Consider the following 56,828-nt stretch of genomic DNA (forward strand, 5'->3'; position numbering starts at 1 on the left):
TGGCGAGCGTCTGGAAGACGTCGACGATTCCGGGCGACAGCACCTTCATGTTCCGCATGCGATACGACGTCCGCGATTCGATGACCGTGGCGTTGCACACGATGATCCGCGGCGATTCAGTGCATGCCGAGCTGGTACGCGTCCCCCGGCATTTTCAGCTGGCGGAGCGGCAGTTCCATTGGATCTCCGAGTACAATCGGTAGACGACATCGCACGCACGGTCGACGGCCCTGGCCGATGCTGGGCGCCCGCGCGGCCGCCTTCACCCTGACCCTGGATTCCTGATGCGCGGACTTCGTGAGACGGTACGAGTGAGGCTCGCCGTGGTGTTGCTGTGCACGGCGGTGCCGGCGGCGCTGCAAGCGCAGGCACGGGGCGACTCGCTGGTCCCCGCCGACGCGCCCAACTGCCGAGTGTCTTCGCCGCCCGACGCGGCGGGGATATCGGCCACGCCGGGCGGCTTCGTGATCGTCTTTCCGCGCAACGATGCGCTCACCGATCGATACACCGGGTGCAAGCTGCTCTGGATCGCCGATACCGATCGCACGCCGCGCCTTGCAACGCTCTACTTCGAGCGGGGCCAGCTCGCGCGCGCTGTCGCGCACGACGTGCGCGATGCGGGCGGTGCCGTGGAGGGGGCGTGTGCGTTTCCCGAGGGACGATCGCTTCTCCCCAACGCGGGGCGTCGCCTGGGCGATGCCGCCTGTCGCGGGTTCAGCGGCGAGTCGCTGTACGCGTTGCGCGTCCCCACCTGGCCGCGCAGCTGCATGACCAAACCGGACGACGCGGTGTGCAGCGCTGATCCCCGGTAGCAGCACGCCAGCTGCACGCCAGTTCCTGGTCAGCCCTGACCTGCTCCGGGCGAACCCCCGTTCGCTCTCGGCCTGCCCCGCGCCCGCCGGCGGCGGCCGGTCCGCCTAACGGGCCGCAGCCCCCAGGCTGCCGCGTGCTTCCGGTCATGTCTCCGTTCTCCTCCGTCGCGTCGTCATGCGCTCCCCTGCGGCCCCCCTGATCCTTGGCACGTTACCGGCGATTGTGGCCGGGGCCTTCGTACGCTGGATCGCCGACGTGACGCGCACCGTCTGGATGGTGCAGGGGGTGTCGGTGATGCTCTCGGTCGCGATGGCGTGGGGACATTCGCTGCTCGCTGGCGTCGGCGTGCTGGGAGCGGCGCTTGCGTTCGGCGGCTTGACGGGCCGGCGGTTGATGGCGATTGACGCGGCGCTGGCCCCCTGCTCGGCTTCGGGTTGCTGGCCGGCGCCGACACGCTGATGGTGCGAGGGGAGCGCCCTTCGCTTACCGGCTAAGGCGTTTGTCACGCACCCTTCATCGTCACGCAATGTTGTCGTAAGGCTTCGCTCATCCGAGGGCGTCATGGTGACCTCACCCGACACCTGGAGGCCCCATGACCACCGCCCCGCTCCCTCGCCTCACGCGCGAACCGAACGTCGTCCCCATGATCGACGTCCTGCTCGTCCTCCTCATCATCTTCATGATCGCCTCCGCGTCACAGCGGCGCGCGCTCGACTTGCAGCTGCCGCAACAGTCGTCCGGGGGCGCATCCGGCCCGTCGATCGTGCTCACGGTCGACCCCGGTCCTCGTTATGCGCTCAACGGGACCGTCATCGACGCGTCGCGCCTCGGTGCGGAGCTGACGCGCGCCTTCCGCGACCGGCCCGAGAAGATCCTCTTCGTGAAGGGGGCGCCGAGGGTGCGCTATCAGGAGGTCGTGTACGCCTTCGATGTCGCGCGCGGCGCCGGCGTGCGCGTCACGGGGGTCGTTCCCGGGCGCCCCTGACAGCGCATCGCTATCGCCGGGGCGCGCGCGCAAACGTCCTTGTGCTTTGCGCTGTCAGAGGGTCTTGTAGGTCACGTGGCGCGGCACGAGTCGCCGCGACCACGTCCCTCCCGAGTCACCCCGTGTCACCCCACTCATGACGCTCCCTGCCATGCGCTCCGCGATCCTGGTACTCGCCCTCGCGTCCTCGGCGACACGTCCATCGTCACTGCAGGCGCAGGCGCCGGACCGCTGGCAGCCGATTCGCGATTCCATCCAGGCGCAACTCCTCCGGGTGGGAGGAGCGGGCATGTCGGTCGCCGTGGCCAGGGGCGGCAAGATCATCTGGGAGGAGGGATTCGGGTGGGCCAACCGAGAGAAGCGGATAAGGGCCGACGAGCACACGATGTTCTCGCTGGCGTCGATCTCGAAGCCGATCACGTCGACGGGGCTCATGGTGCTCGCGCAGCGCGGCGCCATCGCCCTCGATCGCCCCGCCAACGATTATCTGGGGGCCGGAAAGCTCACCGGGTTGGCCGGCGACGCGTCGGGGGCGACGGTGCGGCGCGTGCTGTCGCACACCGCGGGACTCCCGCTGCACTACCAGTTCTTCTACGCCAACGAGTCTCGACATCCGCCCACGATGGACGAGACGATCGCGCGCTACGGGATCCTGGTTTCGCCGCCGGGTGAGACGTTCCGGTACTCCAACCTGGGGTACGGGATCGTCGACTACCTCATCACACGCACCTCAGGGCAGTCGTATCGCGACTTCATGCGGCAGGAGGTCTTCCTCCCGTTAGGCATGACGCACACCTCGATCGACATCGGGCCGGGACTGGAACCGTATGCGGCCGAGCGCTATGCGTGGGGCGGGAAGGTGGTGCCCTTCTACACGTTCGACCATCCGGGGGGATCGGCGGTCTACTCGAGCGCGCACGACCTCGTGCGCTTCGGGATGTTCCACCTCAAGGCGCACCTTGCCGACCAACGGGCGATCCTGCCCGACTCGACGATCGACGCCATGCAGCGTCCGGCGTCGCCGGCCGTCTTCGGCGACTCGACGGTGTCGTACGGACTTGGGTGGTTCCGTCACACGAACGACCACGGGTTGCCGCTGGTCGAGCATTCCGGTGGCATGCCGGGGGTCGCGACCGTGCTGCATCTCTACCCGACCGAGCAGCTGGCGATCACCGTGCTGACCAACGGGGGCGGCAATCCGCGTACGGTGGCGCAACAGATCGCGGCCGCGCTCGTCCCTCGTTATGCAGCGGCGCTCACGGCCGAGCGGTCGGCCGCGCCGGCTCCCGCCCCCGACGCACCCGGCAAGTTCGCGCCGGGGCCTGAGCTGGTGGGGACGTGGGAGGGGACGCTGCGCACCTGGCAGAAGACGCTCCCGATGCGCCTGACGGTGGAACAGGACGGCGACGTCAAGGTGCGCATCGGCCCCGAGCCGATCCCGGGCGAGGAGCCGTCGCCCGACATGCAGCTCGAGACGCTGCTCAACTTCATCTCGTGGCGATCCCCCGTGCTCGAGGCGGTCTTCACGGGGACGATCCCCACGCCGGACGCGAACTGGACGCCGCACTACGTCCAGCTCGAGTTGCGGCTGGCGGATGGCACGCTGCGCGGCCAGGCCAGCGCGCAGACGCCGGACACCCCGGTCTACTACTCGATCGCTTCCTACGTGGAGTTGCGGCGGAAGCGGTGAGCGCGGGTGACGCCTGGCATGTCGTTCGCGGCCAGGGTCCCAGGGCCGTGCACCCTGACGTCGACTTACTGGCCGTCGGTGATCCCGGCGTCGCTCCCCGTTGGAGCGGCGTCGATCGATTCGCGCGACGCCGCCTTCCTGGCAAGCGCGAGCGAGCCGGCGGCCGAAACGGCGCTCAACACGGTGACGGGGCCAAGGATGACCGTGGCCCGCAGCCACAGCGGAAGGACGCCGCTCGCCGCTCCCAAACCGAGCGCGACCAGCCCGAGCAGGGCCCCGACCGCCGCCCCCCACAGACCAAAGCGCGGGAGCGACAGTTCGTCGAATCGGCGACGTCCTTCGGCGATCCAAAGAAGGAAGGCGAAGACCACGCCGCAAAGGAAGCCGGGGATCGCCAGCGTCTGCGGCCACATGTCGAGGATCCTGCCATCGGGGTCCACGATCCCCTCCATGACGGCGCCACCGACGATGGCCCAGCCGAGGGCCCAGGTGAGCCCCATGCCAAGGGCACCACGCAGGCGTCGGAGCAGCCTCTTCATGGTGTCCTCATCAGGCGGTGGTTGCGGCACCAGGTCATCACGTCACCTGCTCCTGTCGATGTGAGGAAGTGAGCGTGCGATCATCCGCGGGGCAATGCCACCACGGCTGGCGCGCGCCTGCCTTCGCCTGCAGACTGTTGGCGCCGCCCCAACGGACCCCTGAGCCACTCGCGCCCACTCCAGGAGAGAGACCGATGGAACGCAAGACCGCGCACGACTTCGACCAGGAGCTGCTCATCCTGTTCGATGCCTACGTTCACGGAGGGATCGATCGCCGCACCTTCCTCGATCGCGCCTCCAAGTTCGCGGTGGGCGGGGTGACCGCGGCGATGCTGCTGGACCAGCTGAGCCCCAAGTTCCTGCAGGCGCAGGTCGTGAAGCCCGAGGACGCGCGCATCGAGCAGGAGTACCTGGAGTATGCCTCGCCTAACGGGTACGGGACGATGCGCGGCTACATCGCGCGCCCCGCCGGCGCCACCGGAAAAGCCCCCGGGATCCTGGTGATCCACGAGAACCGCGGGCTCAATCCGCACATCGAGGACATCACGCGACGCCTCGCCCTGGACGGCTTCGTCGCGTTCGCCCCGGATGCCCTCTTCCCGCTGGGCGGCTATCCCGGCGATGAGGACAAGGCCCGCGAGCTGTTCCCGAAGCTCGAGCAGCCCAAGACGCGCGAGGATTTCGTCGCCGCGGCGGCCTTCCTCAAGGGACGGCCGGAGTGCACGGGGAAGATCGGCGCGGTCGGCTTCTGCTACGGCGGCGGCATGGTCAACTTCCTGGCGACCCGCCTGGGGACCGACCTGTCGGCCGGGGTTCCGTTCTACGGCTCCGCGCCCAACCTCGAGGACGTGGCGAAGATCCGCGCCCCGCTCATGGTGCAGTCAGCCGAGACCGATCCGCGCATCAACGCCAGCTGGCCGGACTTCGAGAAGGCGCTGCAGGCGGCCAACGTGAAGTACGAGCGGCACCTCTATCCGGGGACGCAGCACGGCTTTAACAACGACACCACGCCGCGCTACGACGCAGCGGCCGCCAAGCTGGCGTGGGGGCGTACGATCGCGTTCTTCCGGGAGCACGTGCGCTGAGCACCCGGCGCGCCGCAGGGCCCGGGCGCTGGGGTGCCCGGGTGCTGCGGTCCTGTGGCGCGGCCGTGACAGGTGCGTTCGTGGCGGGGCGCTCAGCCACCACCTCGCCTCGGTGACTCACCTGTCGGTGGCGGGCGACTCCTCCGCACGAGGGCGTGCCTCTTCCGCGCGAGGGGCTGCCCCTTCCACGCGAGAGCGACGGCCGCACTCGGCGGGCAAATGGCGCGACCAAGGCAACCGCTCGCAAGCCCGCGTGTGGTAGCTTCCTGCACCCCCTCCCCTTTCCAACGCCCGAACGAGGATACCCCCCTGCAGCGATCCAAGGCCGTCGCGCTTCAACAAGCGTGGGGCGACCGCCCCTGCGACCACCCGACGTTCTCGCGCGAGTACGACAACGGGGAGCGAACGGGGAACTACTGCTGCACGCAGTGCGGCGCCTCGATCTCGTTCCGCGAGAAGGCCGAGCTCATGGCGACGCGCAACGCCGCCCCCATGCGGCCGCGCCGCGGGTAGGCGGACGTTGCAGCTGACGCGGCAAGGCCGCCATCGTCGCGCCGTGACGATGGCAGGGGCGGGGGGGGCTGACGCGCCTGCTCGTGGCCGTTGGGCTGCTCGCGGCCGTGGCCTGTGCCCGCGCCCCCTCGCCACTGTTGGTCCCCCCACTCGACATTCGCGGCGATTCGCTCGCGGAGGCGCGGTGGATCGCACGCGCCGCGCAGGAGTGCCCCGGTCAGATCAAGGTCCTCTTCGACGAAGGGGCCAACGACCTCGTGCGCGACTCGCTCGCCCGCCCGGTCTTTCGCGCGCGCCGTCACCTCATCGGCGTGCAGTGCGGCCCGCGCTAGCACACGAGGCCCCACACGCTTGACGGGGCGCCTCGATCACCGAGACGCCCCGTCGTGCATTCCTGACGCCGCGCGCCCCGACTCAGGCCAGGTCGAAGCGATCGAGCTGCATCACCTTGTCCCACGCCGCCACGAAGTCGCGCACGAACCGCTCCTTCGCATCGTCCTGCGCATACACCTCGGCCAGCGCCCGCAGTTGCGAGTTGGAGCCGAAGACGAGGTCGACACGCGTGGCGGTCCACTTCACGTCGCCGGTCACGCGATCGCGCCCCTCGAAGACGTCCCCGGCATCGGAGGTCGCCTTCCACGCCGTCCCCATGTCGAGCAGGTGCCGGAAGAAGTCGTTGGTGAGCGTCTCCGGTCGGTCGGTGAAGACACCATGGCGCGACTGCCCGTGGTTGGCGTTCAGCACGCGCAGGCCGCCCACCAGGACCGTCATCTCCGGCGCCGTCAGCGTCAGGAGCTGCGCCTTGTCCACCAACAACTCCTCGGCAGACACGGTGTAGTTGGTCTTCAGGTAGTTGCGGAAGCCGTCGGCCGTGGGCTCGAGCACGGCGTACGACGCAACGTCCGTATGGTCCTGCGTGGCGTCCGTGCGTCCTGGCGTGAACGGCACCGTCACGTCGACGCCGGCCTTCCGCGCCGCTGCCTCGACGGCCGCGCACCCGCCCAGGACGATCAGGTCGGCGATCGACACCTGCTTCCCGTCAGTCCGCGAGCTGTTGAACTCCCGCTGGATCGTCTCGAGGATCTCGAGCGCGCGGGCGAGCTTGCCGGGCTGGTTGACCTCCCAGTTCTTGGCCGGCGCGAGGCGAAGGCGCCCCCCGTTGGCCCCACCGCGCTTGTCAGAGCCACGGAAGGTCGAAGCCGACGCCCACGCCGTGGAGACGAGCTGGGAGATGGAGAGCCCCGATGCGAGCAGCGTGGCCTTGAGCGCCGCGATGTCGTGCGCGTCGATCTGCGCATGGTGCGCGACCGGAATCGGATCCTGCCAGATCAGCTCTTCCGACGGGACGAGCGCGCCGAGGTAGCGCGAGCGCGGCCCCATGTCACGATGCGTGAGCTTGAACCACGCACGCGCGAAGGCGTCGGCCAACTGATCCGGATGCTCGTGGTAGCGGCGCGAGATCTTCTCGTAGATCGGGTCCATGCGCATCGCCATGTCGGCGGTGGACATCGCCGGGAGGACCTTGACCCCGGGACGGTGCGCATCGGGAACGACCCTCGCCTTCTCCTTGTCGGTCGGCTCCCAGATCCACGCGCCGGCCGGGCTCTTCACACACTCCCACTCCCAACCGAAAAGCGTGTCGAAGTAGCCATTGTCCCACGTGGTGGGAGTCGGGGTCCACGCCCCTTCGAGCCCCGAGGTCGTGGTGTGTTCGCCCTTGCCGGTACCGAGCTGGTTTCGCCAACCCAGTCCCTGCTCCTCGATCGGCGCCCCTTCGGGCTCGGGCCCAACGAGAGCCGGATCACCCGCGCCGTGCATCTTGCCGAAGGTGTGGCCACCGGCGGTGAGCGCGACCGTCTCTTCGTCGTTCATCGCCATGCGCGCAAACGTCTCGCGGATATCCTTGGCCGACGCGAGAGGGTCCGGCTTGCCGTTAGGCCCTTCGGGGTTCACGTAGATGAGCCCCATCTGCACGGCCGCCAGCGGATTCTCCAGTTCACGTTCGCCGGAGTACCGCTTGTCGCCGAGCCATTCCGCCTCGGCCCCCCAGTAGATGTCCTCCTCGGGCTCCCAGACGTCGGCGCGACCGCCGGCAAAGCCGAAGGGCGTGAGTCCCATCGATTCGATGGCGCAGTTGCCCGCGAAGACCATGAGGTCGGCCCACGACAGGCGGTTGCCGTACTTCTGCTTGATGGGCCAGAGCAGCCGGCGGGCCTTGTCGAGGTTGCCGTTGTCGGGCCAGCTGTTGAGCGGGGCGAAGCGCTGCGTCCCGGAGGAGGCGCCGCCACGGCCGTCAGCCGTGCGATAGGTGCCGGCGCTGTGCCAGGCCATGCGGATGAAGAGGGGGCCGTAGTGCCCGAAGTCGGCCGGCCACCAGTCCTGCGAGCGCGTCATCAGCTCGAACAGATCGCGCTTGAGCGCCTCGAGGTCGAGCTTCTTGAACTCCTCTGCGTAGTTGAACGTGGCGCCGAGGGGATTGGACTTGGCGGAGTGCTGATGGAGAATCGCCAGGTTGAGCTGATTGGGCCACCAGTCCCGGTTCGACCGTCCCCCTGCGGTGGCCGCCGTGGGTGCGTGGTGCATCACCGGGCACTTGCCGCCGTTCCCGCCGGATGTTCCGTCCATATATGGCCTCGTCGATCGTGGCTTGAGGATTGAGCGGTACTGTCGTGCTTCAATCTATCATGAAGCGGCTCGCCGGCCGTCCGGTTTCCGGCGCGCCGCACCCGGCCGCGTCGACGCGCGCACTGGTGGCCGCCCCCGCGCACGCGCTATTGTCGACCGCATGTCCAACCGAAACCGACTCGCCATCGCGCTGGCCGTGCTCTCGCTCGCGCTCCTCTGGCCGGGGCTGGTGCAGCCGGCGCTCACGATTCGCGCCACGATCGAACTGTTCGGCGTCTCGCGCGAGATCACCAATGAGACGCGCAGCGTGGTGGGCGCCGTCCGGTCGTTGCACGCGTCGGGGAACCTCTTCGTCGCCGGACTGATCGTCCTCTTCAGCATCGTGGTCCCGATCACCAAGGCCGCGCTGCTCCTCCCGATCTTCGCGCTGCGCGGCTCGGCGACGTCGTACCGGCTGTATGCGCTGGTCCAGAGCATCAGCAAGTGGTCGATGGCCGACGTCTTTGCGGTCGGCATGCTCATCGCCCTGCTCGTGGCGAAGGGGACGGCCAACCTGTCGGCCGTCGCGGGGCCGGGCTTCTACTACTTTGCCGCCTACTGCCTGGTCTCCAACGCCGCCTTCCAGGCGCTGCGGATCGAGCGCCCGGCATCGTCGATGTAGGGGGCGACCGCCGTCGTCACGAGCGGCCGTCGCGCGGAATCGCTATTTCGCCGCCGGGTCGCCGCGCTTGGCGGCGATGCGGAACTTGGCGACCGGCAGGCTGTCGAGCGTCACGATCCCTTCGATGGCGTCATCGCTCACGAAGGCCCCGTCGTGCTCCAGGCGCTTTCCCTCGGGGGCCGTGACACGGAAGCGGAGGCGCTTCCCTTCGCGCACGACATTCCCGATCGGCCCGGCCCCTTGCCCCGGGACCATCGCCGTCCCCGCCAGGTTCGCTCCGGCCTGCGTGAAGGTGTAGTTCACCGGCACGACGAGGGTGCTGTCGCCGAGCTGCACGGTCGCGGTCCCGCTCCACAACCCCACCAGGGTCGGCATCGACGCCGGTGCGGGGGCGCTCGCCCGGCGGGACTGTGCCCCCGCCGAGTCGGCGGCGACAAGGACGAGCGCGGTGGTAACGACGAGCGGCAGGACGCGACGCAGGAGCATGCTCCACTCCGAATAGGGGTCAACAGGTGCGGAGTGATACCGCGCCGGCGAGAGAAAGTACCATGTCGGGACGATCGGGGGAGCCGGCGACCGCCATCTCGCGCGCCACGTGCGCCCGCCCCGCGCATGTCAGAGCAGTGTCAGAAGTGTTCCACGACATCGCCCATACGAGCACTCGAGCGCACCTTCGTGCCGCCGCGCTCCCAACGCTGCACAGCGATGCCCCTCATCAGGACTCCCCTCTCCTTTGGTGCGTGACATGCCTGTTCGACGCGGAATGCTCGTGGCCATGCTGCTGCTTTTCGCTCGCCTCCTTCCGGCGCAGGTCCGGCACGTCGGCGACCTCAACACGCGGGAGCTCCGCGCGCTCGATCGCGCGCGCACGGTCGTCATTCTCCAGGGCGGCATGCTGGAGGAGCACGGCCCGTACTTGCCAGCGTTCACCGACGGCATCCTGAGCGCGCGCCTGACGAGCGAGCTCGCAGCCGGGATCGCGCGGCAGCGCCCCGGCTGGACGGCGCTGATCTTTCCGCCGGTCTCGGTTGGGGCGAGCGGCTCCAACGAGATCGGGCGCCAATACTCGTTTGCGGGGACGTACGCCGTGCGTCCGTCGACGCTTCGGGCGGCGTTCGTCGACCTCGCGAGTGAGCTGGGGGAGCAGGGCTTTCGCTGGGTGCTGGTGGTGCACGTCCACGGGTCGCCACTCCACATCGGGGCGCTCGACGATGCATCGGACTTCTTTCACGACACGTACGGCGGGACGATGGTGAACCTGTGGGGGCTCATCCCGGTGCTGGGCGGATGGGGGAGCGCCATGTCGATCATGACGCCGGACGAGAAGCGCGCTGATGGGCTCTCGCTCCACGCGGGGATGGACGAACACAGCCTGATGCTCTACCTGCGTCCGGAGCTCGTCGCCCGCGACTATCGTCAGGCACCCGTCGTCTCTGGCGCGAACTACGCCGAGGCCTTCGCGGTTGCCAGGCGGGAGGGATGGCCGGGCTACCTCGGCGCACCGCACCTGGCCACCGCCGAGTTCGGGGAGCGGATCTGGCGCTCCTTCTCGGCGGCGACGGAGAAGACGGCGCTGGAGATCCTCGACGGCCGGGACCCGGCGAGCTATCCGCGATACGTGACGTACCTCAAGTCGCAGGCGCCGTATCGCGAGTGGATCGACTCGTCGATGGTCCGCGATTCGCTCGCCGGCAGCCGCCTGTCCAGCTGGCTCGCGCGGCGTCCGCGCTGAGCGGCCGGCGCGCACGGTCACCTAACCAGTCCGTGCATTTCGGCGGTTCGTCCCGCAGCCGCCAGAACCGTCGCTGCGCCAGCCGCCCGGCGCTCGTGCGGGCGGCCGAGGCTGGCCTCGTTCCCCGAGGGCCGTATATTCGGGCATGACGACTCGTCGACGATTCCTCGGACAGACGGCCGGGCTGCTCGCTGCCGGCTACCTCGGTGCCCCGGAGCTGCGCCGCGTGGGCGCTCACGCTCCCCTGCGCATCCTCATCCTCGGTGGGACCGGATTCATCGGCCCGCACATGGTGCGACGCGCCATCGCCGGCGGACACAAGGTCACCCTGTTCAATCGCGGGCGCAGCAATGCCGACCTCTTTCCCGACGTCGAGACGCTGACGGGGGACCGGGACGGGCAGCTCGACGCCCTGCGCGGCCGCGCCTGGGACGTGGTGATCGACAACAGCGGCTACGTGCCGCGCCACGTGCGCGACTCGGTGCAGCTGCTGGCGCCTAACGTGGGGCGTTACATCTTCGTCTCTACGGGGTCGGTGTACGCGGCGGGCGAACCCCGGTACGACGAGGACTCGCCGCTGCTCAAGGCCCCCGATCCGGCGAGCGAGGAAGTCAACAAGTACTACGGCGAGCTCAAGGTGCTCTGCGAGCAGGCGGTGCGTGAGGCGTACGGCGACAAGGGGACGATCCTGCGGCTGCACATCGTGGCGGGACCGGGCGATCCGACGCACCGCTTCACCTACTGGCCGGTGCGCATCGCCGCCGGGGGCGAAGTGATTGCGCCCGGCGAGAAGGACGCGACCGTCCAGCACATCGACGTGCGCGACCTGGCCGACTTCGCGCTGCGCTGCGCGGAGCAGGGACATGGCGGCATCTACAACGTGGCCGGTCCCGCCGCCTCGCCGATGACGTTGGCGACCTATCTGGAGGAAGTGCGCGTCGGCGTGAAGTCGGCGGCGACGTTCACCTGGATCGACCACGCATTCCTGGCCGAGCGCAAGGTGGCGTTCCCGATGGTGATGCCGCCGGCGATGCGCGGCCTGTCGCGTGTGAGCGCCGCGCGCGCCGTGGCCAAGGGGCTCACCTTCCGTCCCGTGCGCGAGACGGCCGCCGACACGCTGGCCTGGTTCAAGAGCGCGCCGGCAGCCGCAACGAAGGATCTCACGCTCGACCTCGAACGTGACGCGCGGGTGTTGCGCGAGTGGAAGGCCAAATAGCGAGGCCGACCGGTCCCGTTCCCCGACTCCCCCGTCCCGAGTTGCCATGCGCCGAACCCTGATTGCCCTGGTCACGTTAGGCGCCGTATCGGTGGCGGCGAGCGCCCAGTCGACCGACCGCCTCTCGAAGGAAATCGCCCGCATCGAGCCCGCCTCCGGCGGCCAGCTCGGGGTGGCCGCCGTGCACCTCGAGAGCGGCCGAAGCTTCTTCTACAAGGCGGACGACCAGTATCCGATGGCCAGCACCTACAAGGTGCCGATGGCGGTGCAGGCCTTCACGCTCGCGGAACAAGGGAAGCTCGACCTCAACCGAATGGTCGCGTGGGACACCACCGACCTGCACATCGGGAGCGAGGCGTTCCTGCTCTTCCGGAAGCCCGGCTTCGCCATGTCGGTGCGGAACCTCATCGAGACGATGCTGATCCTCTCGGAGAACAACGCCACCGACCTGGTCCTGGCCCTCGACGGTGGCGGCGCCGCGGTCACCAAGCGCCTGCGCGACGCGGGGATCACCGACATGCGCGTCGACCGGCCGACCGCCGAGATCATCGCCCATCCGTTCGGCATCACCGACATCTGGACCAACGGCAAGTTCGATCGGTCGAAGTGGGAGCGGCAGTATGCGGCGCTGAGCCCGGCCCGCCGCGATTCGGCAGCGTACTACTATGCGCGCGACCCGCGCGACCATGCGTCGCCCCGGGCGATGCTGACGCTCCTGACCAAACTCTGGAAAGGCGAATTGCTCAACACGGAGCACACCGCGGCGCTGCTCGACATCATGTACCGATGCGAGACCGGCGCCGGGCGCATCAAGGGGATGCTCCCGATCGGCACCAAGGTCGCCCACAAGACGGGGACGTATCCGGGGACGGTCAACGACGTCGGGATCATCGACCTCCCCGACGGAACGCACGTCGCGGTGGCGCTCTATCTCAAGCAGTCGAGCAAGATCGAGGGCAAGGAGCTCGAGGACGCGATCGCCCAGTCGGCGCGCGCCGTGTACGACTTCTTCCTCTTTCGCGACTGACGGCCGGCGCGCGGGGGAGATAGGGGGCGGGGGGCTCGCGCCAGCGTTGCATCCGCTGGCGCCCGGGGAGCCGGAGGGGCAATTTCGGCGCGCCGCCGATCCTCCATCCTCGTGCTCCCAACCGTCGCCATGCACCGCCTCCCCGCACTCCGCGCCATCGCGCGCGTCGCTCCGCGGCTCGCTCCTCTGATCGCTGCGCCGCGTGTCACACCGCTCGTCGCGCTGACGTCCGCTCGGCTCGTGATCCTGCCCGTCGCGCTCTCGGTCCTGCTCGTCGGCGCGTCGCGCGTGGCCAACGCCCAGCATATCATCGGGGCCCGTGACGCGCGCGCCCTACGCGCCGACAGCGTCTTCCAGCGGTTCGACCGCACCGACGCTCCCGGCTGCGCGCTCGGCGTCTATCAGGACGGCAAGGTCCTCTACGCGCGGGGCTACGGGATGGCGAGCCTGCAGAATGGCATCGCCCTCTCACCGCGCTCGGTGCTCGACGTCGGGTCGATCTCCAAGCAGTTCACCGCGATGGCCATCCTCCTGCTGCAGCAGGAGGGAAAGCTCTCGCTCGACGACCCGATCCGGAAATACATCCCGGAGATGCCGGCGTACGCGGACAAGGTCACGCTTCGTCGGGCCTTAAGCCAGACGAGCGGGCTGCGCGACCTCTACGTGATGTGGGGGCAGACGGGGCGCGCATTCGCCGGCGACACGATCGACGCGCTCCGCGTGATCACGCGCTCGGCCGAGCCGAACTACGAGCCGGGGGCGCGCTACCTGTACACCAACTCGGGGTGGATCCTCGCGGCGCAGATCGTCTACCGGCTCACCGGCAAGACGCTCGCGCAGTTCGCCGAGGAGCGCATCTTCAGGCCGCTCGGCATGTACGACACACGCTACCTCTCCGATGCCTCGATGGTCATTCCCAACCTGGCCGACAGCTACGCCCCTCGCACCGGTGGCGGGTTCCGTCTCGCGCGCTCGGCGTATGACGGCGCGATCATGGGGGCCGGCGCGGTACAGACGACCGTCGAGGACTTCGGCCGCTGGCTCAACAACTACGACGCCGCCACGATTGGCGGTCGCCAGATTCTCGAGACGATGACGACGGCGACGACGCTCAACGACGGATCACCGGCGACGTCGGGCGCCAACACGGCGTATGCCGTCGGGCTGAGCGTTGGCACGCTGCGCGGGTTGCGCGTGATTTCGCACGGCGGGAGCTGGGCGGGTTTCCGCGGCCACTTCCTGCGCTTCCCCGAACAGCGTTATGCAGTCGCGACCTTCTGCAACTTCTCGACTTCCGGTCCCGATTCGCTGGCGCGCAAGGTGGCGGGGATCTACCTCGGCGACCAGATGCAACCCGACAGCGCGGCCATGTGGACCGCATCGCTAGCCGCGGCGCCGCACCGAGAGCTCCCGGTGGAGAGCCTGCGGAGCCTGGTGGGCGTGTGGCGCAACGATGAGCGCGGCGAGGTGCGACGCACGCGTCTCTTGGGTGACTCGTTGGTCGCCACCGGTGGCGAGCGCGTGCGCCTCGTCCCGATCGCGGGAGAGCGCTTTCGCGCTGGCTCGGGCATCGAGATCAGCTTTGCCGGAGCCGCCGCGCGCCCGCAGCAGATGATCGTCCGCACGACTGGGGAGACGGTGACCTTCACGCGCGCGGACACTGCCGCGCTGACGCCTGCGGCGCTCGCCGAGTATGCCGGCGACTACCGGAACGAGGAGGTCGAGGCGACGCACACGTGGAAGGTCGAGAAGGGTGACCTCGTCCTCTACTCCAATCACCGTCGACTGGGTGTGCTCGAGCCCACGTACAAGGACGGCTTCACCCGCGGTGGCTCGGTGATCGACGTCCAGCGCGACGCGAAGGGGCGCATTACGGGCTTCGTGGTGGAGTCGGGGCGGGTGCGACACCTGCGCTTCACGCGGATGAAGTGAGGCGGTCGCAGCTTCGCGTCGCGGGCGAGGGCGACCGCCGCGCGTGACCGGTGCGTGGGGCTTGGGGGCCCGGGCACGTTTGTCCCGTCGTGTCATATGAAACCCCGGCCCCCCTCACCAAGTCCGGGATGACCACTACTCGACCACCGGATGGCCCACCCAGCACTCCCACCCCCAGACCTCGAAGCGTCGCTCGAAGCGCTGCACGAGGCGAGCTTCGGCTGGGCGCGGAATTGCTGCGACGGCGATCCGGACGACGCCGCGGACGTCCTGCAGTCGACCTACGTGAAGGTCCTCTCCGGGAGCGCCCGCTTTTCCGGGCACTCGTCGTTCAGGACCTGGCTCTTTGGCGTCATTCGACTCACCGCGCTCGAAGGCCGACGGAAGGGAGGGCGCGAACTCTCCCTGGACGGGCAGCCGGAGCCGGAGGCGCACCTGCGCTCGGCCGACGCGACGCTCATCGAGGCGGAGGAACATGCGGCACTTCGCACCGCGCTCGACATGCTCCCCGATCGACAGCGGGAAGTGTTGCACCTGGTCTTTCAGCAGGACCTCAGCATCGCCGAAGCCTCGACGATCATGGGGGTGTCGCTGGGTTCGGCCCGCGTCCACTATGAACGAGCCAAGAAGCGCATGCGCACCCTGCTCACCGAAGACGGACACGGCCGCGATGTGCAGGCCAGCCGGCACGACGCCCCTGAGGTGAAGGGGCCACTGCCTGGCGACGACACGAGGGAACGCTCATGACGCCCGACGACGATCTGGACGAGCTGCTGCGACATCGCTTTGCTGGAGTGCGGGACGCCGATGCCCGGCGCGCCCCCGCCTTTGGCGAGATGGTCGCGCGTGCCCGCGCGGCGATCCCGGCCGAGCCGGTGGTGCCGATCGAGGTGCGGTCGCCGGCCACGCGGTCGCCGATCGCGCCGGCGGCTCCGCAGCGGCGCAGTCCGTGGCGCTGGGTGGCCGCGGCGGCGCCACTGGCCGTGGCCGCAGGACTCGCCGGCATCTGGCTGGCCCCGAGCCGCGCGGCCGATCGTGAGTTCGAACGCCTGGTCTCCGAATGGTCGCGGACCGAGCGCGCCCTCAATGCCCCGACCGACGGACTGCTCGCCGTGCCGGGTTCCGAATATCTGCGACGACTCCCTGCCCTCGGTTCCGGGGCGGGGGCTACACGGAGACCCTCGTGATCCCCTTCCCCATCCCTCGCCGTCGCCTCCTCGTCGTGGCGGTGTCGCTGCTCGCCGCCGTTAGTGCTCCGGCGGCGGCCCAGTCGGCCCCCTCGGTCGACGACCCGATCACCCGGACGCTGTTCGAGCCGGAGCTGATCATGAAGCACCGTCGCGCCATCAACCTCACGGACGAACAGCGTGATGCAATCAGTCGGTTGATCAAGGAGCTGCAGGGCCAGGTGGTGAGCCTGCAGTGGGAGCTGCAGGATCAGGTGGAGTCGCTCGCCTCGGAATTGGCGCGTCCGCGCGTGGACCTGGATCGTGCGCGCGATCGCCTCGAACGCGTCATGCAGACGGAGCGCAAGATCAAGGAGGGGCATCTCACGCTCCTGGTCCGCATCAAGAACCTGCTCTCACCGCAACAGCAGGCGACGCTCTCCAAGCTGCGCACCGAGCCGTCGGCCAAGGAAGGCGTGGAGGAGTAGGGACCACCGGGAAAAGCGACGGGGCTGACGCGATGCGCGTCAGCCCCGTTTTCGTTCGGCGTGCAGCGTCAGGCCTTGGGCCACCAGACGAAGCCGACGCCGAAGCGGAACGACGCGGCGTCGATGTCGAGGTTGTTCACCGAGAGGTTGCCGACGTCGACCTTGGTGAACTCGCCGCCGGTAAACTTGAGCGAGAGGTCCAACGCGACCTTGCGGGTGAGGTAGGTGGAGAGCCCGCCGCCGAAGGTGACGGCGCCGCCGCTGAAGCTGATCTTGCCGGCCGCCTCTCCGTTGACCGACGCATCGCTCACGCTCACGGAGCGCCCGCCGGCGGAGGCCTCGAGATACGGGACCCAGCGGCGCAGCGAGTTGGCGAAGTGGAAGCGCGCCCCCACCTCGGCGTGCGCGAGGTCCCACTGTCCCACGATGGTGCTCCCCGACTCGAGGTCGATGCGCGAGCCATCGACATGCACGAAGCCGGTGACGATGCGGTTGAAGCCGTAGCCCAGCCGCAATCCGAAGCCGCCACCACCGACCGCATCACCGTTCTCCACCGTCAGTGACGTGCCCATGAGATGGGCGCCGAGGGAGAGCCCGCGCGTGGTGGAGGCCTGCGCGGAAGCCGCCGCGGGGGCGAGCAGGAGCAGGGCGCCCAAGCGACGGACAGCAGGCGCGATGAACCGGGGGAGAGGCGACATGAGCATGGCCCTGGAAGGAGCGGAAACGGGTGGGGTCCCCCGGTGGCCAAGCCACCGAGGGACCGCGGAAATATAGGACGGGCGCGTAAACAGTCGGACCCCGCGTCAGAGGATCCAGCCGAGGAGGACGATGTCCTCGACCGGCTCGACGAGTTCCTCGACGAGGTCGAAGACATCGTCCGACATCCGCATGACCGACTGGACCATGCGCACCTCATCCGGGGTGAGCGGCTGGCCGCTCGGGCCGCGCAGGGTGGGGGTGGCGGCGGGACCGGTAATGGTGATGTAGGGCTTCCCGTTCCAGTTGATGGCCCCGTTGACGGTTCCGGCGGTGCCGTTGAGCTCCACGCGCAGCGTGTTCTCCTGGTGCTTGGCGGTGAACGAGACCTTCCCCTCGCCCTCGCGCCCGTCCTGCACGCCACGCACCGTCCCGGTCACCGTGAAGTTGCGAGGCTTCACCGAGAACTCGAAGTCGGCATCGAGCACGGTGCCAGTCGCGACCTTGCGCCCGTCGAGGCCGACGGTGAAGTCGAGCCGCTCGGTGCCGTCAGTCGCAAAGCCGCTCACGTCGATGGAGCTGGCGGTGGTGCCGATGTCGACGCGCGTGCGGTAGTCGAGCGTCGTGCTGCCGCGGGTGACGACGAGCAGCCGCAGCGCGATCGCCTCGCCCGTGCCGGCCCCCTCGTCGATCAAGTCGGCGCGTCCGATCTCGCGCGAGACGTTCGGCTTGCCGTCGGCATTCAGTTCATAGACGATGAAGCGCGTCCCGTTGGCCGGCGCACCGGTCCGCGCGGAGTCGATGACGTACTGATCCTTCGCGACGTTGTAGACGAGCGTGCGACCGAGATGACGCGACGAGATGACCGTCTTGGCGAAGCTCGTCCGTGACGCCTGTGCAGCGGCAGCGCGGAAGAGGTCGAGGGCGTACTGCCGCGACGATGACTCGCTGGCCAGCCCGGGGAGTGCGCGCATCGCCGCGACCGTCGCGCTGGCCGACATGGGGGTGCGCCCGGCGAGTGCCTGCACGCCGGCGAAGCCGTCGGAGGCGAACATCTGCTCCAGCGCCTGGTAGTCGGCGAGGGTGGCGTTGGCATCAGGGGTGTTGGCGAGCGGCGCGGTGGCCTGCTCGCACGCTGCGGTCGCGGCGAGGAGCGCGATCGTCGCGCCCTTCAGCACCCCCCGGAAACGAATGGCTGCAGTTCCGAACATGGTCGTGTCTCCCTCCCGCCGTCGCGCGGGTCGCTGGTTGATTCCGGCCTTCCGGGAGTGGGTGGCGCGAGGGGGCGGGTTATATGACAGGGGAGTGCAGGCCGTGACTTGCGCCGGCCGTGAGCCGTTGAGATTGTGCAGCCATGGCACTGCAGCTCGAGGTCGTATCGGCGAACGGTCCGCCGGCGCTCCTGGCGATGGCCAAGGCGCTCGTGGGCGAGTACGCGGCGATGCCACACATCGCCGGGCGATGGGCGACGCCGGAGGCCGACATCTCGGCGTTGCCCGCACCCTATGTCCTCCCTGCCGGCATCCTCCTGGTGGCGCACGAGGACGCCGAACCGATCGGCTGCGGGGCGCTGCTCGCCTTTGCGCCGGGCATCGGCGAGATCAAGCGCGTGTACGTGAGGCCGCAGGGTCGGGGGCGCGGCGTCGGTGAGGCGGTGACGCGGGCCCTCATCGACTGTGCGGGACAACTCGGCTTCGACCGCGTGCGACTGGACACCGCCCCGGAGCTGCTCGCGGCGCGCGCGCTGTACGAGCGACTCGGCTTCGTCGCCATTCCCCACTATCGCGATGGACTGCTCCCCGGCACGCTGTGTTTCGAGCGCAGCGTGCGCGGGGTGCAGGACGGTGGCGCCGGGGCGGCCTAACGAGCGTCGGTGACGGGCTTCGGAGCAGGACCGCCCCTGGCCTCCGCTGTCGAGCGTGCCATGACCGTACTCACGAGCCGTCCGAGTTCGGCGTGCTGGAAGGGTTTTGCCATCGCGGCCATGAAGCCTGCCTCCCGGTAGTTGGCCATCGTGGGGTCGTCCGAGTAGCCGCTCGCCACGATCGCACGCGCCTGCGGGTCGTGTTGGAGGATCTCTGCCATGGCCTGCCGGCCGCCCATCCCGCCGGGAATCGTTAGGTCCATGATGAGGAGGTCGAACGGCCGTCCCGCCTGCATGCGCTCCAGGTAGCGCTGCACGGCGTGCCGCCCATCCGCGACGGTCTCCACCGAGTACCCCCATCGTTCGAGCGTCCGGCGCAGCACCAGCTGCACGGACGGTTCGTCGTCGAGCACCAGTATCGACCCGCTACCCGACGGCACGTGTGACGGCGCGGATGTCGGCTCAACCTCCACCTCGCTGGACGCGGGGAAGAACGCGCTGAAGATCGTCCCGCTCCCCACCCGTGACTCGAACGTGAGGGTCCCGCCGTGGTTGCGGCAGATGGCGAACGCCGTCGCCAGTCCAAGGCCGCTGCCGCCGCTTCGAGTGGAGAAGTACGGATCGAAGACGCGGTGCCGGATCGACTCGGCGATCCCCGTGCCATTGTCGATGAAATCGATGCGCACGAACCGCGCGTCGCCGGTCGCCGCACCAGTAGGCAGGGCGCCGTGGAAATTCGAGGCGCGAACCAGCAAACGCCCTCCCTCCCCCGTCGCCTGTTGTGCGTTGATCACGATGTTGCTCACGACCTGGCTGAACTGGCCGCTGTCGACGTGCGCATGCCACAGATCGCCCGGCACCTCCACATCCACCCGCATGTGCGAACCGGCTCCGGCAAGGCCGACGGTATCGCGCAGCAGACGCCCGACATTCGTGATGCGACGAACCGGCGCTCCACCCTTCGAGAAGGCAAGCAGCTGCTTGGTGAGGCGGCTCGCGCCGATCGCCGCCTTCTCCGCATACGCCAGCATCTCCTGCTGCTCGGCAGGATTCCCATTCTTCGCGAGCGTGACATGGCCCACGATTGCCGTCAACGCGTTGTTGAAGTCGTGGGCGATGCCTCCGGCGAGAACGCCGAGCGCCTGCACCTTGTCCTCGCGCTGTCGCAGCTCCTGTTGTCGGTGCTCCTCGGTCGCATCGCGCACCGTAACAAGGAGGCACGACCTTCCGCCCAGCGTGACCGCGCTCCCGCGGAGTTCCGTCCAGCGTGGGCCACCGGGAGCATCGGTCCAGCAGTCGTCGATCGCCGGTTGGTCGCGCTGTTCGCCTCCGAAGAGCCGCGAAAGGGCGTGGCCAAGCCACGCAGGCTTCAACTCCCCGACCGTCGCCCCGCGCGTCACGGCGTCCGCGCCGCACAGCGCCTGGGCCGGGCCGTTGAGATCGACGATGTGCCGTGTGTCGGCGTCGAGCAGGAAGATGGGTACCCCCACCGCGTGAAAGAGGGCGCGATAGCGTTGCTCCGACTCAGCGAGCGCGCGCTGCGCGCGCCCTCGCAGCACGTACAGCACGCCGAGGAGGACCAGGGCGAGGCCCAACAGTGCGCTCCCCGCGATGAGCCAGCGCAGCTTGTCCCGGCGCGACTCGGCCAGTGCCGACATCGTGGCGAGGTCGCGCTCCCGCTCGCGCGCCTGATAGCGCGTCTCGAGCTCGGCGATGCGGCCGCGCGTGGCGCTGTCGGAGAGCGTGGCCTGCAGCTCATGAAAGCGCCGGTAGGCAAGGAAGGCCCGACCGGTGTCTCCAACCGCCAGGTGCGCCTTCGAGAGCCACTCCAGTTGAATAGCGGCGTCGTGCCGGTCGTTGATCTCGAGCGCGAGCGCGATCGACTGCTCGAAGAGCGTGATCGCGGTCCTCGCATCGCCGCGTTTCAGCTCAATCTCCGCCAACGCCCCTCTCGTGCGCACGAGTCCGTCCTTGTCGCCGATGCGCTCGCGCACCGCGAGTGCCTGCTGGTGGAAGGCGACGGCACGGTCGGGTTCCTTGAGCTTCTCGTACGCGTGCCCGATGTTGCTCAGCTCCTTGGCCAGCCCGTACGGGTTGTTCGCGGCGCGGTCGTTCGCCATCGCGCGCTCGAGGTACGGCAGTGCTTCCCGCGGCCGATCGAGCTCGAGGAGCGTGAGTCCGACATTGTTGAGCGTATTCGTGAGGTTCGACTTCGGCCCGAGCCGTTCATGAATGGACAGTGCGCGCTTCAGCGCGGCGAGCGCTTCCTGCTTCCGCCCGAGGTCGACGTACACAAGCCCGATGTTGTTGTGCCATCGCGCCACCGCGATCTCGTCACCCATGGCCTCACTGACCTGCAAGGCGCCGAGGTAGCCCCTCAGTGCCGCATCGTAGTCCCCCTGCATGTAGTGGATCGCGCCGACAAGCGAGCGTGTTCGCGCGAGCAGCGCCGAGTTCCCGCGCGGCTCCAGTAGCGTCCGCGCCCGCTCCGCCGCGACCGTCGCGGCGGCGTAGTTGGCGCGACGCCATTCGACGAACCCAAGCTGATAGGCGGCTTCGGCCGTTGCCGTATCCGCCAGCGCCATGCGCGCCGCGCGCTCTGCGCGCTGGGCTTCGCCGAACGCGCGATCGTAGTCGCCCGTGGTCTCCAGGGCGAAGCTGCGAAGCACATGCGCGCGCACTTCCAGCGACGGCGACGAGTTGGCTTCGAGCAGTGTCAACGCCTCCTGCGTCAGGGCCAGGACCGCGGCTGACTGCTCGCGACGCGCGTCGGCAAGCGCGAGGAGGAGTGGAATGCGTGCGGAGCCCTTTGCCACCGCGAGCCGGCGCTCGAGGGCAGCGGTGTCGCGAGCCGTCGGAGGTTGTGGGGTCGCGGCCGACGCGGCGACGAACAGCGTCACGAGGCAGCCGAGGAGCGGTGCGACCAGACGGGTCGGACGCATGGCGTCGATCACGCGGGAGGGAGGTGCCCCGATGCCCTGCTCAAGCGTTGGCCGCCCATGCGGGCGGTTCGAGGGAGACACCGGCTGGGGACTGCACGCGCCACAACCAGCCGCCGGGGCGTATTGGATTGTACCACGGATGTCGTCATCCAAACAGGTCCGGCATCCTTGCGGTCGAAGCGGAGCGTGGGTCGCCGCTAGATTTCCCGCATTCCCGCCAGGCGCCTGCCCTGTACCCCGCCTCCAGCGCACGATGAGGGGGGCGGGGGGGGGCGGGGGGGGGGGCAGAGGTCGCCCCAGCTAGCCGGGGCGGCGTTGCCGGCCTGGCTGGCCCGCGACGCGGTCGATAGCAGGGCGTACACCGAGGCCAAGACCGGGTTCGTTCGTGCGATCGACCAGAAGGCTCGGGCCTGGGCGGGGAGCACGGCGACGCCGCGACGCACGCGGGGGGCAGCGTGCCGTCGACGGATCGGGTGCAGCTCCGCATCACGCTCCCTGCGGCGCTGCGCGCCACCATCGACGACGCTCGCCTGCGCTGGACTCCCGAGGTCGCGACCAACAACCCGGCGCACCTCACCCTCATCTATCACGACGAGGCCCCGGACGTCGCGCGGCTGTCAGCTCGGCTTGCGCACGCATGTACCGAGCAACGGCCCTTCGTGCTACGGCTCGGAGCCGTGCGGCAGTTCGCACCACCCGATGCGGGGGCCTTTCTCGAGGTGGCCGATCCGCAGGGCGGAGTGCGCCGCCTGCGCGAGCTGGTCCTCGCCCCGCCGTTCACGTCGCGTTCGCGCTTCGGGCTGCACGTCACCGTGCTCCATCCGGCCTACGGCGCCCGCCTCGCCGAAGCGTGGCCTTCCCTGCTCCAACTGGCGCATGCCGGCACGTTCACGGCGGATCGGGTAGAGTTGATCGCGGGACGTGGCGCCGCCACTCGCACGCTGGCGACCTTCACACTCGGCGGCGGTTCGACTGCCGGCGCGTGATCGGCGCGCGCCGAAGTCCTGCACGGCGCCCCCGGCGCCTGACGAACGTGCGAGCATCCCGAGGGGACACAGACGGTTACTGCAGATCAGCCATCCACACTGTGGAGGAGATCACGACGTCGGGGGCATGGGGATCGCGCCGCAGCAACGCGGCGAAGTCCTGCACGCAGGCGTTGACCCCCTCGGCCTGGCGCGCCGCCGGGATGTGCAGCTCCATCGCCACCCGACCAATGCGCGACAGCGTGCCGGTGGTGCGCATGATCCCCCACTCGGCCCCCTCGCAATCGAGCTTGAGCCAGGCGCATCGCTCGATTCCATGCGTCTCGAACACCTCGTCGAGCGTGACGCACTGCACCGTCTCGGAACTCCACCCGCTCCGTTCGCGCGCGGCGCGCGCCTCGCGGGACAGTCCCACCGTCGAGCCCGCGGTGGCCTCGGCGCTCCACGTGATGGTCATCTCCCCGTGCTCGGCCATCACCGCCTGCTGCACCGGCGTGACGTTCGTGATGCCGTTGGCGGCCAGGTTGCGCAGGAGCGAGGCGTAGTTGGCGGACGCCGGTTCGTAGGCGATGATCCGCACATCGGGATGCAGGGCGGCGAGGATGATCGATACGCCTCCGATGTGGGCCCCGATGTCGAGGACCGTGTCGCCAGGCGCAAGGGTCAGCGACGTGAGATTGTAGGTCCCGCGGGCGAACTCCTCGAGTACGTTCGCCGCCCACCTGGATCCGTGCACGTCGGCCAATCGCACCACGCGGCCGGCGATGTCGAACTCGACCTGGCTCAGCGTCGGGTCACCCTCTACCGCTCGCGTGAACTGCACCGCCGCCTCTGCGTAGTCGCGCCGGAGGCCGAAGTAGCGCCCGGCCATCCACCGGGTCGCGGGTGTGACGGAGTCCTGCGCGAGCAGCGGGGTGAGGGCGGCCAGCGCGCTGGAATAGTCGCGCGCATCCAACGCACGCCCCGCGACCGCGAGCGGGTCGGCCAGGCGGTCCCGGGAGAGCGTGGGGGTCCAGGACATCATCATGCTCATCGGACGACTCGGCGCGCGGGCGGCGTGGGACGCGGGCGTGGCGTGCACCACGCAGGACCTTGGAAGTATCGGCCCGCGGTGCGCGGCCTTCACCGGTCGGGTCATCCCGCGCGCCGTCCGTCGCCGACCGGGATGCGTGGAGCGCGCGACTTCTGACGCAGCCCGGACATGACGAGGCACGATGCGCGCTGGTGGAAATGTGCGTCGACCGGCAGTGTTGCGCCGGCGAGGTGGTGACATCGACACGTGGATGCCGCACGCCCTCGCCCAGTCCCTTCATCGTTCGCCCCAGGACGTCGCGTGCATCATCTGTCCCGTCTGCTGCGCTCACCGCGCCTGCTCGCCGTCGCCGTCACGTGCAGCGTCGCGTGCGCCCTCGCCTCGACCGCGAGGCCTAGCGACGCACAACAAGTCGCGACCGGCTTCGAACGGCGAGAGCTCACCATCCCGATGCGGGATGGGGCGAAGCTCTTCGCCGTGGCGCTCCTCCCGACGGGGCGGCATGAGCCGCTCCCGATCCTCCTCGTTCGCACCCCCTTCTCGGCCGAAGGGGCGGTACGAGGGGCCCAGCTCCCGCCGATGTACCGTGAGCTGGCAGAAGACGGGTACATCTTCGTCTTCGAAGACGTCCGGGGGCGTTTCAGGTCCGAGGGGGCGTTCGTCGTGAATCGACCGCAGCGCGATGCACGTGACCCTCGCGCGACCGACGAATCGACCGACGCGTACGACACCATCGACTGGCTGGTGAAGCAGCTGGCGGGAAACAGCGGCGCGGTTGGCGTGATGGGGGCGTCGTACTCCGGCTGGCTCGCGGGGCTGGCCGCCGTGGACGCGCACCCGGCGCTCAAGGCGGTCTCGCCGCAAGCGCCGATGACCGACACCTGGATGGGCGACGACTTCTTTCATCAGGGGGCGTTCCGCCAGACCTCGGGCGTCGAGTTCGCCGCGCTGATGGAGACTGACCCCAAAGGCTTCACATTCCAGACGATCCCCGCATACGACCACTACGAGTACTATCTCCGGTACCCGACGCTGGACTCGCTGGCGAGGGCGACCGGCGTCTCGCGGCTGCCGTCATGGGTCGGTTACAGCACGCACCCCACGTACGACGCCTACTGGAAGGCACGGGCGATGCAGCGGGTTCTCACGAAGGCAGAGGTCCCGCTGCTCTTTGTTGGAGGATGGTGGGATCAGGAAGACATCCTCGGCGCACAACTCGCGTATCAGACGGTTGAGCGCTCGGACACCAGAGGGTGGAACCGCATCGTACTCGGTCCGTGGTATCACAACGGCTGGTTGCAGCAAGGGGGCGACTCGCTCGGTCCGCTCGCACTGGGGAGCAAGACGTCGGACTTTTTCCGGGCCAGCATCCTGCGCCCGTGGTTTGCCCACTACCTGCACGGCAAGGGGACCGCGGACTTTCCGGAAGCGTGGGTCTTCGAGACGGGGGCCAACGCGTGGCGTACGCTCGACGCGTGGCCGCCCAGGGATGCTCGGCCGCGCCAGCTCTACCTTCGGGAGAATGGCGCGCTCTCGTTCGATCCGCCTCGCTCCGCGCCAGCGCACGGGCGCACCGCGACGCCGGTCGACCCGGCACACACCGCCGAGTACGACACGTTCGTGTCAGACCCGGCGCATCCCATTCCCTACCTCCCTCGGCCCGACAACGGCGACGGCTGGCGCACCTGGCTGCTGCAGGACCAGCGATTCGTGGACCATCGGCCCGACGTGGCGACGTGGGAGTCGGAACCGTTGACGGAAGACCTCACGATTGCCGGCGAGGTCGTGGCACGCCTGTTCGCCTCCACCACGGGGAGCGATGCCGATTGGGTCGTGAAGCTCATCGACGTCTTCCCCGACAGTGTGCCCACCAACCGCACGTTAGGCGGCTATCAGCTCATGGTGAACGCCGACATCATGCGCGGCCGCTACTGGAAGGGCTTTGGTATCGCGACGCCCATCGTCGCCAATGCGGTCACGCCGTTCACCGTCGACCTGCACCAGCAGTACTATCGCTTCCTGAAGGGGCATCGCCTGATGGTGCAGGTGCAGAGCAGCTGGTTTCCCCTGTACGACCGCAACCCGCAGACCTTCGTCCCCAACATCTTCGGCGCCCGGCCGAGCGACTTCCGCGCGCAGCGGCACCGCGTGTGGCACACCCCGCGGTATCCGTCGCACGTGGCGGTGCAGGTGCTGCCGTAGCGACGCCATCGGACGGCCCGCATCGGGCAAAAGAGGCCGACGTCACCTACTGTCACACGAGCTGACACGCAGTCGACGCCCACGCACGGCACATCAACGCGCCGTGTGTCGGCACGAACGGACGACAACCAGCGCCGAGGCACATGCCCCGGCGCTGGTTTCGCTTGCGGCACAACACGCGGACTACCGGAAGCGGAACTCCGCCGTGTGCGTCGTGCCGTCCGTCAGCCGCGCGACCAGGCGCCGGCAGCTCCCCCTGTACGCCTTGTCGGTCTTCCACGTGAATTCATAGCGCTCGGCCACGACCTCGTACCCCGAGCCAATGATGTTCGGCCGCAGGAGGTCGCCGAGTCGTGCCCCCGTGTCGCACGACACCTGCTGCACCCCCGACGTCGAGGCAAAGACGTTCATCCCGTAGTCTGCACCGAGGGTGAACCTGATGGGGACAAGGTCGCCCGCGGTCAGCTCGTTCACTGCCGGGGTGGCGACGATCGGTTCGAAGAAGCCCGAGAACGGGAAGCGCACGTTCACCTTGATGGTGCGCGAGCGCATCGCACCGTCCTTGTCGGTCACGCGTGCCATGATCATCGTGGGACCAGGGCGCGTGAACCGATGCGTCACGACGAGCGGCGCCACGATCGACTGTAGCGCACCCGTCGCGGCGGGCGTCTCGTCTCCCCAATAAATGGCGTACGTCCATGGAGCGTCGGCCACCCCCGGATCGATCACGCCAAGCGTGAGCGTGTAGGGCTTGCCGAGCGTCGCCCACACATCGCCGGTCATCACTGGCTGCGGGGCGGCGTTCTCGATCCGGACCGGGCGCGTGTACTCGTTGGAGTCACCGTCGCGATCCATGACGGTCGCGCGCATCGTGCGCATGCCGTTGTCCACGGTGGGACAGGACACGCTGCTCGCGGCGCCAAAGGGGCCATAGCCGGCACCGTCACCACAATCGAAGGCGAAGGTCAGGCCGGCATTGCCGATGTAGCCTGGCACCGACGCATTGGCCAACGCGAGGGCGATCGGGCTCCCCTCGCGCACACCCAACGGTGCCGTGAGGGTAGCGATTGGTGGGACACGGCTCGATGGCGGCGTTGTCCGTCCGTCGGCCGCCAAGCCCCAGCAGGTCACCCGACTGTCGGTCATCACCGCGCAGGTGTGGTATCCCGCGGTGCTCACCTGAACCGCCCCCGTGAGGTTGGCCGGTACCGTGGTCGCTCCTAGTGCATTGTAGCCCCAGCAGGCAACGCCGCCGTCGGCCTTGACCGCGCAGGCATGCGCATGGTTGGCATCCACCTGCGTGACGATACCCAGGTTGGCCGGCGGATCGGCCACTCCCATCCCCCTCCCGCCCCAACAGATCACGCTGCCATCGGTGCGCAGGATGCATGTCTCGTTCTCACCGGCGCTCACCTGGCTCACGTTCGTGAGTCCCGGCGGCACGTTGATCTGCCCATCGCTGTTGCCCCCCCAACAGGCGACGGTCCCGTCGAGCTTGAGCACACAGGTGTGATGCCATCCAGCGCTCACCTGCTTCACCACACCGAGCGTCGGCGGTATCACGCCTTCGCCGGAGTGCGTGTACCCTCCCCAACAGACGGCGATGCCATCGTCCTGCAGCGCACAGCTATGTCCGCCGCCAGCATCGACGTTCACCGCGCGTCGCAACGTCGCAGGGACGGTCGCCTGTCCGTTGCCGTTGTAACCCCAGCACGTCACGCCGCCGTCGCTCAGGAGCGCACACGTGTGATCCCAGCCCGCGCTGACCTGCGTAGCCGGGCCCAAGTTGGCGGGGACTCCGAGCAGGCCAAGGCGATTGTTGCCCCAGCAGGCAACGGTGCCGTCGACGCGGACGGCGCAGGTATGCTCATGACCGGAGCTCAGCTGCAAGAACCCACCAGCCGACACCAGCATGGGTGATGCGACCGCTGGGGATTCCTGTAGCGGCGTGACAGGGTCCGGGCTATCGCACGCCCCGACGAACAGCCCCAGAAGGGCTGCCAATGGCAGGATGCGTTTCATGGTCGACCTCCTGTTCCAGAGATCTGGGAGGTGGTCCTCCCTCTTCTCCCCCGGCGGCGAGAACTCGCGGGCGTGCACCGTGGCACTGGCGTCCGGAGGCCATCTCCGAGGTGGCGGGGCTCACCGGGGGGCGCGGCGGGACTCTGATCGGCCTGTGGCCGTCGAGTCGAACCGGCACGAGTGCATGATGAGGCGCCGGCTCAAAGAAAGCAGTCGGGAGACCGGATCCAGTTGCGGCTCGTCTCCCCGTAGACGGGCGCGTGGCACTCGGGGGGTGCGATGCAGGATCGATTACAGTCGCGGCTGCTGAGCCTCTCGCCACTTTCGTGGCCTTCTTCCACGTCGCATCGTACGCGCCGTCAGGGCCGCTCGTGCATCACGGGAACCCGCCAGGTATGCCGTTCGCTCTCTCTCGCACCGATCTCGCATGAGCGTCGCCAACTGCCCGACCTATCAGCCGCAGATGAAAACGGGCGCGTCGGTCGACGGAAGCGTTAGGCACACCCTCCCCTCGCCATCGTGTACCGCATGAGCGCCCAGATGACCGTTGATGGTCGCGCCATCCCGATCGGGACGGTCCGATTGCACTTCCAGTACTTCCTCGACGACGGCCCACCGCATGCCTGGATCGACCTCGTCGCCGATTCGTCGAACGCTCGACTCGGCGGCATCGCGATCAACTGCCTCGACGTCGGGGACGTCCCGGCGCTCGCCGACCTCGAGGGGCGGACACTCTCGTTCGGCAACACCGAGGCAGTACATGGTGCGGAACTGGGCGACAGCGTGTGCTGGCTGCCGGGAGACGACACGCTGGAGGTGGAGTCGTTGCGCATCGCCTTCGGTCGCGTGGACAGCGGCGCGCTCCCCATCGCGCTCGACGCCCGGTGCTTCGATCACCATGGTCGAACCGGGATCGCCGTGCGGGTCGTGGCCACCATCGACCTCGGCACGACCTAGCGTAACGCAGGAGGAAGGCGAGTGCGCAACCGCTTGCGTCGTGCGCCGCGGCCGGTTGATCGTAGTCCACGCACGCGGCGGTGATCGCGTCGACGGTCGCCACCACCCAATCACCCCACGAGGTCGCGCGACATGCCGCACTCCCCGGACGGTCCCCTGCTCGATGCCCTGCTTGACTCGTGGGACCGGAACAACACGATCCTGGTCAATCTGCTCCTCGCCCTCCCCGAGGACACGATGATGCTGCGCGCGATGGATGGAAGTCCAACGTTCGCCCAACTGTTCGCGCACATGCACTACGTGCGGCTGGTGTTCATCGCCGAAGACGCCCCGGAGTTCGCCCGGGCGCTACCCGAGCAGGAGTGGTCGGACGCGCACGAGCAAGGCCGCCTGGCCGAGATGTTGCGCGACAGCGCCGCGGCCGTGCGGGATGCAGTGCGTCATCGTATATCGTTAGGCATGGCGATGGAGCAGCACTACGACCATCCGCTCCTCCTGCTGCAGCACATGCTCTGGCACGAGGGCTACCATTACGGCCAGATCAAGCTGGCACTCAAGCTGGCGGGACGGCCCATGGCCAACGCCGACGCTGGCCCCATCTCCTGGCGGGTCTGGATGAACAAGACCACCACCGCGTAGGCGCGCGACGGACGCCCCACGCCGGAGCGCCCCCTGCCGTCGGCGCGGTGTAGGGGGTTACACGATGCCGCGGCCGAGCACGAGGCGCGAGGTTGCGCGCGTACCCGTGCACCCGACCGTCATCGTGCCCCCCGTGAACTCCACACCGTCCTCCGACCTCTCCCCACTGCTCGCCCCGCGCACCGTCGCCGTCATCGGCGCCTCACGCCGCGCGAGCCACATGGGGAACCAGGTCCTCTCGAACCTCATCGACTTCGGCTTCACCGGGACCGTCTACCCGGTCAACCCGCATTCGTCGTCGATCCGTTCGGTGCACGCCTACCGCCACATTGGCGATGTCCCCGAACCGGTGGACGTTGCGGTCATTGTGGTGCCGAAGGAGCAGGCACTCGACGCGGCCGAGTCGTGCGGCGCGGCCGGGGTGAAGGGGCTGATCGTCATCACCGCCGGCTTCCGTGAGATGGGGGGAGCCGGCGTGACGCTGGAACACGACCTGATGGCGATCGTCCAGCGGCACGGGATGCGCATGATCGGTCCCAACTGCATGGGGGTGATCAACGCCGACCCGGCGGTGTCGATGAACGCGACCTTCGCCCCGATCATGCCCCCGTTCGGTCACGCGGCCTTCGTCTCGCAGTCGGGGGCGCTGGGGTTGAGCGTGCTGGACTACGCGCGCGAGTATGGGATTGGCATCTCGCAGTTTGTGTCGATCGGCAACTCCCCCGACGTCTCCAGCACCGACCTGCTCGAGCAGTGGGAGACCGACCCGGCGGTGAAGGTGATCCTGATGTACGTCGAGAACTTCGGCGACCCCCGGCGCTTTCTCGAGTCGGCCTCACGCATCACCAAGCACAAGCCGATCATCGTCGTGAAGTCGGGGCGCTCGCGCGCCGGGGCCCGCGCCGCGTCATCGCACACCGGCGCACTCGCCGCGAGCGACACGGCGGTCGACGCGATGCTGACGCAGGCCGGCGTCCTGCGCGCCAACTCCATCGAGGACCTGTTCGACATGGCGATGGGGTTCGGCGTGCTGGCGCGCCCCCGGTCGCGTCGCACCGCGGTGCTCACCAACGCCGGCGGCCCCGGGATCCTCGCCGCCGACGCGATGGAGACCCAGGGGCTCGAACTCGTGGAGCTGAGCCCGGCGACCGTCGAGACGTTGCGCCCGCTCTTCCCGCCTGAGGCCTCGATTCGCAATCCGCTCGACATGATCGCCTCCGCCACCCCCGCCGGCTACAAGGCGGCGCTCACCGCCTTCCTCGCCGATCCCAACATCGACGCGGTGGTCCCGATCTTCGTCCCGCCGTTCGGCGTTAGGCAGGAGGACGTGGCCGAAGCGATCGTCAGTGCGGCCGTGACCCGCCCCGACAAGCCGATGCTGGCCGTGCTGATGGGGCTCAAGGGGCTCCCGCAGGGGCGGGCCGAGTTGCACGAGGCGGGGATCCCCGCCTACATCTTCCCCGAGAGCGCGGCGCGCGCCCTGAACGCGCTCAACCGGCAGCGCGAATGGGAGGAGCGCATCGCGGCGAGCGCGACCCCGCGCGAGGTCGATCGCCCGGGGGCCGCGGCGATCATCGACGGCGCGCGCCGCGAGGGACGCGCACAGCTGTCACAGGGCGAGTCCATCGCCCTGCTGCGCTGCTACGGCATCCCGGTGGCCGACGTGCGCTTCGTCGCCACGGGCGATGCCACGGGGCTCGACGATGCGGCCGCTGCGATCGGCTACCCGATCGTCCTGAAGCTCGCGAGCGCCGACATCACCCACAAGACCGATGTCGGCGGCGTGCACGTCGGGATCGCCGATGCCGACGAGCTGCGGGACGCCTACGCGCAGATGATGACGCGCGTGCAGCTGGCGGCACCGACCGCGCACATCGATGGGGTGGTGCTGCAGCGCTACCTCACGGGTGGGCGCGAGACGATCGCCGGGATCATGCACGACCCGCGCTTCGGCCCACTGCTCATGTTCGGGCTTGGCGGCGTCTTCGTCGAGGCGTTGCAGGACGTGATCTTCCGCGTGGCCCCCATCGACGACGCGCAGGCGCTCGACATGCTCCGCGGGATCCGCGGGGCACGCGTGCTCCAGGGGCTTCGCGGTGAGCCGCCTGCACAAGAGCCGGCACTGGTCGATGCCCTGTGCCGGCTCGGACAACTCGCCGCGGACTTTCCCGTGATCGCGGAACTGGACGTCAATCCGCTCCTCGCCTTCGCGCACGGCGTGGTGGCGGTGGACGCACGGGTGCGGTTGCAGCTCCCGTGAGTCTTCCGTCGCGCCCTGCGTCGCGCGCTACTTCGCGCGCTGCCGCCAGCGCGCGAGGATCTCCGCCTCCCGCGCCCGCGTCATCCCCGCCGCACGCTTGGCGCGGTCGGCGGTGGGACGCGACTTGTCCCACACGAGCGTGTCGAGCGCCGTGACGGCAAAGGGTCGGTAGGTGAGCCCAGCCGCAATGGCACGCTTCACGTTCACGTACATCAGCGCGTCGCCCGGGGCCCACGCCGGGATCTCGCTCCAGATCGCCGCCTTCTGCTCGGCCAGGAACGACTCGGGGACCCACGTGAACGAGACCGGGGTCGAGGTCACCGCCCGACAGCCGGCGAGCATCTCGGCGAAGCTCATCCGCGTCGCCGGGCCGGTGGCGTTGAAGTCGCCCATCACCCCGTTCTCGGCGAGCCTGACGATCCACTCCGTGAGATCGCGCTGGTCGATGACCTGCGACGAGTGGTTGGGGTTCCCCGGGGCGAGAACTTCGCCCCCCTCGTCGACGCGCACCGGCCAGTACGTGAAGCGATCAGTCGGGTCGGTGGGGCCCACGATGAGCCCGGGGCGCACGATGGTGGCGCGCTTCGGGAAGGCGGCGTGCACGAGGTTCTCGGAGATCGCCTTCGTGAGGCCGTACGGCGCCTCATCGCCGTCCTTGAACCCCGGCGGCGGGGCGAAGCGCTCGTACGATTCGTCGATCGGCTCCGTGCGCACGTTCCCCGCGGTCGCGTAGCTCATCGTATCGGTCTTGTACGCCGAGATCGACGAGACAAAGAGATAGTGTCCCGTGGAGTCCTTGAGCGCCGCCACGCTGCGCGCAACCCATCGGTAGTCTCGCGCATTGTTGTCGAGCACCGCGTCCCACTTTCGCTTGGAGAGCATCCCCATGTCGCCCTCGCGGTCGGCGATGATGTGCTCGACGCCGTCCACCTTGGTGGCACTGCGCCCGCGCGTGAGGATCGTGACCTCGTGCCCGCGGGCGAGGGCGTACTTCACCGTGTTGGGGCCGATGAAGCCGGTGCCGCCCAGGATCAGGAGCTTCTTGGGGGCCACGGATGGCGTGGGATCGCGGCGCTCGCCCGGATTCGCGTTCGCACGGGCTCCCGACGCAGAGGCGATCGAGGGGGAGAGGGCGAGCCCCGCACCAGCGAGTGCGGCGGTGTGAAGGAAGTCGCGGCGGGACGATGACATGGCGGCAGAGCCTGACGGGTGAGAGATCCCCGAAAGTGGCGCGCGGAACAGCGATCCGGAATGTCGCCCGGCGGCGCGGCGGCGCTTGCCCTTCTGCGTCGGATCGCGTCCCTTTCCGGACCCGCCCCTCTCCAACTGCAGGAATGCGTAAGCACGTCCTTCTGTACGGTCTCCTGTGCGGCGCCCTGGTCGCCGTGCTCCGCTTCATTCAGTACCGCTGGATCATCGTCGAGCACTCGATCGAGATCTATGGCGCACTGGTCGCGGCGGTCTTCGCCGGGCTGGGGATCTGGCTCGGCCTCAGGCTGACCCGCCCCGCCGAGCCCGTCGTCGTGCGGGAGATCCAGGAGATCCACGTTCCGGTGCCGGTCCACGTCCCCGCGCCGGCCACCTTCGTGCGCGACGAGCAGAAGGTCGGGGCGCTCGGGATCACCCCGCGCGAGCTGGAGATCCTCGCGCTGATGGCCGAGGGGTTGAGCAACCGGGAGATTGCAGAGCGGGTGTCGGTGAGCGAGAACACCGTCAAGACGCATTCGAGCCGGGTCTTCGACAAGCTGGGAGCCCGGCGACGGACGCAGGCGGTGCAGCTGGGCAAGGAGCTGCGCCTGATTCCGTGAGGGGCTCGAGGGCCCACCCCCGAAGGCGCCGCCCCGAACCCTCCCACTTTCGCATGATTTTGCCCCAGATCGCCCAAAATCACCCGTTCGTGTGACGCGCGCGGCGGGGGACGACGGATAGACTCGCCCCTCCTCAACCAACCGGGAGTTGTCATGCGGAAAATCGTGCTGACGTTCGGGCTCATCGCCGGGACGATCATGTCGGCGATGCTGCTCATCGCCATGCCGTTCCAGGAGCAGATCGGGCCCGAAAAGGGGATGATCATCGGCTACACGTCGATGGTGCTCGCCTTCCTGATGATCTTCGTGGGGGTCAAGACGTATCGCGACAACGTCGCCGGGGGGCGCATCACCTTCGGGCGCGCCTTCCTGGTCGGCTTCCTGATCATGTTCGTCGCCAGCAGCTGCTACGTCGCCACGTGGGAAGTGATGTACTTCAAGCTGACCCCGGGCTACTCCGAGAAGATGACCGCGCAGGCAATCGAGAAGGAGCGGAAGTCCGGGGCCAACGAAGCCCAACTTGCCGCCAAGCGGAAGGAGATGGAGGAGTTCCAGGCGATGTACCAGAAGCCGCTCGTGAACATCGCGATCACCTTCCTGGAGCCGCTCCCGGTGGGACTCCTGTTCGCCCTCATCGCCGCCGGCGTGATGAGCCGGAAGCGACGGGATGATGAGGCCCTCAGCGGCGCAGCGACGCCGCGAACTGCTCCAACTGCGTGATGCATGTCCCCCAGCCGTCGAAGAACCCCATTGCCTCATGCTGGTCGCGCGTCGCCTTGTCCTTGTGGAGCACCGTCGCCACGTAGCGCGTGTGCTCCCCCTCGTCGGAGAGGTTGATGTAGGCCGTCATGGGCATCCACGGGTCGGCGGCTGGGCGCCAGTGTTCGAGCAGCGCCGAGGTCCAGACGAGGCGTGACTGGGGAACCACCTCGAGGAAGGCACCCGGGTTGTCGCTGGTGCCACCATCGGGACCGCGCATGAAAGTGTGAAAGGCACCGCCTGGCCTGAGGTCGAAGGCGCGCACCTCGGTGGTCCACGGCTTGGGGCACCACCATTCCTTGAGATGGGCGGGATCGCTCCACGCCTGCCAGACCAGTTCCCGCGGCACGCGCAGGACACGGGAAATCTCGAGGTCGTATTCGCCGCCGACGGACATGGTCCTACTCCTTTGCGTGAGGGGGGCCCTGCAGGGTTTCGACGTACGCCTCGAGGCGATCGGTGCGCGCCTCCCAGAGCGCGCGCTGATCGGCCATCCACGACTCCGCGTCACGAAGCGTCGCCGGGTCGAGCTCGCAGGTGCGGATTCGTCCTTGCTTCTTGGACCGAATGAGGCCGCTGCGCTCCAGCACGCCGATGTGCTTCATGAACGACGGCAGCGCCATGGGAAACGGCGCGGCGAGCTCCGTGACGGAGGCCGATCCAACGCCCAGCCGCGAGACGATGGCTCGACGCGTCGGATCGCCGAGGGCGAGGAAGACGTGATCGAGCGAGGCAGAATAGTTAGCCATATGGCTAACCATATGTCTCGCCCTGCCGTTCTGTCAATCGGTGCCGCAACGTTGACGACGCCAGTGGCACCACGAGATCAATAGACCCATGCTCGACGACGTCATTGCCCCCGACCTTCGCCTGGTCATCTGTGGTTCGGCCGTCGGTACGGCGTCGGCGCGGGCCGGGTGCTACTACGCCGGGCCGCAGAACCGTTTCTGGCAGACGCTGTTCGAGGTCGGCCTCACGCCGCGGCCGCTGGCCCCGCACGAGTTCCGGACGCTTCTCGACTTCGGCATCGGCCTCACCGACATCGTGAAGACGCAGGTCGGTCCCGACCACGTGCTGCGGCCCGCCGAGTCGGACGTCGAGGTGCTGCGCTCCCTCATCGAGCGCTATCGGCCGCGGATGTTGTGCTTCAACGGAAAGCGCGCCGCGCAGCAGTTCCTGGGGCGCACGGACGTCGCCCTCGGGCTACAATCCGAGATGGTCGGGGCCACTCGGCTCTTCGTGGCCCCGTCCACGAGTGCGGCGGCTCGGCGATACTGGCGCCTCGAGGTCTGGCAGGCGCTCGCAGACGAGGTGGCGCGGCTGTCGCCGGGCGATGGGGCGCTCGCGACCGCGGGCGCGAGTCGTTAGGCTCTCCCGGCGACGCGCGCGCGGCCGCTCCCGTTGGTCCCGCATCGTCCGCTCCCTCTTCACCGGCCCCACACCGTTCGCCTCCGTTGGCCACACACGTCGTCCTCGTCCACCCCGAGATCCACTGGAACACCGGCAATGCGGGGCGCACCTGCCTCGCTGCCGGCGCCACGTTGCACCTGGTGGGGCCGCTGGGCTTCTCCCTGGATGAGCGCGAGGTCAAGCGCGCGGGGCTCGACTACTGGGAGCACGTCGACCTGCGCGTGTGGCCCAGCTGGGAGGCGTTCGAGCGTGCGCTGCCGGCACTCGGCGAGCCGTTCTTCTTCTCCACCAAGGCGACGCGCCTGTTCTGGGAGGCACCACTCGGCGAGCCGAGCGACGTCGTCCTCGTCTTCGGTCGCGAAACCGGTGGGCTGCCCGCCGCGCTGCATGAGCGCTATCGCGATCGCTTCGTGACCATGCCGATCGACGCGACGCGCGTTCGCTCGCTCAATTTGTCGACGAGCGTGGGGATCGCGGTGTACGAAGTGCTGCGCCAGCGCCGCGCACGCACCGGCTGATTGGCCACTTCGTCGCTCGTGCGATCTCGCCTCAGGCTCTCCGCGCTGGCCGTCGCCACCATCGCCACCGGACTCGCCACGCGTCGCGTTCCGGCGGCCTTTCCCGAGGTGCTTGCGACCTTCGGCGGCGACGTGCTGTGGGCGACGCTGGTGTACTGGCTGCTGGCGTGGCTTCGGCCGAGCGCAGCGGCGCCTCGACTCGCGTGTGCGGCGGGGCTTGCGGCTCTAGCCGTGGAATGCAGTCAGCTGCTGCATCCGGCGTGGCTGGTGGCGCTCCGGGCCCATCGGATTGGCGCACTCGTGCTCGGGCAGGGGTTCCTGTGGAGCGACCTGACGTGTTATGCCGTGGGGATCGGGCTAGCGTGGGCGTTGGACCGAGGGGGCGTCGCGCGGAGGCGCTGACGGGGCGCGAACGTGCGGAGCGGGCGCGTGGAGCGTGGGGGGTCGCCCCGGGCGCGTGTCGCCGCCAGCGGGATCGCGCGTTTTCGATCACCGGTGCACCACGTGCGTCGCCTCATCCCTGCGTCGGACGTGGCACGAGCGGCCGAGCGATCGCCCCACTTGCCCGTCGTGGCGGCTCACTGTTGCTTCCACTCGCAGGATGTGCGCCCGCGCCCCATGTCACGTCGGTCGAGCAGACGGAGGATCCCATGCGACGGTTCATGCTGATGCTGCTGCTCGTCGGGGCCTCAGGCTGCGGCGTCCTGGGCGGGACAGAGCCCGACGCGACGATGATCAACGTGCGGGTGCGCGACGATCGCGGGGTGGCGGTCGGTCGCACGCAGGTGATCGTGACGCTCGCCGCGACCGAGGTGATCACGCGAACGAGCAACGACGGGAGCGTGAGCGTTCACCTGTCGGGCGGTGGGGTGTACCGGGTTCGCGTCATTCCGCGTGCCGGCTACCTGGCGGCGACCGATCCGCTCTCGAAGCAGGTCACCGTCGCCTCCAACGCACGTGCGGTCGTCGACTTCGCCGTGTCGCGCGACGGGACCTACTCGGGCGACCCCGAGCCGTGGTTCTGAGTCGTGTGGCTCATGACGCCGACGAGCGCCCGCGTGGGCACGGCGCCCATGCCTAACGTCGATCGTCCATGACCGCGCCCATGCAGGGGATCGGCGATCGATGGCTGCTCGGCGAGCGCCTCGAGGGGATCGCCTTGATGCACAACCAGACGGTGCGCGTCCTCGCTGGGGCCCACGAAGGCGATGCGGGGACCGTCGTCCTGCTGCTGCGCGCCACGCCTGAGCCGGTGTACCTGGTGGCGCTCCATTCCGGCGCCGGGACGGTGCGGGTGCGCCAATCGGACGTGCAGCCGAGCGTCTGAGGCTGGTCATCGTGTATCGACGTGTCGCGGTGGCGGCACTTGTGGGTGCACGCTGACTCAGCAGTCGCGCTCCGCACGATGGCGGCTTGACCGCTGCGGCTGGCGGGCGCCATGCTTCCCCCGCTCCCAGCCAGCGCGGGCACGCATGACGGCGCTGCTCGACACGTGACCGTGGCCCATCGTTCGTGACGACTTTCTCCGCCGGCATCAACGCCGGTTGCCGCGCGATCGACGTGGCAGACGCGGTTCAGGGGACCAGCATCCCCGTGCGCCTGCTCTATCCGACACGGGCCCAGGCGCGGCCGACGCCGTTCGGCCCATTCCGGGTCGACATTGCGCTCGACGCCCCCGTCGACGGACACGCGCTCCCGCTGGTCGTCATCTCGCACGGGTCGGGCGGGACCCCCTTCACGCATCGTGACCTGGCGCTGCATCTCGCACGCGCGGGGTGCGTCGCGGCGCTCGTGCAGCACCCCGGCAACTGTCGTGCGGACGACTCGCTCTCGGGAACGGTCGCGAACCTCGAGAACCGGCCGCGTCACCTCCACCTGGTCATCGACGCCGCGCTCACCGACCCAATCGTCGGTGCGCATGTCGCACCGCGCGGCGTGACGATCATCGGGCACTCGATGGGCGGCTACACCGCGCTTGCTGTTGCCGGCGGGAAGCCGACGTCACTCGCGCAGGAATCGCCTAACGGCGCGGCGGTCACGGTCCCCGTTAGGCGCGACGCGCGCGTGAGCGCCCTGGTCCTCCTCGCGCCGGCGACGCCGTGGTTCATGGCCAGAGGCGCACTGGCCGACGTCGACGTCCCGATCCTCATGCGCACCGGGGAGCGGGACATGCTCACGACGGCGTTTCACGCGCAGGTGGTCGCCAGCGGCCTCCAAGACCCGGCGCAACTCGATCACCTCGTGGTCGCGAACGCCGGTCACTTCGCCTTCCTCAGCCCGTACCCGCCAGAGATGGTGAGTCCGGCGATCCCGCCCTCGCAGGACCCGCCGGGGTTCGATCGTGCGGCCTATCTCCCCGTGCTGTTCGACGAGATCGTGCGTTTCATCCGTCGCGCGCGCTAGCCGCCGCGGTCAGTCCTCGGGCCCACCGGCAAGCAGTGGCTCCAACTCCGGCGCCTGCGCGCCGTTCTCGGTGCAGACGGCGAACTTGGTCTCCCCCGCGTGATACATCGACACGCCGGCCCATTCGCCGCGCTTGTTGAGCACGAAGAAGCGGATGTTGAAGTTCGGGTTCCCCTTGCTGTTGAGCAGGCGGCTTTCGATGGTGTTGGCCTTGATGCGCTTGAGCGCTTCCATCCCGGCATCCTTGGGACTCATGCCGCGGCGCAGCGCCTCGACGATGAGGAACGACGACAGGTTGTACAGGTTGGCCTCGCCACGCCCGGTGGAGCCGGCCGCGCCGACGTCGTTGTCGACGTAGAGGCCGGCGCCGAGGATGGGGGAGTCGCCGGTGCGTCCGGGGATCTTCCACGCCAACCCGCTCGTCGTCGTCACGCCGCAGATGTCGCCGGTGGGGCTGATGCCATCGCAGTTGATCGTCCCCCAGAACGATCCCTCGCGCACGAGTCCATCGCGGACCATCGACCGGCCGGCGGCGAGGGCGCGCGACTCCCACTCGGCGTTAGGCACCCGATGCGCGCTCGCGGCGAAGTCGGTGTCGCCGGGGTCCTTCTCGTGCCGGTCCTTGGGGGCGCGTCCCTTGCCCTTGGGATCGAGCCAGTGCTCGGGATCGACGCGGCGGCGCCACTCGCGCCAGAGGCGGCGCGAGGTGTCGGTATTGAGGTCGGCCTCGACGGTGAACCCCATCTGCCGCGCAAACTCGCGCGCCCCCTCGCCGCTGAGCAGGTGATGGTCGGTGTAGTCCATGACCGCCTGCGCCACCAGCGACGGGGTGCGCACCCCTTCGATGCAGGCAACGGCGCCCGCGCGCTTGCGCGGGCCGTGCATGCATGAGGCGTCCAGCTGCACCACACCGTCGGCGTTAGGCAGCGCCCCGTACCCGATCCCGGTCTCGGTGGGGTCGAGTTCAGGGATGTTGACGCCGGCAATGAGGGCGTCCAGCACATCCTTGCCCTCGGTGATGAGCCGGAAGGCACGCTGTACGGCGTTCTCGGTCCCCCCGTTCCTGAACTCCCACCCCGAGTAGTCGGAGATGACGACGGGGCGCACGGCGTGCTTGAGCCAGAGCTCCGGGGCGCGCGGCGACGCGTCCGTGGACGCGTCAGGGGTCGACATCGCCAGGCCGGCGAGCGGTGTAGCGGCCAGCGTGGCCGAGGTGCGCTTCACGAAGTCGCGACGTGAGACCATGAAAGGGGCGGGGTGTGGGGTTGCCTCTATTCTCCCAGCGGGGCAGCCGTGCGCAAGTCGGTGGAAGACCCCGGGCAACGTGGCGCGGCGGCGGGTCGGCACCGCGGCACGGGCGCTCGGCACCCCGGGGGCCCCGCTCGTGGCGTGGCGCGCGCGACCGTAGATTCGCGCGACTCTTCACCCGACTTTCGACGCCATGCGCCGCTCGCTCGCCCTCGCCCTCACCGTCCTCGCGCCCATGGTCGCCGGCGCCCAGTCGCCGTTCGACTCGCTCCGTTTCCGGTCGATTGGCCCGGCCGCACTTGGCGGGCGCATTCACGACGTGGAGGGGGTCCCGGGTGATCCCTTCACATTGTACGTGGCCACCGCTTCGGGCGGACTGTGGAAGACGACCAACAAGGGGACGACGTGGACGCCGATCTTCGAGAACCAGAAGGTCGCGACGTTCGGCGACGTGGCGATCTACGAAGGCGATCCGCGCATCCTGTATGTGGGCACGGGAGAGCAGAACAACCGGCAGAGCACTTCGTGGGGGAACGGGGTCTACAAGTCGACTGACGCCGGCGCCACCTGGACACACCTGGGGCTCGCCGCCACGCGGCACATCGGGCGGGTGGCCATTCACCCGACCAACCCCGACATCGCCTGGGTGGCCGCGGCCGGCGACCTGTGGGCGCCTAACGCAGACCGTGGCGTCTTCCGCACCAGCGACGGCGGGCGGACGTGGAGCAAGACGCTCTTCGTCGATTCGCTCACGGGGGCGACCGACATCGTGGTGAACCCGATCAATCCCGACGTCGTGATTGCGGCGACCTACCAGCGCCTGCGCACGCCGTGGGGGTACAACGGTGGCGGCACGGGGAGCGGGATCTGGAAGTCGACCGACGGCGGCGAGACCTGGCGCGCCATCACCGAGGGGATCCCGACGGGAGACAAGGGGCGCATCGGGCTCGCCATCGCCCGTTCCGATCCACGCATCGTGATCGCCACGATCGAGCATCGCACCGAGGCGGGCACCTACCGATCCGAAGATGGCGGAGACACGTGGCGCCGGGTGAACCCGCTCAATCCGCGCCCCATGTACTACTCCAAGCCGGTGATCGACCCGACCAACGCCGATCGCGTCTGGATCCCGGGGGTCACCGTGTATCGCAGTGAGGATGGAGGGCGGACCTTCCGCACGCTCCCCACCGGCCCCACGTACGACGTCGGGCTCAAGGGCGACCATCACGCCTTCTGGCTCAACCCCAAGGACTCGCGCCACGCCTTCCTTGGCGGCGACGGCGGGCTGCACGAAACGTGGGACCTGGGGGAGACCTGGGTGCGGTTGAACAACCTTCCCATCGGGCAGTTCTACTCGGTGGCCGCCGACGATCGCGACCCCTACTGGATCTACGGCGGCATGCAGGACAACCACTCGTGGATGGGACCGAGTGCCACGCGCCACTGGTTAGGCATCGTCAACGAGGACTGGCGGCAGATCGGCTTCGGGGACGGGATGTACCAGCGCCCCGACCCCTTCAACAAGCGGTGGGTCTACACCGCGAGCCAGAACCTGGGGATCCAGCGTTTCGACATCGAGACGGGGGACCGGCTCGGCCTCAAGCCGTTCCCGCCGGCCGAAGGCGATACCGCGTACCGGTTCGACTGGACGGCGCCGATCATCGTGTCGCGCCACACGCCGGGGACGGTGTATGTCGGCGGCAACCGGCTCTTCACCACGCGCGACTACGGCAACTCGTGGACGCGTTCGCCCGACCTCACACGCCGAGTGAACCGAGACACGCTCCCGATCATGGGGGTGCTGGGGCGCGACGTGACGCTGTCGCGCTACGATGGCGAGTCGTCGTACTCGGAGATGAGCACGATCTCGGAGTCGCCGCTCGACGCGAAGGTGCTGTGGGTGGGGACGGACGACGGCGTGGTGCAGGTCTCGCGCGACGCCGGCGTGACATGGACCGACGTGACGGCGGCACTCCCCGGGGTGCCGGTGGGGACGCTGGTGAGCCGCGTACATGCCTCGTCGTTAGGGCGCGGGGCGGCCTACGTGTCGTTCGATGGGCACCGTGGCGGCGACTATCGTCCGCATCTCTTCCGCACGCTCGACTTCGGCGCCACCTGGACGCGCGTGGTGGGCAACCTCCCCGATGACATGCCGGTGCGCACCGTGCACGAGTACGACGGGAAGCCCGGCGTCGTCTTTGCCGGGATGGAGTTCGGATTGTACCTGTCGGTCGATACCGCACGCACCTGGACGCGTGTGGCCTCGCTCCCCACCACACGCTACGACGACATCCTCGTGCACCCCAAGACGAAGGACGTGATCGTCGGGACGCACGGGCGTTCGATCTGGATCCTCGACGATGCCGCGCCGATCGCCGACTTCTCGCCGGCGGTGGCGACCAAGCGCGTGCACCTCTTTCCGGTGCGGGCGGCGACGCTTTTCCAGTTCTGGGAGGACTTCTCGTATCGTGCGCAGGGAGCGTTCGCCGGGGAGAACCCGAAGGATGGGGCGCTGGTGTCGTATCATCTCGGGCGCGCGGCGAGCAAGGTGACGGTGACGATCACCACGCCAGCCGGGCGGCCGGTGCGTACGCTCACCGGGCCTATATCGCCAGGCGCAATCCACCGGATCAACTGGGACCTGCGCCACGCCCCGCCTCCGCCCAGCGGGCAGGGGGGCGGCGAGGAGGGAGGGACGTCCGAGTCGCTCCCGCGCCCGCCACACGACATGGGCGACCGCGGGCCGTTCGTCGCGCCCGGGAGCTACACGGTCACGATCGACGCCGACGGCGAGAAGATGTCGCGCACGGTGGTCGTGCGCCCCGACCCGCTGCTGCCGGTGACCGTGGAACAGCACCGCACGCGCGAGAGCTTCCTGCTCGAGGTGAGCGGGACGCAACAGAGTGTGGCCGAGGTGGGCGAGCGCATGACCGCGTTGCGCCGCCAGCTGGTGGCGCGCCGCGCGTCGGCGGGCGACGGGAGCGCGGCGCGCCTCTCCACCGACAGCACGCTCACGCAACTGACGGCGCTGGAACGCACGGTGCGCGCCGGGCCGGGAGCGCTGCGCGGACGGGTGTACGGGCTGGCGGGAGAGTTCAACGGGCAGGGGGCGCTACAGGGGAGCCTGCATCCCCCCACCAAGACGCACCGCGAGCAGTTTGCCATCATCAAGGCGATCCTGGCGCGCGTCCAGCTGCAGCTGGCGGCGCTGGAGGCCAAGGCCGGCGCCCTGCAGGACTGACCCTACACACCCATAGCTGTCATGACGCGCTCCGTCCACGCCACCATCCACTCCGTCAACATCGGCTCGTCGCACGACCTGATCATCGGCGACGAGATGGTCGCGACGGGGATCGTGAAGCAGCCGTGCCCCGGCGCGGTACGCGTGACGCCCGACGGTGTCGAGGGGGACTTCATCGCCAACGGCCGCGTGCACGGCGGCCCCGACCAGGCGGTGTACCTCTACAGCGCGGAGGACCTCGCGTTCTGGGAAGGGGAGCTGGATCGACCGATGCCGCCTGGGCTGTTTGGCGAGAACCTCACCATCGACCGGTGGTGGCCCGAGGTACGCATCGGCGATCGCCTCACGAACGCTCGGCTGACGCTCGAGCTCACCTTTCCGCGCGTCCCTTGTGCCACACTCGCCACGCGCGTGGGCGACCCGCGCTTCGTGAAGCGCTTCGCGCAGGCGGGGCGCCCGGGCGTGTATGCGCGCGTGATCCGCGACGGACATGTCGAAGCGGGCGACACGTTCACCGTCGAGCCGGCTCCGGCCGACTTTCCGCTGGCAGCCACGCTCTTTCGCGCGTGGCACGATCGCCGGCACCACGCCGACGTCCTGCGCGACGCGCTGCGCGCCCCGCTCGCGAGTCGATGGCGCGCGGCGTTCGAGTACGTGCTGGAGCACCCCGACGCGTAGGGCATAGCGCCGCGTAGCGGCAGCACATCACGCCGCCGAGTGGCAGCGCGCGACCCTCGATCACTCCTCCGGGAGGTACTGCTCCTGGCCGCCGGTCGCGTTCCCGATCGCCAGGCGCAACGCCACGAGCTGCATGACCGGGACGCGCAGGGTGAGCTCGACGGCGTCGTCGTACCGTTCGTTGAGCACGTGCGCTTCGTAGGTGGGGAGCAGGTGCCGCACCGCGGCGAAGGCGTGATAGCCGACGCGCACCCGCAGGTCGGTGGTTTCGACGCGTTCGTGGCGTTCGAGTCGCGACAGCGCCTCCTGGACGGCGCCGGAATAGGCGCGGGCGAGTCCACCGGTCCCCAGCTTGGTCCCCCCGTAGTAGCGCGTCACGACCGCGGCGATCTCGCCCACACCGGCGTGCAGGAGGACCGTCAGCATCGGGCGTCCTGCGGTGCCGTGCGGCTCACCGTCGTCGCTCATCCCGATGCGCGCAGTGCTCCCCGGCGGTCCGGCGACGAAGGCCCAGCAGTTGTGCGTCGCGTCGTCGAACTCGTGCGACATCTCGCGCACGAAGGCGTGCGCCGCCTCGGGCGATTCAGCGGGCGCGAGCGTGCAGATGAAGCGGCTCCGCTCGATGACCACCTCGGCACGGGCACGGGCGCGAGGGATGGGATAGCGCTGGGGATCGGCCATGGCTCCGTCCAATATGCTTGCTAGCCGCGACGTGCGCCCGGAGCTAAGCTCGACGCGCACCGCTCACTCCTTGGCCCCGTCATGCAGCAGATCGTCGACTTCATCCTCGAACTGGACAAGCTCAAGGGCGTCACGCGCAAGACGCGCGTGATCGGCCTCGATCGATACGAGAATTCGGCCGAGCACAGCTGGCAGCTGGCGATGCTGGCGGCCTCACTCGTGCACTACGCCGAGTCGCCGGTCGACCTCAACCATGTCGTCTTCATGCTCCTCGTGCACGATGTGGGGGAGATCGACACCGGCGACACGATTGCCTACGCCGAGGGCGGGTGGGAGGAACGCAAGCTGGCGGAGCGGCAAGCGGTGCAGCGCATCTTCGGGATGCTCCCGACGCCGCAGGGCGAGCGCTTCTTGCAGCTGTGGGAGGAGTTCGAGGCGGGGGCGACGGCCGAGGCGCGCTTCGCCAACGCCGTCGACCGGGCCATGCCGGTGCTGCTCAACCTGGCCAACCACGGGCAGAGCTGGCGCGAGAACGGAATCACGCACGCGCGGGTGGTCGGGCGCGTCGCACCGCAGATCAAGGCGGGGTGCCCTGCCCTGTGGGACTACCTCGAGGCACGGCTGGATGAAGTGAACCGGAACGGATGGTTCGGCACCTGACCTCGCACGGCATCTCCACCCTTCGCGGAGCCCCTCATGCCCGCCAAACGGTCGACATCACGCACCACCACCGCGTCATTGGGTCGCTCCGGCGCAGACGATGACTCCGTCGACGAGCTGCTCGCCACGCTCGTCCACCCGCACAAGGGTGAGATCGTGGCCTTGCGCGCGATCATCCTTGGTGCGCATCCCAGCATCACCGACGGGATCAAGTGGAACGCCCCAAGCTTTCGCACGACCGAGTGGTTCGCCACGATTCACCTGCGCGCCAAGGTGGGCGTGCAGCTCATCCTCCATCTCGGTGCCAAGGTGAAGTCGCTGTCGCCGGAGGGGATGGCGATCGACGATCCGGGGCAGCTGCTGACCTGGCTCGGGAAGGACCGGGCGACCATCGTGTTCCGCGACCTCGATGACCTCACCGCCAGGCGCGCGGCGTTCGAGCGTTTGTTGCGCTCGTGGATCGCGTATGTGTGAGCGACGCTCGCAGGTCGGCCGCCAGCAGCAACGGGTGGCCGATCACGCGTCCGCGGGGACGTACACCGCATAACCGCGCGGCGGCGCCCAGAAGTCGGCGCGGCCGCCGGCGTCGGTCTCCTTGTCGTGCGGCGTCGCGTGATCGAGCGACGATCCGTGGGCGACCGGTGTCATGCGCCGGTTGGCGAAGGCCGTGGTCACCCAGTCGCCCCGCCAGGCAGTCCCGCTGTTGTTCATCGCGACGACCAATCCGCCACGCCCGCCGAGCCCGCGTCGCTGCATGATGTACAGCGAATCGTCGACGTAGAGGACCTCCGTCGGTCCGCTCGCATGGGACTCGTGAACGCCGACCAGCGCGGCGATCCCGTCGGGTTGTCCCGCGCGACCGAGGGCGAAGTTGTAGTAGTCCTGCCAGAAGACGCAGGGATACCCTTCGTGCGTGAGGATGAACGCGTAGGCGAGCATCTTGTCGCGCACGATGGGGTTGTCGCGAATGATGTCGTGGTTCTCGACGAAGGTGACGCTGCGTGCAGGTTGCCGCGCGAGAATCGTCCCGGGCTGCGTGAGCTCGCGCATGGAAAAGCCGTCGTCAGCGCAGAGGCGCGCCAGGCGCCGCCGCAGCGGGAAGTCGAAGCCGGCGACGGGATTGTCGTTCCAGAAGTTCGCCCCATCGAGATAGCCCATGATGGCGTCGGCGTGCTCCTCGTCCCAGAACTCGACCACGCCGAAGGGCTTGTGGTACGTCGCCCCGACGCGGCGATAGCGGTACTCCTGGATGGCGGTGATGAGCCACGCGCCACGCCCTTCCTCACCGAAGCCCTTCACGAAGTCGAAGCGAAAGCCGTCGAAGCCGATCTCCTCGACCAGCCACTCGACGAACTGCATGATCTGTGTATAGACGTGCGGATTGCGATGGCAGAGGTCGGGGAAGCCCGCGAAGTGATCGTCGTCCCACGACTCGTATTCCGACGGGTGGAAGCAATTCCAGTCGCGCGGAAAGCGCCCGCTGGCCGGGGTGAACTTCGTCCAGCGCCACTCGTTGGTGATGGGGTTGAGTTCCTGCTCGTCGGCGCCGCTGCAGTGATTGAGCACCAGATCGGCGTAGACCTCGAGGCGCTGCGCGTGCGCGGCGGTGATGAGCGACGCGAGTGCCTGACGAGAGCCGAACCAGGTCTCGACGCCCCCCTTCTGGTCAAACTCGCCGAGGTCGAAGTAGTCGTACGGGTCGTAGCCCATGCCGCCGGCGTTCATCCCCTTGCTGGCCGGGGGGAGCCAGAGCGCGGTGAAGCCCACCTCGGCGAGCGCCGGCAGTTCCGCCTCGATGCGACCCCACCACGCGCGCTCGCGCCCTTCGAGCGCGGGACAGTCCCAGTAGAAGGCCTGCAGCAGCACACCCATGGTCATCCTCCGGAGCGTCGGTCGAGCGCGGGGCGCGCGCGGGCCACGGCGCCCGCGCGCCCTTGCAGCTTACTCCGACGCGGCCGCGTCCACCACGATCTGCGCCGTCGCGACGTCATGGATGAGGGTGGCAGGCCAGTCGGCCTGATAGCAGTCGGCGGCGCGCATGCGCGAGACGGTCAGGCGCTTCCCCACCCCCATCGCCAGCATGATCGCCTCGCGCGACGCGGCGATCGTGGCCACGCCGACGCTCACGCCGTGGTGCGGCACCGTCTCCAGCGTCCCGAACGAGGGGAACGTCTGCAGGTTGTCGCGGCGCGTCTCCTCGGAGAGCGGGATGATGCGCGTGCGGCTGTCGCGCGGGCTCCCCGGCGGATTGAAGGCGACATGCCCGTCGCTCGCCCCCGAGGCCAGGACAAAGCAGTCGATCCCCCCCGCGGCCGCGATGCGCGCATCGTACTCCGACGGGTTCTCTGTCAGCGGGAACCAGACGTGCGAGGGCTGCAACTGGTCGCTCGTGCGCAGGTGCGCGTTGAGCCGCTCGAGGATCTCCACGCGGGCGAAGTAGTGGCACGACCACGGCGCGTCGTCCGGCGCATACTGGAGCCCGTCAGCGCCGGCCACCAGGTACTCATCCATCATCACGAGCGTCACGTGCGCCAGCGATTGCGGCTGTCGGGACAGACGCTCCGCCATCGCGGCCAGGACCGGGCGTGGCGAGCGCCCGGTGGGAACGCCGAGCAGGAAGCGGCGACCGTCGGCGTGCGCCTCCGCGATGCGGGCCAGGAGGTGATCGGCGACGTACGCGCCAACGGCGTCGGGCGTGGGCAGGACGTGAATGGGAGCGCGAGGCATGCGGAATGACGAGGACGTGAGGGGTGCCTGGGAATGCCTAACGGGCCAGCGCCGCCTCAGCGAGGGCGGGGTTCTTCCAGAGATCGATCGGCTTGGCGATCCCCAACGGGTGGAACGGAAAGTTGATCTTGCGCCCCAGCCCGGCCGAAGCATACGCGGCGTACAGCACCTCCTGCACCACGCGCCCGGTCTCGCCATCGGCGATCGGCGTCTCCTTGCCACGCACGCAGCGGGCGAAGTGCCGCATCTCCTGCGGGAAGCCGTAGTTGTAGTGCTCCTCGAAGACCGGCCAGGTCCACCCCTGTGTGCTGGCCGCCTTCTCCACGGCATAGCCGAAGCCGACCTCGGAGTACGTCGGGAGCGCGTTCCCGATGAGCATGTCGGCGTACGTCTGCCCCTTGGAGCCGAAGATCTCGATGGTGTCGTCCATGCCGCCGGGCTTGGTCCACGAGTTCTCGATCACACCCGTGGCCCCGTTGTCGAACTCGATGATCGTCAGCGCCTCGTCGTCCCCCTCGGTGCGCTGGCCGTGCACCTGCGTGGAGAGCTGCGCATAGACACTCTTGACCTTTGGCTTGCCAAGAAACCACCAGCAGAAGGCGATGCCATGGCAACCCAGGTCCATGAGCGCCCCACCGCCGGACTGGTTCACATCCCAGAACCAGTCGGAGTGCGGGCCGTTGTGCTTCTCGGATTGCTTGACCAGGTGCACGCGCCCGAAGGCGCCTTCGTCGGCCATCTGCTTGGCCTTCACGTACTTCGGCGCGAAGAACAACTCCTCGGCGTACATGAGCAGGACGCCGGCCTGCTGACACGCTTCGAGCATCGCGTCCGCTTCCTCGAGCGTGACGCACAGCGGCTTCTCGCAGACCACATGCTTGCCTGCGCGCGCGGCGTCGATCGTCATCTGCGCGTGCAAGCGGTTGGGGGCGGTGATCGAGACCATCTCGATCGCCGGGTCGCGCAGCATCTCGCGGTAGTCGGTGTAGGCTGCGGCGATGCCGTGGCGCTCGGCGAAGGCGCGCGCATGGCCTGCCGAGGGCGAGGCAACGGCGACGACCTCCCCTTCTTCTGGCATCATGCGCACCGAGTGCGCGATGCAGTCGGCCTGAAAGCGGGACCCGATGATCCCGATCTTCACCTTGGACACGTGCGGCTCTCCGATGATAGGTCGTGCAGTGGAGTCGGGGCGTGCTGCATACGATGGCCTAACGAGACAGTCATCCCCACGCGGGCTGACCTGGCTGGAGCGGGAGGCAGCCGGTCCAGCGCCCGGGGACGCGGACGTAGCGGAGCGCCTGCGTCATTCCGGTTTCCGATGAGAAGTAGGCGCGGAGCGAGAGTTCACGCGCGAGGTGAAACCAGTGCGCGTCGCCGGCCTTCACCGCTTCGGCATCGACGCCAGCGAGCAGCGTCTCTCGCTCGCTCGGCGAGAGCCGAGTGAAGGCCCCGCCACACCGATCGACACACAGCGCGCGAAACGCTTGGAGCCCGTCGCGGATGCGGCGCTGTGCCGGCGCGTCGTAGCAGTCGTTCACCAGGAGGGCGACGATCGGGGCCACGCCGGCCGCCCTTGCCCCTGGCGACGCGGGGGTCGTGGGGAGGATCGTGTCCGCAATCTCCTCCAACAGTTGCGCATCTTCGGTGGAGATGCCCGCGGTCGACGCCGGTGGCGCGGCACGATCGCTCGAGCAGGCGGTGAGCAGCGCGCTGGAGGTGAAGAGGGCGCCGCCGAGCACCACGCTCCCTGCCTTGAGCGCGGTGCGACGGGTCACGGGTGGGAGCTTCACGACATCGCTCACAGGTTCTGCCTCGCGAGTTCTTCCACCGCGTGGTTGGCGGCGCGCGCCGTGAGCGCCATGTAGAGGATCGACGGCGACTGGTTGCCGGTGGAGGTCATGCAGGCCCCGTCGGTGACGAAGACGTTAGGCACGGCGTGGAGCTGGTTCCACGCGTTGAGCATCGACGTCTTGGGGTCGCGCCCCATGCGGCAACCGCCCATCTCATGGATGTCGAGCCCCGGCGCCTGGTGGTTGTCGCGCGACTCGATGTCACGACAGCCGGCGGCGGCGAGCATCTCGTTGGCTTGCGTGAGCCAGTCGCGGATCATCGCCTCGTCGTTGTCGTCGTAGCCGACCGATGTCACGAGGCGCGGAATCCCGAACGGGTCCTTGAGCGTGTCGTGGAGCCGGACGTGGTTGTCGTACTTGGGGACGGTCTCGCCCTGCATGTACATGTACAGCCCCCACGGCCCCGGCTGCGCCTGCGCATCCTTGTAGGTGCCGCCCAACCGCGTCGCCGCATCGACGCCGCGCGTCCGGTAGCCGCCCGTGAAGGTCGTGTAGCCGCCGACGAAGTCGGCGTCCTGCTTTCCCAGGTTGCGGAAGTTGACGAGGATGCACTCGGTGGGGTTGCGCCCGTAGAAGTATCGGTCCTCGAGCCCATCCAGCGTCCCGTGCGCCGACGCCCGGTAGTTGTGGAAGGCGACGTATCGCCCGAGCACACCCGCGTCGTTCCCCAGGCCATTGGGGAATCGCCGCGACGTCGAGTTGAGGAGGATGAGCGTCGAGTTGAGTGCCGAGGCGTTGACGAAGATGATGCGGGCGCGGTACTCGTTGATCGCCTGCGTGTGGGCGTCGATCACGCGCACGCCGCTGGCCTTCCCCTTCGCCTCGTCGTACAGAATGGAGTGGACGACCGAGTCGGGGCGTATTGTGAGATTCCCCGTCTTCTGCGCCCACGGCAGCGTCGACGAGACGGAGCTGAAGTAGCCGCCGTACGGGCAGCCACGCATGCACAGGTTGCGCGCCTGGCAGGTCCCGCGCCCCTGCTGCAGGTGAATCTCTCGCGGCTCGGACAGTTGTGCCCAGCGCCCCTGCACGACGTGCCGGTCGCGATACCTCCGGCGCAGGGCAACTCGCAGGTGCAACTCCGCGCAGTTGAAGTCGAACGGCGGGAGGAAGTCACCGTCGGGCATCGCCTCGAGCCCGTCAGCTGCACCGCAGACCCCGACGAACCGCTCGACGTGCGTGTACCAGTCGGCCACGTCGTCGTAGCCGATGGGCCAGTTCATCCCGTATCCCAGCCTTTCCGGCGCCACGAATTCGTGGGGGCTCCAGCGCTGGCAGGCGCGCCCCCAGGTCAGCGACTTCCCTCCCACCTGGTAGCCACGGATCCAGTCGAACGGCTTCTCCTGCTCGTACGGATGGTCGGCGTCCTTCACGAAGAAGTGCGCCGTGTCCTCCCCGTAACCAGCGGCCTTGCTGATGAGCGGGTTGGCGTCGAGCAAGGCGCGCGGCGTCGCGCCCTTGTGCGGGAGCTCCCACGGGGCGAGCAGAGCGGTGGGATAGTCCTTGAGGTGCTCGACGTTGCGGCCGCGCTCGAGCACCAGCGTCTTGAGCCCCTTCTCGCACAGCTCCTTGGCGGCCCATCCGCCCGAGATGCCGGAGCCGATGACGATGGCGTCGTAGGAGGTGTTGGGCTGTGGCACGGTCCGGTGCGGGGACGAGGGCGAGCGATGAACGGCGTCAGCGATGAGAAGTTGAAGGAGCGAGCGTCCAAGGGATAGCCTCACGCCCCCCGTTGGTCGTAGACTCGAACGTCCCCGGGAATCGGGTTACTCATGTCGCGCCTCGCCGCGCCCCCCACACGTGCCGTCGGCACCACGCCAGTCTCGCTCACTCCACGCGGAGCACGCCGCCGATGTCCGATCCACTCTCTCGCCGTGACTTCTCGCGCCGAACGGCGCTCGCCGGGCTCGGGCTTGGCGTGGCACGACTCGCTGGGGGTCCTGCACCGCTCGATACCATGAACACGCCCTCCCCCGACGCCACCGCACGCCTCGACCAGGGCGATCGACTCGCCGCGGACGAGTTTCCGCGGCAGCGCGAGGGGATCTATCTCAATCATGCCGCATCCTCGCCCCTCCCGCAGCGGTCGAGCGATGCGTTGCGCGGCTACCTCAGCGACCGCGAACGCCTCTTTCATCTCTACCAGACCGGCACGCAGGACTACGCCCTCCCCGTGCTGCAGGGGAAGGTCGCACGCCTGCTCAACGTGCCCCCCGAGCTCGTCGCCTTCGTCCCGACGACCACCGAGGCGATGAGCGCGGCGCTCAACAGCATCGAGTGGCGCGCCGGCGACAACGTGGTGGTGCCGGCCAACGAGTTTCCCGGGGTGATCTATCCGTCACTCCACCTGGCACGTCGCGGGGTCGAGGTGCGGCAGGTGCCTGTCGAGCAGCACGTCGACCTCGATCGCGTCCTGGCGGCGATCGATGGGCGCACGCGCGCCGTGGCCATCAGCTGGGTGCACTGGCTCACCGGCCATCGCATCGACCTCGCCAGGCTCGGCGCCGCTTGCCGAGCGAGTAACGCACTCAGCATCGTCGACGCGATTCAGGGGGTGGGGGCCGTCCCCGTCGACGTGGCGGCCACACAGGTCGACTTCTTCGTCACCGGCAGCTACAAGTGGCTGATGGGGATCCCGGGGACGGCGGCGATCTACACGTCGCCGCGCTTCCTCGAGGCCGTCGTCCCCGACCGCGCCGGCCACGCGAGCATGAAGACCTCCGTCTACGATGCCCCGCACATCGAGTGGCTCCCGGGCGCGGCGCGCTTTCAGGTTGGTGGCACGATCAACGCGGCACTCATCGCCATGGAGCGCTCGATCGACCTGCTGACGGAGGTCGGCGTCCCCAGGATCCAGGCGCACGTGGGGACGCTCCTCGACGCACTGCAGTCGCGGGCACCGCACGCCGGGGTGCGCCTCAACTCCGACCTGTCGAGCGCACACCGCTCGACGTTCGTCAACGTCACGACCGGCGACAGCGCGCGCGATGACCGGATCGTGAAGGGACTCGTGGCACAGGGGATCATCGTCGGGCGTCGCGGCCCGGGGATCCGTATCGCCCCCCACCTGCACAACTCGGTTGGGGACATCGAGCGTCTCATGGACGCGCTGCAACGTATTGCCTGACGAGAGACCATGCCAATCGAGCTTTCCCCGGAAGACACGACCCGCGCCATCGCCTCGCTCCGGCGCTACTGCGACGAGCAGCTCGACGAAAAGATCGGCGAGCTCAAGGCGCGCCTCTTCCTCGAGTTCATCCTGAAGGAGATCGGCCCCTCCATCTACAATGGGGCGATCGGCGACGCGCAGGCCTACTTCCGCGATCGCGTCGCCGACCTCGAAGGGGCCTGCTCGCAGCAGGAGTTCGACTACTGGCCGCGCTCCACCGCGCGCCGCCCCTCCCCCTGACACCACGCCCAGTCATGATCGCGAAGGCGAAGTCGTCCCCACGCGCGAGCGCGAAGCCGGTCACGCACGACGAGTACCTCGCGCGCCTTCCCGAAGACCAGCGCGCAGCGCTGCAGCAGCTGCGTACCACGATCAAGGTGATCGTCCCCAAGGCGGAGGAGTGCTTCTCGTATGGCCTCCCGGCCTTCCGCCTGAACGGCGTGCTCGTCGGCTACGGCGCGACCGCGAAGCACTGCGCCTTCTATCCCATGAGCGGACAGACGGTGGCCGCGTTCGCGGACGAGCTCGCGGGCTTCGAAACGAGCAAGGGGACGATCCGCTTCACTCCGGACAACCCGCTCTCGAAAGCCCTGGTGCGCAAGCTGGTGAAAGCGCGCATCGCCGAGAACGCGGAGTAGCGGAAACAACCGGCGCGAGACGGCGCGCGGGACGGCGCGCGGGACGGCGCGCGGGACGGCGCGCGGGACGGCGCGCGGGACGGCGCGCGGGACGGCGCGCGGGACGGCGCGCGGGACGGCGCGCGAGACAGCCCGCGCGACAAGCCGCGTGACAACGCGCGCCCCCGCGCGCAGCCCACCCACCGCGGCGTGTCCAGATCGCCGAGCCCTTGTCGCGTTGATGGCTATACGAGCGATTCGGCTCGGAGTCGTGCCTGCCGGTGGACGTCCGGTCGCCGAAAGGCGTACGCGCGCCGCTCGGCCTTAACGACGCGCACCTCACGGCGACCAACAGCGCGGGGCCGCTTGCACGAGCGAGCAATCCCCGCTCGCGAGCCGGCCGCGCGACGCAGGTCGCGCCACACCACGGACAGGAGAGCCCCACATGCTGCGCAAACTTGGACTACTCGTCTTCGCGACCCTGATGGGCTGTGCCTCCGCGCGACCGCAGGGAGGACGCGACTGGGTCGTGCTGGGCGAGCGGCAGGTCAGCGACCGCGTGGATCACGATGTGATCCCCGTCTCCGGGGCCCGCGGTGACTTTCGCCGCATCAAGCTCACGGTGCAACGCGCCTCGGTCGACTTTCACCGGGTCGTCGTGCACTTCGGCAATGGCGGAGACCAGACGGTGAACCTGCGGAACACCATCCCTGCTGGCGGCGAGAGCCGCGTCATCGACCTCGAGGGGGGCGACCGGGTGATTCGCAGCATCGAGTTCTGGTACGACGCCAACACCATGCGCGGGCGACACGCGCAGGTGCGCGTTTTCGGCCGACGATAGCACGAAAGAGCGCGCGCGGCCGCGCCGGCGGCCGCGCGTGCCTTAGCGGGCGGTCCCCCGCACCTTCTTGATCGCCGCCACCGCGTTCCACCGCACGCGCACCCCCTTGGCCAGCTCCTCGAGCACCGAAGCGCCTCACGTGCCTCCGGCCCGATGGCGCCAAAGGCATCGGCCACGGCGCGCTGCACGTGCGGATGTTGCGGCTGCGCCTTGCCCGCCGCCATCAGCGCGCCAAAGACGCGCGTCGCGCGCCTCCCCTGCGCCCCGATGGCCCACGCGCTCGCCATGCGCACGCCGTCGTCGGCATCGGTGAGTCGGGCGGCCAGGGCATCGAGCGCCATGTCGCTCACTGGACCGGCGTCGCGCAAGGCGAGCGCCGCCAGCCCGCGCACCACGTGATCCGCATCGGTGAGCGCGGTCGTGAGCTCCGGTACCGCCGGCTGCGCCGCCGTGCCGAGTTGGGTGAGGGCCCACGCCGCCGCGATGCGCTCGTCGGACGATGACGAAGACAGTCCACGGCGAAGCACCGCCAGCTGCACCGCACCTGCCGCTCGGCGGCTCCCGATCGCCCGCAGGCGGTCGGCGACGTTGTCCGCACGCGTGGAGTCGGCGGAACGGTCGCCGCGCTCCCCCGCGACGCGCTGCAGCACCAGGGCATCGAGCCCGAGGAAGAAGTTGGTCGACGCCGCGTTCTTTCCCGTACAGATGAACGACACGGTGTGCCGCCCCTTCGACAGGCGCGGCCACCCGATCACGCGATCCTCGCCGACAAACAGTTCGGTGTAGTAGCCGTCGATCGAGAACCCCGTCCCCATGTTGGCGCCCGGTTCATGCTCCAACTCCGTCCCGCTCCCGGGAACCTTGCCGTCAATGAGCACGGAGTACGTCCCGTAGTCGGGCGCCCCCGCCACCTGCGCGATCAGCTCGTAGCGCCCGTCCTCCGCCACATCGAATGGCACGTCGAGCCGTGCGCCCACTCCCTCGCCCTCGAACAGGAGGATGTCCTTCCCCCAGAAGACCTCCTTCTGCACCGAGACCTTCCCACGCGTCCCCACCGTTTCGGCCGCGCGCTGCTCCACCTCGAGATGCACCGCATTCCCGTGCGGAAGGCGCGCCGCGCCGTACGGCGGCTCGGGCTGTGCCGGCGCCACCCCCTGCTGGTACCAGAAGGCCACGGTGCTGAACAGGTCCTCGCGTTCCTCGAAGGCGCTGCGCACGCTGCCATCGTTGTTGTACGTCCATCCCGCGTGCTCGATGTCGAACTTGAGCTCGCGCGTGAAGGGGATGGGATCGCCGACGTGCCAGCGATACGCAGTCATGCGCGAGCCGAGGTCGGTGCCGTCGGCCACCGTCACGCCGAAGTTAGGGCCGTCACCCACGCGCAACGACCAGGCATCGTTGAAGTAGTCCTCGGTCCCCGTCCCCTCGATGTTGGCCGTCTTCTTTCCATCGATGTAGAAGAAGTCGTCCCCCTCGCCAAACCACCCGGGCTGGTTCTGCACCACGCTCAGCACCGTCCCCACGTAGTGCCCGCGCCCCTTGGTATGCAGGACCTCATAGGGCGCGCCGAGCCGCGTCGGCAACGCCTGGCGATAGCGCGCGTGGAAGTACGGCGTGTTGGCCGGGAGCGCCCGGTACTTCGACCAGTCCACTTGGTAATAGAGGTTGCTCACCCGCCGGCGCCCCTCGTTGGTGATCGTCACCCGGGCCGAACGCTGGAACGGCATCGGCCAGTACGAGTTGCGCGAACGCCCGGCCGAGCTGTTCCGAACGAGCAGCGAGTTGAGGGGGCGCTCCATCCCGTGCCCCACGCCAAAGAAGTCGCCCAGCGGGGCGTCCACACTGGGCACGCTGCTGCCATCGTAGTAGATGCGCAGCCGCAAGAGGCGCGGCCACGCGTACTCGCTGGCGGCAACGGTGATCCACATGTGCGTAATGACCCCGGGCCCCTTGAGGTCGGCGAGGACGACCGTTTCACCGGGGAGCGGACGCTTGCTGTCGTCGTTGCTGGCCAGGTCCGCATTGTTGCTGGACGAGCGAAACGCCTCGAAGTCGCGCGGCTGCGTGAGGCGATACGGATCGAGCGCCGGCGGAAGCTGGGCGCCCAGCCGAACCGACAGTGCGACGCTCGCGACCCCCGCGATC

General features: G+C 68.9%; 54 protein-coding genes and 1 pseudogene (2 of these 55 cut by a window edge). 36 read left to right on the top strand and 19 right to left on the bottom strand.

All coding sequences use genetic code 11. The features are described from left to right. From IPN47_14900 to IPN47_14920, 5 genes are all read left to right on the top strand, one after another. Window positions 1-203 carry the 3' portion of a hypothetical protein gene (locus tag IPN47_14900; protein ID MBK9409303.1) on the top strand. It extends 1,120 nt beyond the left edge of the window, so the window shows 203 of its 1,323 coding nt (coding positions 1,121-1,323); its start codon lies off the left edge, out of view; its stop codon occupies window positions 201-203. 81 nt (window positions 204-284) lie between these two features. Next, complete coding sequence (locus IPN47_14905; protein ID MBK9409304.1) at window positions 285-812, top strand: hypothetical protein; 528 nt, start codon at window positions 285-287, stop codon at window positions 810-812. 175 nt (window positions 813-987) lie between these two features. Continuing rightward, entirely contained in the window at window positions 988-1,272 is a 285-nt protein-coding gene (locus tag IPN47_14910; GenBank protein ID MBK9409305.1) for a hypothetical protein, read from the top strand. 133 nt (window positions 1,273-1,405) lie between these two features. Continuing rightward, window positions 1,406-1,798, top strand: coding sequence for a biopolymer transporter ExbD (locus tag IPN47_14915; protein MBK9409306.1), 393 nt, complete (start codon window positions 1,406-1,408; stop codon window positions 1,796-1,798). A 136-nt stretch (window positions 1,799-1,934) separates the two neighbouring features. Next, the gene (locus tag IPN47_14920) at window positions 1,935-3,488 is read left to right on the top strand and encodes a beta-lactamase family protein (GenBank protein MBK9409307.1); all 1,554 of its coding nucleotides are present in this window, start codon (window positions 1,935-1,937) and stop codon (window positions 3,486-3,488) included. A gap of 65 nt (window positions 3,489-3,553) precedes the next feature. On the opposite strand, the gene IPN47_14925 is transcribed toward IPN47_14920, so the two are convergent. Continuing rightward, window positions 3,554-4,027: a hypothetical protein gene (locus tag IPN47_14925; GenBank protein ID MBK9409308.1), complete on the bottom strand. Its 474-nt coding sequence runs from the start codon at window positions 4,025-4,027 to the stop codon at window positions 3,554-3,556. A gap of 194 nt (window positions 4,028-4,221) precedes the next feature. Between IPN47_14925 and IPN47_14930 the strand changes: the two genes are divergently transcribed. Together IPN47_14930 and IPN47_14935 are read left to right on the top strand one after the other, a co-directional pair. Then, window positions 4,222-5,112, top strand: coding sequence for a dienelactone hydrolase family protein (locus IPN47_14930; protein MBK9409309.1), 891 nt, complete (start codon window positions 4,222-4,224; stop codon window positions 5,110-5,112). Window positions 5,113-5,708: 596 nt separating this feature from the next. Continuing rightward, entirely contained in the window at window positions 5,709-5,957 is a 249-nt protein-coding gene (locus IPN47_14935; protein MBK9409310.1) for a hypothetical protein, read from the top strand. An 82-nt stretch (window positions 5,958-6,039) separates the two neighbouring features. On the opposite strand, the gene katG is transcribed toward IPN47_14935, so the two are convergent. Next, the gene (katG, locus tag IPN47_14940) at window positions 6,040-8,250 is read right to left on the bottom strand and encodes a catalase/peroxidase HPI (protein ID MBK9409311.1); all 2,211 of its coding nucleotides are present in this window, start codon (window positions 8,248-8,250) and stop codon (window positions 6,040-6,042) included. A gap of 160 nt (window positions 8,251-8,410) precedes the next feature. On the opposite strand from katG, the gene IPN47_14945 reads away from it, so the two are divergent. Then, a complete protein-coding gene (locus IPN47_14945) occupies window positions 8,411-8,911 on the top strand; it encodes a paraquat-inducible protein A (GenBank protein ID MBK9409312.1) in 501 nt (166 codons plus the stop codon). 42 nt (window positions 8,912-8,953) lie between these two features. Here the strand turns inward: IPN47_14945 and IPN47_14950 are convergent, their stop codons facing one another. Further along, window positions 8,954-9,397, bottom strand: a complete 444-nt coding sequence (locus tag IPN47_14950; protein MBK9409313.1) for a hypothetical protein — start codon at window positions 9,395-9,397, stop codon at window positions 8,954-8,956. 259 nt (window positions 9,398-9,656) lie between these two features. On the opposite strand from IPN47_14950, the gene IPN47_14955 reads away from it, so the two are divergent. The 7 genes from IPN47_14955 to IPN47_14985 all read left to right on the top strand — a co-directional run bounded on the left by IPN47_14955 (window position 9,657) and on the right by IPN47_14985 (window position 16,472). Continuing rightward, window positions 9,657-10,643 (top strand): creatininase family protein, encoded by a 987-nt coding sequence (locus IPN47_14955; GenBank protein ID MBK9409314.1) that lies wholly within the window; start codon window positions 9,657-9,659, stop codon window positions 10,641-10,643. Between the two features lie 145 nt (window positions 10,644-10,788). Further along, window positions 10,789-11,859: an SDR family oxidoreductase gene (locus IPN47_14960; protein MBK9409315.1), complete on the top strand. Its 1,071-nt coding sequence runs from the start codon at window positions 10,789-10,791 to the stop codon at window positions 11,857-11,859. A 46-nt stretch (window positions 11,860-11,905) separates the two neighbouring features. Next, window positions 11,906-12,886, top strand: coding sequence for a class A beta-lactamase (gene bla / locus IPN47_14965; protein ID MBK9409316.1), 981 nt, complete (start codon window positions 11,906-11,908; stop codon window positions 12,884-12,886). A 240-nt stretch (window positions 12,887-13,126) separates the two neighbouring features. Then, window positions 13,127-14,818 carry a beta-lactamase family protein gene (locus tag IPN47_14970; GenBank protein ID MBK9409317.1) on the top strand — a complete coding sequence of 564 codons (1,692 nt, stop codon included), beginning with the start codon at window positions 13,127-13,129 and terminating at the stop codon, window positions 14,816-14,818. Window positions 14,819-14,968: 150 nt separating this feature from the next. Beyond that, complete coding sequence (locus IPN47_14975; protein MBK9409318.1) at window positions 14,969-15,565, top strand: RNA polymerase sigma factor; 597 nt, start codon at window positions 14,969-14,971, stop codon at window positions 15,563-15,565. Continuing rightward, window positions 15,562-16,005 carry a hypothetical protein gene (locus IPN47_14980; GenBank protein MBK9409319.1) on the top strand — a complete coding sequence of 148 codons (444 nt, stop codon included), beginning with the start codon at window positions 15,562-15,564 and terminating at the stop codon, window positions 16,003-16,005. The genes IPN47_14975 and IPN47_14980 overlap by 4 nt, the downstream gene beginning before the upstream one ends. Next, complete coding sequence (locus IPN47_14985; GenBank protein MBK9409320.1) at window positions 16,002-16,472, top strand: periplasmic heavy metal sensor; 471 nt, start codon at window positions 16,002-16,004, stop codon at window positions 16,470-16,472. Before IPN47_14980 ends, IPN47_14985 begins: the two co-directional genes overlap by 4 nt. Before the next feature lie 68 nt (window positions 16,473-16,540). On the opposite strand, the gene IPN47_14990 is transcribed toward IPN47_14985, so the two are convergent. Both IPN47_14990 and IPN47_14995 read right to left on the bottom strand, forming a co-directional pair. Then, window positions 16,541-17,176 carry an outer membrane beta-barrel protein gene (locus IPN47_14990; GenBank protein MBK9409321.1) on the bottom strand — a complete coding sequence of 212 codons (636 nt, stop codon included), beginning with the start codon at window positions 17,174-17,176 and terminating at the stop codon, window positions 16,541-16,543. 99 nt (window positions 17,177-17,275) lie between these two features. Continuing rightward, a complete protein-coding gene (locus tag IPN47_14995; GenBank protein MBK9409322.1) occupies window positions 17,276-18,379 on the bottom strand; it encodes a hypothetical protein in 1,104 nt (367 codons plus the stop codon). Window positions 18,380-18,522: 143 nt separating this feature from the next. Here IPN47_14995 and IPN47_15000 point away from each other — a divergent pair, with 143 nt between their 5' ends. Then, entirely contained in the window at window positions 18,523-19,032 is a 510-nt protein-coding gene (locus IPN47_15000) for a GNAT family N-acetyltransferase (protein ID MBK9409323.1), read from the top strand. Here IPN47_15000 and IPN47_15005 read toward each other — a convergent pair. Further along, window positions 19,029-21,974 carry a tetratricopeptide repeat protein gene (locus IPN47_15005; protein MBK9409324.1) on the bottom strand — a complete coding sequence of 982 codons (2,946 nt, stop codon included), beginning with the start codon at window positions 21,972-21,974 and terminating at the stop codon, window positions 19,029-19,031. The two genes, IPN47_15000 and IPN47_15005, sit on opposite strands and share 4 nt — an antisense overlap. Before the next feature lie 455 nt (window positions 21,975-22,429). On the opposite strand from IPN47_15005, the gene IPN47_15010 reads away from it, so the two are divergent. Continuing rightward, window positions 22,430-22,960 carry a 2'-5' RNA ligase family protein gene (locus tag IPN47_15010; protein MBK9409325.1) on the top strand — a complete coding sequence of 177 codons (531 nt, stop codon included), beginning with the start codon at window positions 22,430-22,432 and terminating at the stop codon, window positions 22,958-22,960. Between the two features lie 76 nt (window positions 22,961-23,036). Here the strand turns inward: IPN47_15010 and IPN47_15015 are convergent, their stop codons facing one another. Then, entirely contained in the window at window positions 23,037-23,987 is a 951-nt protein-coding gene (locus IPN47_15015) for an FkbM family methyltransferase (protein ID MBK9409326.1), read from the bottom strand. Between the two features lie 306 nt (window positions 23,988-24,293). On the opposite strand from IPN47_15015, the gene IPN47_15020 reads away from it, so the two are divergent. Further along, window positions 24,294-26,195, top strand: coding sequence for a CocE/NonD family hydrolase (locus IPN47_15020; GenBank protein ID MBK9409327.1), 1,902 nt, complete (start codon window positions 24,294-24,296; stop codon window positions 26,193-26,195). 183 nt (window positions 26,196-26,378) lie between these two features. On the opposite strand, the gene IPN47_15025 is transcribed toward IPN47_15020, so the two are convergent. Beyond that, complete coding sequence (locus IPN47_15025; GenBank protein MBK9409328.1) at window positions 26,379-28,217, bottom strand: PxKF domain-containing protein; 1,839 nt, start codon at window positions 28,215-28,217, stop codon at window positions 26,379-26,381. 528 nt (window positions 28,218-28,745) lie between these two features. Between IPN47_15025 and IPN47_15030 the strand changes: the two genes are divergently transcribed. The 3 genes from IPN47_15030 (at window position 28,746) to IPN47_15040 (ending at window position 32,073) form a co-directional block, all read left to right on the top strand. Then, window positions 28,746-29,174: a hypothetical protein gene (locus tag IPN47_15030; GenBank protein ID MBK9409329.1), complete on the top strand. Its 429-nt coding sequence runs from the start codon at window positions 28,746-28,748 to the stop codon at window positions 29,172-29,174. 132 nt (window positions 29,175-29,306) lie between these two features. Next, entirely contained in the window at window positions 29,307-29,813 is a 507-nt protein-coding gene (locus tag IPN47_15035; GenBank protein MBK9409330.1) for a damage-inducible protein DinB, read from the top strand. Window positions 29,814-29,946: 133 nt separating this feature from the next. Next, window positions 29,947-32,073, top strand: coding sequence for an acetate--CoA ligase family protein (locus IPN47_15040; GenBank protein MBK9409331.1), 2,127 nt, complete (start codon window positions 29,947-29,949; stop codon window positions 32,071-32,073). A gap of 27 nt (window positions 32,074-32,100) precedes the next feature. On the opposite strand, the gene IPN47_15045 is transcribed toward IPN47_15040, so the two are convergent. After that, complete coding sequence (locus IPN47_15045; protein MBK9409332.1) at window positions 32,101-33,264, bottom strand: NAD-dependent epimerase/dehydratase family protein; 1,164 nt, start codon at window positions 33,262-33,264, stop codon at window positions 32,101-32,103. A 143-nt stretch (window positions 33,265-33,407) separates the two neighbouring features. Here IPN47_15045 and IPN47_15050 point away from each other — a divergent pair, with 143 nt between their 5' ends. Both IPN47_15050 and IPN47_15055 read left to right on the top strand, forming a co-directional pair. Next, window positions 33,408-33,881, top strand: a complete 474-nt coding sequence (locus IPN47_15050; protein MBK9409333.1) for a response regulator transcription factor — start codon at window positions 33,408-33,410, stop codon at window positions 33,879-33,881. Window positions 33,882-34,034: 153 nt separating this feature from the next. Beyond that, on the top strand, window positions 34,035-34,601 hold the full coding sequence (locus IPN47_15055) for a DUF4199 domain-containing protein (protein MBK9409334.1): 567 nt from the start codon (window positions 34,035-34,037) through the stop codon (window positions 34,599-34,601). Here the strand turns inward: IPN47_15055 and IPN47_15060 are convergent. Together IPN47_15060 and IPN47_15065 are read right to left on the bottom strand one after the other, a co-directional pair. Then, window positions 34,561-35,037: an SRPBCC family protein gene (locus tag IPN47_15060; GenBank protein MBK9409335.1), complete on the bottom strand. Its 477-nt coding sequence runs from the start codon at window positions 35,035-35,037 to the stop codon at window positions 34,561-34,563. The two genes, IPN47_15055 and IPN47_15060, sit on opposite strands and share 41 nt — an antisense overlap. A 4-nt stretch (window positions 35,038-35,041) precedes the next feature. After that, window positions 35,042-35,389, bottom strand: coding sequence for a helix-turn-helix transcriptional regulator (locus tag IPN47_15065; GenBank protein ID MBK9409336.1), 348 nt, complete (start codon window positions 35,387-35,389; stop codon window positions 35,042-35,044). 88 nt (window positions 35,390-35,477) lie between these two features. Between IPN47_15065 and IPN47_15070 the strand changes: the two genes are divergently transcribed. The 6 genes from IPN47_15070 to IPN47_15095 all read left to right on the top strand — a co-directional run bounded on the left by IPN47_15070 (window position 35,478) and on the right by IPN47_15095 (window position 38,971). After that, window positions 35,478-36,008 (top strand): mismatch-specific DNA-glycosylase, encoded by a 531-nt coding sequence (locus IPN47_15070; protein ID MBK9409337.1) that lies wholly within the window; start codon window positions 35,478-35,480, stop codon window positions 36,006-36,008. An 86-nt stretch (window positions 36,009-36,094) separates the two neighbouring features. Further along, entirely contained in the window at window positions 36,095-36,568 is a 474-nt protein-coding gene (locus tag IPN47_15075; protein ID MBK9409338.1) for a tRNA (cytidine(34)-2'-O)-methyltransferase, read from the top strand. Window positions 36,569-36,586: 18 nt separating this feature from the next. Further along, window positions 36,587-36,970, top strand: a complete 384-nt coding sequence (locus tag IPN47_15080; protein MBK9409339.1) for a DUF2809 domain-containing protein — start codon at window positions 36,587-36,589, stop codon at window positions 36,968-36,970. Between the two features lie 248 nt (window positions 36,971-37,218). After that, on the top strand, window positions 37,219-37,593 hold the full coding sequence (locus tag IPN47_15085; protein ID MBK9409340.1) for a hypothetical protein: 375 nt from the start codon (window positions 37,219-37,221) through the stop codon (window positions 37,591-37,593). 68 nt (window positions 37,594-37,661) lie between these two features. Then, window positions 37,662-37,895: a hypothetical protein gene (locus IPN47_15090; GenBank protein ID MBK9409341.1), complete on the top strand. Its 234-nt coding sequence runs from the start codon at window positions 37,662-37,664 to the stop codon at window positions 37,893-37,895. 206 nt (window positions 37,896-38,101) lie between these two features. Next, window positions 38,102-38,971, top strand: coding sequence for an alpha/beta hydrolase (locus tag IPN47_15095; protein ID MBK9409342.1), 870 nt, complete (start codon window positions 38,102-38,104; stop codon window positions 38,969-38,971). Between the two features lie 9 nt (window positions 38,972-38,980). On the opposite strand, the gene IPN47_15100 is transcribed toward IPN47_15095, so the two are convergent. Next, window positions 38,981-40,216 (bottom strand): N(4)-(beta-N-acetylglucosaminyl)-L-asparaginase, encoded by a 1,236-nt coding sequence (locus tag IPN47_15100; protein MBK9409343.1) that lies wholly within the window; start codon window positions 40,214-40,216, stop codon window positions 38,981-38,983. Window positions 40,217-40,412: 196 nt separating this feature from the next. On the opposite strand from IPN47_15100, the gene IPN47_15105 reads away from it, so the two are divergent. Both IPN47_15105 and IPN47_15110 read left to right on the top strand, forming a co-directional pair. Continuing rightward, entirely contained in the window at window positions 40,413-43,460 is a 3,048-nt protein-coding gene (locus IPN47_15105) for a hypothetical protein (GenBank protein ID MBK9409344.1), read from the top strand. A gap of 21 nt (window positions 43,461-43,481) precedes the next feature. Beyond that, window positions 43,482-44,138 carry an MOSC domain-containing protein gene (locus IPN47_15110; protein MBK9409345.1) on the top strand — a complete coding sequence of 219 codons (657 nt, stop codon included), beginning with the start codon at window positions 43,482-43,484 and terminating at the stop codon, window positions 44,136-44,138. Between the two features lie 60 nt (window positions 44,139-44,198). Here IPN47_15110 and IPN47_15115 read toward each other — a convergent pair whose 3' ends face one another. Continuing rightward, window positions 44,199-44,819 (bottom strand): YigZ family protein, encoded by a 621-nt coding sequence (locus IPN47_15115; GenBank protein MBK9409346.1) that lies wholly within the window; start codon window positions 44,817-44,819, stop codon window positions 44,199-44,201. 81 nt (window positions 44,820-44,900) lie between these two features. Here IPN47_15115 and IPN47_15120 point away from each other — a divergent pair, with 81 nt between their 5' ends. After that, complete coding sequence (locus IPN47_15120) at window positions 44,901-45,479, top strand: HD domain-containing protein (protein ID MBK9409347.1); 579 nt, start codon at window positions 44,901-44,903, stop codon at window positions 45,477-45,479. 36 nt (window positions 45,480-45,515) lie between these two features. Next, window positions 45,516-45,953 carry a DUF1801 domain-containing protein gene (locus IPN47_15125; protein MBK9409348.1) on the top strand — a complete coding sequence of 146 codons (438 nt, stop codon included), beginning with the start codon at window positions 45,516-45,518 and terminating at the stop codon, window positions 45,951-45,953. A 42-nt stretch (window positions 45,954-45,995) separates the two neighbouring features. Here IPN47_15125 and IPN47_15130 read toward each other — a convergent pair whose 3' ends face one another. The 5 genes and pseudogenes from IPN47_15130 to IPN47_15150 form a co-directional block, all read right to left on the bottom strand. Beyond that, window positions 45,996-47,351 (bottom strand): DUF1939 domain-containing protein, encoded by a 1,356-nt coding sequence (locus tag IPN47_15130; protein ID MBK9409349.1) that lies wholly within the window; start codon window positions 47,349-47,351, stop codon window positions 45,996-45,998. Window positions 47,352-47,420: 69 nt separating this feature from the next. Further along, window positions 47,421-48,206 (bottom strand): 6-phosphogluconolactonase, encoded by a 786-nt coding sequence (locus tag IPN47_15135; protein ID MBK9409350.1) that lies wholly within the window; start codon window positions 48,204-48,206, stop codon window positions 47,421-47,423. A 37-nt stretch (window positions 48,207-48,243) separates the two neighbouring features. Continuing rightward, a pseudogene (locus tag IPN47_15140) lies at window positions 48,244-49,350 on the bottom strand (Gfo/Idh/MocA family oxidoreductase). A gap of 76 nt (window positions 49,351-49,426) precedes the next feature. Continuing rightward, window positions 49,427-49,981: a gluconate 2-dehydrogenase subunit 3 family protein gene (locus tag IPN47_15145; protein MBK9409351.1), complete on the bottom strand. Its 555-nt coding sequence runs from the start codon at window positions 49,979-49,981 to the stop codon at window positions 49,427-49,429. A gap of 23 nt (window positions 49,982-50,004) precedes the next feature. Further along, entirely contained in the window at window positions 50,005-51,696 is a 1,692-nt protein-coding gene (locus tag IPN47_15150; GenBank protein ID MBK9409352.1) for a GMC family oxidoreductase, read from the bottom strand. 317 nt (window positions 51,697-52,013) lie between these two features. Between IPN47_15150 and IPN47_15155 the strand changes: the two genes are divergently transcribed. The 3 genes from IPN47_15155 to IPN47_15165 are packed head-to-tail and all read left to right on the top strand — an operon-like array spanning window position 52,014 to window position 53,863. Continuing rightward, entirely contained in the window at window positions 52,014-53,183 is a 1,170-nt protein-coding gene (locus tag IPN47_15155) for an aminotransferase class V-fold PLP-dependent enzyme (GenBank protein ID MBK9409353.1), read from the top strand. A 9-nt stretch (window positions 53,184-53,192) separates the two neighbouring features. Continuing rightward, on the top strand, window positions 53,193-53,465 hold the full coding sequence (locus IPN47_15160) for a DUF2164 domain-containing protein (GenBank protein MBK9409354.1): 273 nt from the start codon (window positions 53,193-53,195) through the stop codon (window positions 53,463-53,465). 14 nt (window positions 53,466-53,479) lie between these two features. Beyond that, a complete protein-coding gene (locus IPN47_15165) occupies window positions 53,480-53,863 on the top strand; it encodes a DUF1801 domain-containing protein (protein ID MBK9409355.1) in 384 nt (127 codons plus the stop codon). A 624-nt stretch (window positions 53,864-54,487) separates the two neighbouring features. Here the strand turns inward: IPN47_15165 and IPN47_15170 are convergent. Then, window positions 54,488-56,828, bottom strand: the 3' portion of a protein-coding gene (locus IPN47_15170; GenBank protein MBK9409356.1) for a DUF2961 domain-containing protein. It continues 47 nt past the right edge of the window; 2,341 of the gene's 2,388 nt are visible here — the last part of the coding sequence; the start codon falls outside the window, past its right edge; it ends in the stop codon at window positions 54,488-54,490.

Source organism: Gemmatimonadota bacterium (genome assembly GCA_016719105.1).
Classification (GTDB): domain Bacteria; phylum Gemmatimonadota; class Gemmatimonadetes; order Gemmatimonadales; family Gemmatimonadaceae; genus SCN-70-22.

Bases quoted from the DNA above. Each gene is read 5' to 3' on its own strand.
- IPN47_14905 (MBK9409304.1), top strand. From the start codon at position 285: ATGCGCGGACTTCGTGAGACGGTACGAGTGAGGCTCGCCGTGGTGTTG.
- IPN47_14910 (MBK9409305.1), top strand. From the start codon at position 988: ATGCGCTCCCCTGCGGCCCCCCTGATCCTTGGCACGTTACCGGCGATT.
- IPN47_14915 (MBK9409306.1), top strand. From the start codon at position 1,406: ATGACCACCGCCCCGCTCCCTCGCCTCACGCGCGAACCGAACGTCGTC.
- IPN47_14920 (MBK9409307.1), top strand. From the start codon at position 1,935: ATGACGCTCCCTGCCATGCGCTCCGCGATCCTGGTACTCGCCCTCGCG.
- IPN47_14925 (MBK9409308.1), bottom strand. From the start codon at position 4,027: ATGAAGAGGCTGCTCCGACGCCTGCGTGGTGCCCTTGGCATGGGGCTC.
- IPN47_14930 (MBK9409309.1), top strand. From the start codon at position 4,222: ATGGAACGCAAGACCGCGCACGACTTCGACCAGGAGCTGCTCATCCTG.
- katG (MBK9409311.1), bottom strand. From the start codon at position 8,250: ATGGACGGAACATCCGGCGGGAACGGCGGCAAGTGCCCGGTGATGCAC.
- IPN47_14945 (MBK9409312.1), top strand. From the start codon at position 8,411: ATGTCCAACCGAAACCGACTCGCCATCGCGCTGGCCGTGCTCTCGCTC.
- IPN47_14950 (MBK9409313.1), bottom strand. From the start codon at position 9,397: ATGCTCCTGCGTCGCGTCCTGCCGCTCGTCGTTACCACCGCGCTCGTC.
- IPN47_14955 (MBK9409314.1), top strand. From the start codon at position 9,657: ATGCCTGTTCGACGCGGAATGCTCGTGGCCATGCTGCTGCTTTTCGCT.
- IPN47_14960 (MBK9409315.1), top strand. From the start codon at position 10,789: ATGACGACTCGTCGACGATTCCTCGGACAGACGGCCGGGCTGCTCGCT.
- bla (MBK9409316.1), top strand. From the start codon at position 11,906: ATGCGCCGAACCCTGATTGCCCTGGTCACGTTAGGCGCCGTATCGGTG.
- IPN47_14975 (MBK9409318.1), top strand. From the start codon at position 14,969: ATGGCCCACCCAGCACTCCCACCCCCAGACCTCGAAGCGTCGCTCGAA.
- IPN47_14980 (MBK9409319.1), top strand. From the start codon at position 15,562: ATGACGCCCGACGACGATCTGGACGAGCTGCTGCGACATCGCTTTGCT.
- IPN47_14990 (MBK9409321.1), bottom strand. From the start codon at position 17,176: ATGCTCATGTCGCCTCTCCCCCGGTTCATCGCGCCTGCTGTCCGTCGC.
- IPN47_14995 (MBK9409322.1), bottom strand. From the start codon at position 18,379: ATGTTCGGAACTGCAGCCATTCGTTTCCGGGGGGTGCTGAAGGGCGCG.
- IPN47_15000 (MBK9409323.1), top strand. From the start codon at position 18,523: ATGGCACTGCAGCTCGAGGTCGTATCGGCGAACGGTCCGCCGGCGCTC.
- IPN47_15005 (MBK9409324.1), bottom strand. From the start codon at position 21,974: ATGCGTCCGACCCGTCTGGTCGCACCGCTCCTCGGCTGCCTCGTGACG.
- IPN47_15015 (MBK9409326.1), bottom strand. From the start codon at position 23,987: ATGATGATGTCCTGGACCCCCACGCTCTCCCGGGACCGCCTGGCCGAC.
- IPN47_15025 (MBK9409328.1), bottom strand. From the start codon at position 28,217: ATGAAACGCATCCTGCCATTGGCAGCCCTTCTGGGGCTGTTCGTCGGG.
- IPN47_15030 (MBK9409329.1), top strand. From the start codon at position 28,746: ATGAGCGCCCAGATGACCGTTGATGGTCGCGCCATCCCGATCGGGACG.
- IPN47_15035 (MBK9409330.1), top strand. From the start codon at position 29,307: ATGCCGCACTCCCCGGACGGTCCCCTGCTCGATGCCCTGCTTGACTCG.
- IPN47_15045 (MBK9409332.1), bottom strand. From the start codon at position 33,264: ATGTCATCGTCCCGCCGCGACTTCCTTCACACCGCCGCACTCGCTGGT.
- IPN47_15050 (MBK9409333.1), top strand. From the start codon at position 33,408: ATGCGTAAGCACGTCCTTCTGTACGGTCTCCTGTGCGGCGCCCTGGTC.
- IPN47_15055 (MBK9409334.1), top strand. From the start codon at position 34,035: ATGCGGAAAATCGTGCTGACGTTCGGGCTCATCGCCGGGACGATCATG.
- IPN47_15060 (MBK9409335.1), bottom strand. From the start codon at position 35,037: ATGTCCGTCGGCGGCGAATACGACCTCGAGATTTCCCGTGTCCTGCGC.
- IPN47_15065 (MBK9409336.1), bottom strand. From the start codon at position 35,389: ATGGCTAACTATTCTGCCTCGCTCGATCACGTCTTCCTCGCCCTCGGC.
- IPN47_15070 (MBK9409337.1), top strand. From the start codon at position 35,478: ATGCTCGACGACGTCATTGCCCCCGACCTTCGCCTGGTCATCTGTGGT.
- IPN47_15085 (MBK9409340.1), top strand. From the start codon at position 37,219: ATGCGACGGTTCATGCTGATGCTGCTGCTCGTCGGGGCCTCAGGCTGC.
- IPN47_15090 (MBK9409341.1), top strand. From the start codon at position 37,662: ATGACCGCGCCCATGCAGGGGATCGGCGATCGATGGCTGCTCGGCGAG.
- IPN47_15100 (MBK9409343.1), bottom strand. From the start codon at position 40,216: ATGGTCTCACGTCGCGACTTCGTGAAGCGCACCTCGGCCACGCTGGCC.
- IPN47_15105 (MBK9409344.1), top strand. From the start codon at position 40,413: ATGCGCCGCTCGCTCGCCCTCGCCCTCACCGTCCTCGCGCCCATGGTC.
- IPN47_15110 (MBK9409345.1), top strand. From the start codon at position 43,482: ATGACGCGCTCCGTCCACGCCACCATCCACTCCGTCAACATCGGCTCG.
- IPN47_15115 (MBK9409346.1), bottom strand. From the start codon at position 44,819: ATGGCCGATCCCCAGCGCTATCCCATCCCTCGCGCCCGTGCCCGTGCC.
- IPN47_15120 (MBK9409347.1), top strand. From the start codon at position 44,901: ATGCAGCAGATCGTCGACTTCATCCTCGAACTGGACAAGCTCAAGGGC.
- IPN47_15125 (MBK9409348.1), top strand. From the start codon at position 45,516: ATGCCCGCCAAACGGTCGACATCACGCACCACCACCGCGTCATTGGGT.
- IPN47_15130 (MBK9409349.1), bottom strand. From the start codon at position 47,351: ATGGGTGTGCTGCTGCAGGCCTTCTACTGGGACTGTCCCGCGCTCGAA.
- IPN47_15135 (MBK9409350.1), bottom strand. From the start codon at position 48,206: ATGCCTCGCGCTCCCATTCACGTCCTGCCCACGCCCGACGCCGTTGGC.
- IPN47_15155 (MBK9409353.1), top strand. From the start codon at position 52,014: ATGAACACGCCCTCCCCCGACGCCACCGCACGCCTCGACCAGGGCGAT.
- IPN47_15160 (MBK9409354.1), top strand. From the start codon at position 53,193: ATGCCAATCGAGCTTTCCCCGGAAGACACGACCCGCGCCATCGCCTCG.
- IPN47_15165 (MBK9409355.1), top strand. From the start codon at position 53,480: ATGATCGCGAAGGCGAAGTCGTCCCCACGCGCGAGCGCGAAGCCGGTC.